The following is a 57,671-nucleotide window of genomic DNA, read 5'->3' as shown; positions in this document are numbered from 1 at the left end:
CAGGCTGAACCTGTAAATATTAAAAAACTGCATCAGGCAATTAAACAAGAATACGGAACAATTAATTTAATTGATATGCTAAAAGAATGTGACCTTCAGATGGAGTTCACCAATCTTGTGCAGACGGTTGCTAGTCGTGAAAATATACCAAGGGAAATACTACAATTTCGATTATTATTGTGTCTTTACGCAATAGGTACCAACACCGGTCTTAAATGTTTAAGTTCAGCGAATGAATCGGTGAGTTACGATGATCTAAAGTATGTAAAACGTCGCTTTATTACTGTTGAAAATGTCAGGTTTATACTTAGTGAAATTATCAATAAAATATTAGAAATACGTGATCCACGAATCTGGGGAGAAGCAACAACAAGTGTTGCTTGTGATTCCAAAAAAATTAGTGTGTGGGATCAAAATCTAATGGTGGAATGGCATGCACGTTATAAAGGTCGAGGCGTGATGGTATATTGGCATGTAGATGAAAATGCGCTTTGTATTTATTCTCAATTAAAAACATGTTCTTCATCAGAAGTAGGAGCAATGCTCAAGGGAATATTACAACATTGCACTAACATGGAAATGAATCAAGTTTATTGTGATACGCACGGACAAAGTACTCTCGCCTTTGGTGTTAGTGAATTATTAGATTTTGACTTGCTTCCCAGGCTCAAAAATATGTATGCGCAAAAATTATATTACCCATCATCCAGTCAGAGAAATGATTATAAAAATCTGGATTTAATTTTAAAAGAACCCATCAAATGGAAATTGATAGAAGAAAATTATGATGAAGCAATTAAACATATTATTGCGTTAAAAATTGGAACAATGGAACCGGATGTTTTTGTTAAACGATTTAGTAAAGACAATTATCAGCATCCTGTGTATAAAGCCATAATAGAGATTGGAAAAGTATCAAAAACAAATTTTATATGCCGATGTTTAATGTCAGAAGATTTACGAATTGAAATACATGAATCGCAAAATGTAGTTGAGCGTCTCAACAGTGTGATGGGATTTATTTTTTATGGTAAGCTCGGTGAAATATCCACGAACATTAAGGAATATCAGGAACTTGGTATTCTTTGCCTTCATTTACTGCAAGCATGTATGGCTTATATCAATACGATAATCTTTCAAAGGGTGTTATCAAAACCAGAGTGGCAGAATGTATTAGTGCCAGAAGACAAGCGTGCATTGAATGTGCTGTTCCATTCTCACATCAATCCATATGGATTATTCCCATTGGATTTGACGAAACGGTTAGGAATTACGGCAGATGTGCTGGAAATAGACAGTCGTGATGAAGATGAGGACACCATACTAGATGAGGTATATGATAAGTCAGCTTGAAATGGCACCGTATCGCAGCTTCCGTACTTTTGGGCCTAATAAAAGCAAATCCGCCAACCTCTCATTGATAAAATTACTTAATCGTTTAATATCATTTTTATCAACGTTTAAACCTGCAGCGGTACGGAATAGCTTTTGAAATTGTTTCACTGCCATGACCATACAATACTCCTTGCGTCAAAAAAATATTTTATTGAACTAATATTTTAATCTTTTTCGCATCATTTGATTTTGGCAAAATAACATTTAATACCCCATGCTTGTAAGATGCTTTTGCTTCTCTATCTTTTACTTTGCATGGCAATGGAATGACACGACTAAAATGGCCATAAGCACATTCCATTAAATAAAATTGATCTTTCATCTCTTCACGCTTGAGTTGTTTATTCCCTTCTATTATTAACTGATCACCAGCAACACGAACATCTAAATCATTCAATGAAAGCCCAGGTACTTCTACTCTTACATGAATGGAATCATTATCTTCATAGAGATCAACAGGCAATAAACTCCATCCAATACCATGTGACCATTGTTGCAGGGGGTTTATTTGATTGCTTTGCTCATTTTTATTTTTTAAAGGATGAGAAAATCTGGTTAAAGCATTGCGTGATAAGTCACTTAGTTTGTTCCATCCTTCAGAAAAATTTTCCCAAGTTTCATTCAGTCGATTTTTTATAACGGAAAATGATTTCATTATCTTTCTCCTTTATTTAAATTTTTTATAAAAAATATTAAAATGAGTGCGTAGATTACCTACGCACTCATTTAATCATCGCATTGAATTTTGATTAAACGTGGTTGTGCTGATTCTTTCTTGGGAATAGCAATTTCAAGCACACCTTTTTGTATTTTAGCTTCGATTTTCGACCCATCAACTGTGTCAGGTAAAGTAAACCGTCTATAAAAATTACCTTTCACACGTTCCGCACGAAAATAATTATGCTTTTCGTCTTTGTTTTGATCAAAGCGGTGCCCTTTAATTGTTAGAATATTATTTTCCATAGAAATGTTAACATCGCTTTTATCAACGCCAGGTAAATCAGCAAGAATAATAAATTGATTTTTTTCTTCTCTGATATCAACAGCAGGTATCCACTGGCTAGTTTCTATATTTGATGTATCACTATTTGCTAATGGACGAAAAGCATGCTCAATTATTTTATTAACTTCATTCACTAAAGATGCTGGTTCATAACGTGCAATGTAGTTCATGTTTTATCCTCCATTTAGTTAATTTGGGTTCAACATTTTGATATTTGAGGACTCAATTTATTTTTTCAAGGGATCATGAAAACACGTTTATCAGTGCTCTTTTTCCAATACTTTTAAGACTAGATCCAATCGTTCAGGTGAAAAAACACGGGCTAATAATCTCAATCGTTCAAAAACGATGTTACGCCGTAAAAATAATCCAGTCATAGGATGATCGGGTGTATTATTTTCTTCTGCATACATCAATAATTTTGATGCAGAACCCGGATCAATCGTGTCAATCGCTTGTAGCAAGCGTAAAATTCGCGAAGTTTTAAGATGGGAACATAAGGTAATAAAGTTATCTTCATGTGCCAGTTCAAAGCTATCTAATTCATCGAGTGCTTTACCCAGTTTATCCAGTGTTTGTTCGAGAGAAGGTGTGCCATCTAGAGTAAAATCTTCTACGGTTCCATAAAAGAAATTACCTTATAAATCATAGGATCGTCATAGTTTTTCCAAAACTCATGACAGCTCAACAAATCTAATTTTGGCATAGAATCTCTCTCCCAGTTAAAAAACAACAGGAAGAGGAAACACAGCAGAGACAATTTAAAAGTAGATGTTATTCAGGCGGAGCCTTTTTAAATTGCCTAACAACTTTACCAGTTTTATTCTCGATTACTTCTCCATGAATACCATCCACATCAACAGGCCCGCTCGCCTGACCTAACATCCAAATAAAAAGTTCTTCTGCATCATCTCCACTTTTTGTCTCTACTGCCTTTTTTCCACAACATAACTTAGCAGTATATGTATTCATTTTTACCTCTTAAGAGAAGATGAAAAATAACTCTCTTCCTGCTTAGTTTAACCTCAGTTATGGATAAGCGAATTTTAACTTTTTGAAAAGATTGAAAATAAGAAAGGCGCTTGGTAAATTTTGCCATTTTTAACCGCCCAAGGTTTTGAATGGAGTCAAAATGCTACTAGCGCCGATCGTTGAAATTTTCTGTGATATTGATGAGTTTTACAAGAACCATGTAAAAGAATCTGCAAATAAAATTTTGCCCTTACCTAAAGGCAAACGTCAGAGGAAAACAGAATTAAGTGAAAGCGAGATGATGACGATCATGATTTTATTTCACTTAAGCCACTATCGCACATTCAAGGATTTTTATCTGGATTGTGTGTTAGGCCAACTTTTTCGAGAATTTCCTAAAGCGGTAAGCTATCCACGTTTTGTTGCACTCATGCCAAGGTTGCTTGCACCACTAACGGCGTATGTACTATCAAGAACAGGAAAACACACCGGATTGTATTATTTGGATTCTACAAAAATGGTTGTATGCCACAATCGTCGAATTTACAGAAATAAAGTTTTTAAAGGCATTGCTGAACGCGGACACTGTTCTGTAGGCTTTTTTTATGGATTCAAATTACATTTAGCGATCAATCACCAGGGAGAAATTATGAGTTTTTGCATTACAAAAGGAAATGTTGATGATAGAGAAGTTGTTGAAAAATTAATGCAAGGATTAACTGGTTTTGGTGCGGGCGATAAAGGATACATCAGCAAAAAATTAGCGGAGTCGCTTGCAAAACGAGGCATAAAATTGATTACGAAAGTTAGAAAAAACATGAAGAAAAAAATGCTAAGCGCGTTCGAAAAATTTTTTCTTTATCAGCTGTAAAAGTTCCGACTTGATCTGACAGTTACCCGTTTTTCAGTTACGGTTTTACTGTCAGTTCAAGTTGAGATTATCAACTTTTTCCTTCCAGATTCTTTTACCATCAATCAATGTCGCCATCGGAGTTCGGCCACAACACATTTTACCCTGATGTGTGCGTTCATTGTTGTAATAACCGAGCCAATCATCCAGATCTTTTTGCAACTCGTCAATAGTTGTGTAAACTTTCTTTCGGAAAGCAACCTGATAAAACTCATTCAGAATCGTCCTATGAAAGCGTTCACAGATGCCATTGGTCTGGGGTGATTGAGCTTTCGTTTTGGTGTGCTCAATATCATTGAGCGCCAAATACAACTCGTAATCGTGTTGCTCTACCTTGCCGCAAAACTCAGTGCCACGATCCGTTAATACGCGCAGCAAGCCCAAGCCTTGTTCTTCAAAGAATGGCAACACACGATCATTTAACAGGTCAGCAGATGTAATCGGTGTTTTTGTGGTATATAGCTTGCAATGAGCCACTTTGGAGTAGGTATCAACAAATGTTTGCTGATAAATGCGCCCAACACCCTTGAGATTGCCAACATAAAAGGTATCTTGTGAACCAAGATAGCCAGGATGTGCTGTTTCAATTTCACCGCAGGCCATATCATCGTCTTTTTTGCGTTCTAGCGCGGCCAGTTGTGCTTCAGTTAGAATTAAGTTCTCCTCGGCAGATTTCTTTTCCAGTGCGGTTAGACGCTGTTTAAATGATGCCAAATCATGCCTTAGCCAGATGCAACGAACACCGCTAGGAGAAACAAAAACACCTCTTTTCCTAAGCTCATTACTGACTCTTAATTGACCATGCGCGGGGTACTCAATGGCATAGTCCAATACAGCATTCTCTGTAGCTTCATCGGTGCGGTTCTTGATGTTTGGCTGCCGTCTGCTCTTGTCGAACAAGGTCTCAATGCCTCCTTGCTCAACTGCTGATTTATAACGATAAAACGTATCTCTGGAGAAGCCCATTACCTTGCAGGCTCTTGATACATTCCCTAGCTCTTCTGCCAAATTTAACAGACCGACCTTGTTTTTAATGATTTTTTGCGTACACTCGTACATAAGGTTACCTCTTTAATGTTTTGATTTTTACTCGACATAACTATCAAAACGGGTAACCTTACTTTTTTCAAGTAGCAAGTGTCAGATTAGATCGGAACTAATGCATATCAGCGAAGCATTGTAGAAACCGTCATTGATCAACTTAAATCTATCTGCCATATTGAGCATACTCGACATCGCAGTCCGGTAAATTTTCTGGTTAATCTTGTTAGTGGTTTAGCAGGTTACTGTTTAAAAGCAAAAAAACCGTCTATCAGCAGAAGTAAATTTTGGATGTCCTCAATTGCTTAACCATAACTGAGGTTAGTTTATATATAACCCTATTTTCCCGATACAACCTCCTTATTGCCGGGGAAATAGGTTATTCTTCCACTTTTACTTCAATCTTCTTGATTTCCGTTTTTTCTTTCTTCGGTACGATCACTTCTAACACGCCTTGTTTTGATTTTGCAGTAATATGCTTACTATCAACAGCGGTCGGTAGAGTGAACTGCCGATAGAATTGTCCTTGCATACGTTCCATACGATAGAAAGATCCTTTTTTCTCCTCATGTATTTCCTCTCGTTTTCCTTTCAATGTCAGCACGTTATTTTCCAGCGAAATGTCGATATCCTTTGGATCTACGCCTGGTAAATCCGCCGAGATTAAAAATTTATCCTCTTCTTCTCTTATATCAATAGCAGGCAACCATTGACCTGTTCTTCCACTTGCATTCCTCGTATCCAAATCAAATGTGCGCTGCCATAAATTTTCCATGAGATTATGCATATCATTTATCAACTTCGCTGGTTCATAAGGTATTAACGTATTCATACATCATTACCTCCGAACAATTATCATCAAAGTTGAGTCATTTTTACTTCCTTACCGTATGCTTGAGAGTCCCTTCTAGTAATTATTATAAAAATTAAATTTAAAATTTCAAGAGTTTAACTGTATGATTTATAAGGAAAATAATTGTATTTAACCGTATGATTTTTATAAAAATCATACGATCTATTAGGATTTTTGTGGGTTTAAATTCAAAATTCGAGTGAAAATAAGAACTATTCTTCTGTTTCTATTTTAAAGTTCTTCTCTTTCCAACGATCATAGCCACCTTGGAGTTCCATTACATGAAACCCCGACTTTGCGAATTGAGCCGCGGCTTTTGCTGCTAAATGACATTCCACTGAGTAGCAATAAATGACATTCATCAAATCCTTGTTGAGGCCTGATAAGGTATGCCATTTTTCTTCAGGAAGGTTAATAGCTCCAGGGATGTGACCTTTCTTAAAATCTTCCTCATTTCTGACATCGATAATGTTAACGTCGTCTTTATTCTTTTTCATTTCATCAAATAAGTCTCCTGGCCCAATAGTAAAGGCCATTCTATTAATAAAGTAGTCGGCTGCCTTTTGGGGCTTATTAGCTTCGGTCCATTGATTTAATTTATCTTTCATAGAGAGTCCTCCATTCTTCTTTATTGATTATACGTCATTATTCATCCTCAATGACTTTTGGGACAAGATAAAGCCCGGATTCCACCTGAGGTGCGATAGCTTGAAATTTATCGCGCAAATTAGGCTCTGTCACTTTATCTTCGCGCAAACGTTGAGGAATATCTAATGGGTGGGCAAGTGGTTCAATGTTGGTGGTGTCAACTTGATTCATGTCTTCAATGAAATCTAAAATGCGTGAAAGCTGTACTGAATATTCCGCAATATCTGTATCTGCAAGATATAACCGTGACAAATGGGCGATTTTTTGAATTTCTTCAATCGAAAGAGACATCCTGGTTCCTCTTTAATTAATCATTTTTCTAACTATAAAAATAAAACGATTCAATTCCAATTATTGAGCCCATATTTTTATCCATAAAATTGGAAACATCATAAATGGAATGGTATTCTCATAAATCTTATCAATTTCATAGATTATTATCCGCTTTTCACAAGTCAATATAGTGAGCCATGTTACTTCTGTGACAGCGAGTGCATACTTATTTAATTCATTTATGATGCAATATTGTCTATTCTGCATAAACAACAATCTTTTTATCACAATACAATTGAATATGAAGAGGCGATTCAACACCTGATCTTGACCGCTTTTCCAATTCTTTTCTGGTTCTCTGTGACACTAGGCTTAACCGCACACAATGCCACAAGCAGATATCTAAAATGATTTAAAATAATGGTCGAAGAGGGTACTTAAATCACCCATTTTTTTCCCCTTTCTCACCACTCCTTTTTTATTATAGTATTTTAGAATAGAGATCACGCATGATAAGAGAAAAAATAATTATATTTATTCAATCACTAACAAAAAATATGCAAACAAAATTTGACTAGCGTCAGCGTTTTCAAGCTAACTTTGACTTGAACTCTCATTAACTATCCCTATATTCACTGTTACATAGAAGTAATCTGTCATTTATTGATAATTTACAAGGAAAATTTACTATGACTACATTTAACATTCGTCCGTTAAACGATCGACTGGTTGTCGAACCTCAAGAGCAAGAAACAAAAACCAAAGGCGGTATTGTTTTACCTGATACAGCGGATAAAGATAAACCCATGCGCGGAAAAATCATTGCCGTAGGAACCGGAAAATATGTGGATGGCAAAATACAATCTTTACAAGTTAAAACAGGTGATGAAGTCGTCTTTGCGAAATATTCTGGAACAACTATCAAGTTGAACGACAAAGAATACCTCGTCATGCGAGAGGAAGATATATTAGGTGTTATTGAATAACAGCGTTTGATTAATAAATAAAAAGAGGATAAAGACTATGGCAGCTAAAGAATTACGATTCAGTGAAGAAGCACGACAGTTAATGCTCTCTGGCGTTAACGATTTGGCGAATGCTGTGCAAATTACTATTGGACCACGCGGTCGCAATGTGGTGATCGATAAATCATTTGGTGCGCCACTTGTTACTAAAGATGGTGTGACTGTTGCCAAAGAAATTGAATTTAAAGATAAGTTCAAAAATATGGGCGCACAAATGCTTAGAGAAGTTGCATCTCGTACTTCTGATGAAGCAGGTGATGGCACAACTACTGCTACTGTTTTAGGTCGTCAAATTTTTGCCGAAGGATTAAAGTTAGTGGTTGCTGGCTATGATCCTATGGATTTAAAACGTGGTATTGATAAGGCTGTATCTCAAGCTGTCGAAGAATTGAAGAAACTCTCTGTTCCCTGTAAAGACGATAAATCCATTGCACAAGTAGGGACAATATCTGCCAATGCGGATGAAGCCATTGGTCGAATTATTGCAGATGCAATGGCCAAAGTGGGTAAAGAAGGTGTCATTACCGTTGAAGAAGGTTCTGGGTTAGAAAATGAATTGGATGTTGTTGAGGGGATGCAGTTTGATCGTGGATACGTATCGCCTTATTTCATTACGGATCAACAAACCATGTCTGCTGATTTAGAGAATCCTTACATTTTTATAACCGACAAAAAAATTACTACTATCCGGGATTTGGTGTCACTACTTGAAGCAGTTGCAAAGTCTGGTCGTCCTTTATTGATGATTGCAGAAGATATAGAAGGCGAAGCTTTAGCTACCTTAGTAGTCAATCAAATGCGCGGTATTGTAAAAGTATGCGCTGTCAAAGCACCCGGATTTGGTGATCGTCGTAAAGAAATGTTGCAAGATATTGCTGTTATCACCAGAGGACAAGTGATTGCCGAAGAAGTAGGGCGCACACTGGAATCAGTGAAATTAGATGATTTAGGTACAGCAAAACGCGTACACATCACCAAAGACAACACTACCATTATTGATGGTGGCGGTGGGAAAAAGGATATCGAAGACCGCATCCAACAATTAAAAGCACGCGTTAAAGAAACAACATCTGACTATGATCGTGAAAAACTGCAAGAGCGTATTGCTAAATTAGCAGGCGGAGTAGCCGTCATCAAGGTAGGCGCAACATCAGAAGTCGAAATGAAAGAGAAAAAAGCTCGTGTAGAAGATGCTCTTCATGCGACTCGTGCCGCCGTCGAAGAAGGTGTTGTGCCTGGTGGTGGTGTTGCATTGGTTCGCGTAATGCAATCAATAAAAAATCTTAAAGGCAACAATGACGGCCAATCAATCGGCGTACAACTCATTTGCCGTGCACTAGAAGCACCTATTAGACAGATTGTTGTTAACGCTGGTTATGAGCCATCTGTTGTTTTAAATAAGGTCACAGAGAATAAAAGTAATCATGGATTTAATGCGGCAACCGGCGAATATGGCGATATGTTAGAAATGGGCATTTTGGATCCCACCAAGGTCACTCGCACTGCCTTGCAGCAAGCAGCTTCTGTTGCTGGCATGATGATTACAACGGAGTGCATGATCACTGAATTACCCAAAAATAAATCCCCCATGGGAAGAGAAAGAATGGGCGGCATGGGTGATATGATGTGATTAATTTATTGACCGGTGAGAACCCTGTCTGATTATTGGCGGGGTTCAAATTTCAAATGATCAAATAAATACCAAAAATTACAAGTAAGTCAAAATTATGACGCTTTCTTTTAACACCAATAATGCTGTTATAATAAATCGTTTCCTTTCAATTGTTAATTAAGCCTAGGGTAGAATTTATTTTCATGGAGGAATTAAATATGAATCAAATTGTTAAACGCCCTCTCTTTTCAAATTTATCGGAACTTCATCAAGCCCTTGATCGCATGTTTGAACCATCTTCCTTCTTAGATCGTGAAAACTGGCTTTCGAATGTCGTTGGATCAAATTGGACGCCAACCATTGATATTAAAGACGAAGCAAATCAATATGTCATTCGAGCAGATGTGCCGGGTGTAGATCCCAAAAATATAGAAGTAAGTATCGATAAAGGCATGCTCACAATTAGGGGACATAGAGAAACAGAAACTAAGGAAGAGCGTGAAAATTATGTTCACGTCGAAAGATCACAAGGATCCTTTTATCGTACCATCAGTCTGTCTAATGCAGCTGATTCGTCAAAGATTAGTGCCAAGAGTAAACACGGTGTATTAGAAATTACTATTCCAAAAGCAAAGGAAAGTTTGTCACAAAAAATTCAAATAAAAGAAGAATAAAATTTCATACAAAGCCGGTAAGGATTATTTGCCGGCTTTATTGAAAGGGAAATGAGTGCAATGTCGTGCTTAATGAAAAAAATAATCATGATGACTCCTATTAAACACTGTTTATTTAGGAATATGGCATATTACTTACTAATCCGCATAAAAAGGAGAATTGACTATGCTAAAGAGAGCATTATTTATTTTAACCTCAGTTATGGATAAGCGAATTTTAACTTTTTGAAAAGATTGAAAATAAGAAAGGCGCTTGGTAAATTTTGCCATTTTTAACCGCCCAAGGTTTTGAATGGAGTCAAAATGCTACTAGCGCCGATCGTTGAAATTTTCTGTGATATTGATGAGTTTTACAAGAACCATGTAAAAGAATCTGCAAATAAAATTTTGCCCTTACCTAAAGGCAAACGTCAGAGGAAAACAGAATTAAGTGAAAGCGAGATGATGACGATCATGATTTTATTTCACTTAAGCCACTATCGCACATTCAAGGATTTTTATCTGGATTGTGTGTTAGGCCAACTTTTTCGAGAATTTCCTAAAGCGGTAAGCTATCCACGTTTTGTTGCACTCATGCCAAGGTTGCTTGCACCACTAACGGCGTATGTACTATCAAGAACAGGAAAACACACCGGATTGTATTATTTGGATTCTACAAAAATGGTTGTATGCCACAATCGTCGAATTTACAGAAATAAAGTTTTTAAAGGCATTGCTGAACGCGGACACTGTTCTGTAGGCTTTTTTTATGGATTCAAATTACATTTAGCGATCAATCACCAGGGAGAAATTATGAGTTTTTGCATTACAAAAGGAAATGTTGATGATAGAGAAGTTGTTGAAAAATTAATGCAAGGATTAACTGGTTTTGGTGCGGGCGATAAAGGATACATCAGCAAAAAATTAGCGGAGTCGCTTGCAAAACGAGGCATAAAATTGATTACGAAAGTTAGAAAAAACATGAAGAAAAAAATGCTAAGCGCGTTCGAAAAATTTTTTCTTTATCAGCGAAGCATTGTAGAAACCGTCATTGATCAACTTAAATCTATCTGCCATATTGAGCATACTCGACATCGCAGTCCGGTAAATTTTCTGGTTAATCTTGTTAGTGGTTTAGCAGGTTACTGTTTAAAAGCAAAAAAACCGTCTATCAGCAGAAGTAAATTTTGGATGTCCTCAATTGCTTAACCATAACTGAGGTTATTTTAATAACGGGTTTATTTTTCATATTGTCAACGTCAGTTACATTAGCTGATAACCTTCCAGCTACTGCAGTCCCATTATCTGCAGTCATTACAAACTTACAGACCAAAGGCTACAACAACATTAAAGAAGTTAAATTTGAACATGGTTTTTATGAAGCAGAAGCCATGAATGCGCAAGAGAACGAAGTGAAGTTGGAGATTGATCCTAAAACAAACGCGATTACCAAAACTAAAATTGGCTACAAAATGAAATCTATGGCCAACCCCAAGATTTCTATGCTTGATGCGATAAAAAAAGTAGGAGCAGCCGGATACCATGACATTTATAAGATAGAATTTAAGAAGGATAAGTATGAAGTGAAGGCACTCGATAAAAATAATAAGGAAGTAGAATTAAGAGTAAATGCTAATACTGGCGAAGTAAGCAAAGAATGGTTTTAATCCTTAAATATTTGGCAGTTTAGGAGCAGCAATATCGTTGTTGCTCCTAAAAAAATTTTCTATTATATGTTTCTGGAGGGAATAGATCATTAGGTTTTACTTCTAATCCTTGGATGATTTTTAATAGATTAAGCGCGGTGACATTTGCCTCTCCACGTTCGATGGTCCCGTAATAACCCCTATTCATATCAATGAAATTCGCGAAATTTTCTTGAGAAAAGCCTCTCGTATTTCGTAGCTTACGAATTTGTTTGCCTATTAGGATTAAGTTTTTGTCCCTTTTCATCCTCTAAAGAATATGGGGTATACTCGATATATAACCACACGGTATGTCTATCATTTTGACAGGATAATAAAAGCAATATGAAATCGTGAGATATAAATTGTTCGCATCGAATATATTTGTAAAATTAATAGACTCTCATGGTTTATGTAAGAAGTAAGAGTAGTTGGGTTACACTAATACAAAAGGAAGATACTTAAGATGGATACAAACATGATTGATACAGAAGCTATAGAAACTTTTGATAAATTTGCTGATGAATATGATACCTGGTTTGATCGCCATCCTGCTGTTTTTCAATCAGAGCTAGCTGCATTTAAAAAATTAATACCTGAATCAGGAGATGGGCTTGAAATTGGTGTAGGTTCAGGAAGGTTTGCTTCCCGACGCGGAATTAAAACGGGTGTAGAACCATCTGATAAATTAGGTGAAATGGCAAAAATACGTGGAATCGATATTCACAAATGCACTGCTGAAACCTTACCCTTTAAGGATCAGCAGTTTGATTTCATCTTACTTAGCACTGTATTGTGCTATGTCAGGGTTCCATTAATGGCTCTCCAAGAAGTAAAGCGGGTATTAAAAACAAATGGTATTCTGGTCATTGGTATGATTGATCGCAAATCATTCTTGGGACAAATTTATGAGATTAAAAAACAAGAAAATAAGTTTTATCAGCATGCCCATTTCTATTCTGCTGCCGAAATTCTTGACTTGCTGCATGAAATTAATTTCGAAGAAGAAGTTTATCAAACAATCTTTTCTCCTATCGAGAATATATCCACTCCAGAACCGATTAAACCTGATTATGGTGAAGGTGGATTTATTGTGATATCGGCTAAGTTAGCAAAAAAGTTTTTTTACCCATCTATATAATAATTATAAATTATTGAATGCGTAATTTATAAAAGGATTATTATGGATAATAGTTTCATTAAACATGCCACTGAGTTTGTCCCAAATGAGACAATAAAAAGCAAAAAAACAGTTACTCATTCTGTTTTTTTATCAGCAATTGCGATCATCATTGCTATCAGTTGTATTTCAGCTTATCAATTTTATAATCTAAAAAATGCTAACCGATGGGTAGCGCACACCTATCAAGTAATATTAGCCTCACATAACTCGCTTTATCATTTAACTTATTTAGAAACCAGACAACGTGGCTATCTATTATTTAATGATAAAAATTATCTTTCTGACTTTAACGAGAATGTATCAAAAATAAAAAAATCATTGGCAAATTTAACTGAACTGACAACGGATAATCCTTCACAAAATGAAAAAGCGATCAGGTTATCTACGTTAATTAATAAAAGGATCGATTTGTTAAAGCAAATGTTACAAATAAAAAATAATGGAAAATTATCCTCTCCAGAAGCCATGAATCTATTCCAAAAATCACAAGCAGTCTCTGATGAGATAAGAGCATTAACAAATGAAATTGTACAAGTAGAATTCACATTATTAAATGAACGTAATATTAGCGCAATACGCAATGCAACTATTACAGATGTTATTTTTGTGATTGGGCAAACCATCAGTGTTATCTTTTTATTAATTGCATTTTTATTATTTAATCGAGAGCTATTAAAACGAGGACATGCCGAAAGCAAAATTAGAAATTTTGAAAACCAATTACGAAGTATCATTGAAGGGGCAAGTGACATGATCGCTGCTCTTGATTTAAACTATCGTTTTATCATTTTTAACCACGCTTATGAAAAATAATTTCAGCGTCTTTTTGATACAAAAATTTCTATTGGAATGAGTTTAGATGATGCTCTGATCAATTTTCCAGAAGTAAAAAATAAACTAAAAGCATCATGGAAACAATCTCTCGAAGGTAAAGAATATGTTCAAAATATAGAATTTAATGTACATGACAAAAAAATTATATATGAAGTCACATCTAGCTTAATAAAAAACTCACAAAATAATATTGTTGGGGCGATGCATATCAAAAGAAATATTACCGAGCGGTTAAAAACTGAAAATATATTGCATGAAGGCATGCATGAACTGAAAGATAAAAATGAAAAGATCACTCTATTACTAGAAATGAGCGATGTCATGCTGGCTTGTAACTCGATAAATGAATTAAGCGAAATCACTGCTAAATATTGTGGCAAAGTGCTTAGTTTTTCCAAAGGTGTATTTTATATTATGCATCCATCAAAAGATTTTCTTGAAGCGAGTGCCAGCTGGGGATCGCCAATCTCAAATACTAGCAATTTTACTCAAGATCAATGTTGGGCATTACGATTAGGTCATATTCATCACGCAGGTTTTTCAGAGACAGAATTAACTTGTGATCATATAATCAATAATGTTACTGAAGAAATATCCTATCTTTGTGTGCCATTGCGCGCACAAAATGATATTTATGGTTTACTCTATGTTGAAGTAGCTAAAAAAGAAGGCGAACAACAACTAACAAGCAATGAACGATTGCTTGTTAATGCTTTTGCAGAATTAGCAGCGCTTGCCTTAGCTAACGTGAGATTGCGGGAAAATTTGAGTTTTCAATCCGTTCGTGATCCTTTAACTTCTCTATACAATCGGAGATATTTAGAAGAATTCCTTATAAAACAAATTCATCAATCAGAACGCACAAAACAACCACTTTCTGTTTTAATGTTAGATCTTGATCATTTTAAGAGAATTAATGATGTACACGGCCATGATGCAGGTGATTTGGTTCTAAAGCAACTATCTCAGTTATTAATAAATGAGATACGTCCTGGTGACTTAGCAGCACGATATGGCGGAGAAGAATTTATCATTGTGCTTTACGATACTGAGGCGCAAACGGCCATCAAGCGTGCGGATAATATCCGCAAATCCGTTTCATTGCTACATGTTAAATTCGGTGCACAAGATACGGGCGAAATTACCGTCTCAATTGGCATATCTGAATATCCACAAGATGGAAAAACCGGTTCAGAATTAATCGAAGCCGCCGATAAAGCTTTATACGTTGCTAAAAACACCGGCAGAAATAAGGTTGTGCCCTTTTCGGAAGTCCAACTTAATCTCAAGATATCTACAAATAAAAAAAGTACTGTTGAAAAGGAGCATGAATAAATCATCATTTATAAATCAAATTTAAACTTTTTCATAAATTTTTGTTCAAAAGGAGGTTGGGCCATTAGGAAAAACAAAATTGCTCTAGATACAAGCGGTATGGGTGGAATCGGGCCAGCTATTCGATAAATGTTGATATTAAGAACTATCGAGTAGGTGCCTATCAACCCAAATGTAGTAGCTCAAATGCTTCCATAGCCTAATTCTATTTTGTCGCGCTGAATATTTTTTTTAGAAATGACACTCACGATTTTGGGTCAATGATTTAGTAGTTCTGATAATGGTGATTATCGGTCATCATTAAATAATATCATGTGTAAAACGATGTTGAATGTAAAAACATTTAACCATATTATAGAGAGCAAGGTATATTCGTCAACGGAGAAATGAGAATGAGTTTTGCAACACGTCATGGATTTGCAATGGAGAAACCTCTGCAGCTGACGATAATGGATGATGATTTACGCCATTCCATATGGAATGAATTGGACGATTTTTTTAAGGAAATTGAAGAATTATCTAAAGAATACTATAGCGAGCAAGGGACGTTTAGAACGGTGATGGAAGTTTGCTGGCGGGATTTCTTTAAACAACCCGTTCACATGATAGATCGGGTAATATATCCGATCTATAAGAAAGAAATGATCAGAGATAAGTATTACAACCTACCTTGGTATGAGGTTTATTCGTTTCTTGAATTTATTGCTGGCTTGTTAAGCATGTTTGGTGACAAGCGAAAGGCAGCATTTATCGAGGGTTGTAATTATGTTCTAAAGCGGGAAAATTCGGCTTATCGCTTTATCAATGATGTACTTGCTCCAATCACCTCAGGGCTGGAAATAAAAAGTATTGAAGAAAGTCTGATAAATGAGGATGAAGCGGCAACGCATATTAGTAGTGCGTTGACAATGTTGGCAAACAAGAAAAATGATCAGTCGCGCGAAAGTATTGCGCAATCCATTTCAGCGGTAGAGGCAAAAGCAAAAAAAGTTACTGGAAACAAGAATGCAACTCTTTCGGAGTTATGTCAGAAATCCAAGATTCTTCCAAACCATCCTCAAGCTAGGCAGGCACTGCTCAATCTTTATAACTACACATCCGGTGAAGAGGGAATCCGTCACGCACTTACCGATAAGAGCCAACCAATCAATCCCGCATGGGCGCGTTTTATGTTGGTCACATGTTCTGCATTTGTAAATCTCATCGGATCAGAATCTGTGGATTTAAATCAACCGACATTAACAGGGGAGAAGTAACATGATCCGAAGGGGTATTTCATATGAAGATGTCGCTCAGGCTGCGGACGAATTACGTTCACAAGGTGAAATTCCAACGATTGAACGCATCCGCAATTTATTGGGTGGCACGGGTAGCAATACCACGATTTCCAAGTATCTCAATGAATGGCGGCATTATGCAATTGGCACTAGTGTTTCGTCTCCATCTGATCCTGTGCAAACAGCCGTACAGCGCGTCTGGCAACAATTACGTGAGGAAACAGATGCTGAAATTAACAAGATCAGAGAAGAATCAAATCAGCTGATAACTGAAGCTCAAACAAAGGAAAATTTGGCTGCCCAAAAAATTGAAGAGATGCAAAGTGAATTGGTTATCTTGAAGGATCAATTTCACCAATTACAAGGTAGTAAGGAAATTCTGGTGTTAGATTATAGAAAGCTTCAGGAAGAACATGTTCTATTACAAGAGCGCTATAGAGGATTGGATGAACGGTACACTGATTTTCAGCGCATCACCGTCCAACATCAGGATGACCTGTCACAAGCCCACAAAAAGGAAATGAATTATGTTCTTGAAAAATCACAGATACAAAATGATGCGAATCAAAAATTAATTTCTGAATTAAAAAATCATAATGAAATCCAACGCCAGAACTTTATCGTTGAAGTTGATTCATTAAAAACGAAGAATCAACAATTAAATAAAGATTTGGATGATGCCAAGGCTAAAATAAAAGAGAAAGAGATAGAGCTAGTAAAAATAAAAACCGAATTAACAGCAATTACAAAAGAACGTGATCAACTTGCAGAACAAATAATTCCACAAAAAAATTACTGGAATTTTCTTGAAAAAAATAATGAAATGACGAGTTTTATTTTGTCTGAAGTAAAAGAAATTCCAAAGATTGATTTGACGCTATCAACCCTCAGCTATTTTTCCGAGGCTAGTGACAAGTTTCAGGAGTTTTTTAAAACATCCAGAGAAACAAAATCCATTCTGGATGACTTTAATAAAAAAATAGGAATATTGGATGCAGACAATAAATAACACGGAAGTGAACGATTCAATGGATCATTTTCCCACTTTAGTGGAATTACCAGTTGTCTTACATTCCCTGAATCTCAATGGTGCAAATGGATGCAATCGGGAAAAACAGGAGCGTTGCCAAATCCATGCAAAAAATGATTATGAAGCAATACAATGTTGGCTGAATGAATACCGTCATAAAGCCACCACTTACCGCACTTACCAGAAAGAAGCTGAGCGATTACTTTTATGGGCTATATACCAGAGCAAAAAACCCTTGTCTGGTTTAGATCGCGATGATTTTGAGGCATATCTCTCATTCTTAGATAGCCCTGAACCCAGAAATGTCTGGTGCACGCGTAGCCACGGGGGAGGTAGAAAAAGGGGTGAACCAGGCTGGCGTCCCTTCGTGAGTGGCTTAAGTTTCTCAGCTAAACAGGTTGCGATAAGCTGTATTGATTCACTGTTAAATTATCTGGTTGATGCACGTTATCTCGCCTTTAATCCCTTATCACTTATGCGGAAAAGGAATCTATCCCGATTCTCTCGCCCAAGATCAATTTTATTACAAGAGCGTATGCTGGAACTTGAGGAATGGTATGCAATGTTAGATACCTTGGAAGAGTTGCCCGAAAAAGAATATTCTCATAAGAAAGAAAAAGAACGGCTACGATTTTTAATTAATATTTTATATTTTTTAGGGTTAAGAAATGCGGAATTGACAACGCATACATGGAGCTCATTTAGAAAAATTGACAATGATTGGTGGTTTTATGTCATTGGAAAAGGAGACAAAGAAGGCATCATCCCTGTGTGCGATGATATGTTGCGTGCAATTATTCATTATCGAACGTTTTTAAAAAAATCTCCGTTCCCTAATCAAAATGAAACAGAACCGCTCATTACCTCACTTGTCAATAATGAGCCAATCACACCACGACAGATTAACAAGATTCTTAAAAAACTAGCGCATGAAACTGCCAAAAAATTTGAGGGTAACGCAGAAAAAATAACGAAATTAAAAAAGTTTTCCGCACACTGGTTACGGCATCTATCAGCATCAATGCAAGATCGTGCCGGCATTAAATTTAAGCATATCCGCGCTAATCACCGTCATGAAAGTGATGAAACAACCCGTCGTTACGTTCATGCTATAGATAAGGAAAGGCATCATGATATGCAAAAATTAAAATTGAAAATGACTTAACTATTAAAGGATTTTTTTAAATATGCAGCCTGAAGAAGATATTACGACTTTAATAAAGTTTTCATCATGGAAATACATAAATGATCTTCAGAAAGGCAAGATCTACATGAATACTCTTGGGTATTTTAAGAATTGTGAAAGTAAAATACATCAGGATGATTTCGAAGGAATAGATGTATTTCATCAAGCAAAAGATATTATTTCTATAAAAATCGAAAGCCAAAATATAAAACCCATAAATTTAACCAAAGAGACTGGATTAATAAATTTTAGGTCAGGAAGAACCAGTAATAATTTTATAAATATTTTTTGCATGTACTTATGGATGGTTAATAAACACAATATATATAAAATTGATACTAGAGTTTTAAAATTTGGCGAAGCTGCATTAATTATTACAAATGCAAATGAATTCATGCGTCGAATTAAAAGAGCAATCAAAAGAGATAATTTTATTTATCAAAGTCAGGCAGTCGAATATTTTGACGAAAACACTCATCATGGTGATGTAGGGATTTTCAAGAAACGAAAATCGTTTGAATACATGAATGAGTATAGAATTGCTGTGAAAGCAAAGATGGATAATAATCCTTATATTTTAGATATTGGTGATATTTTTGATATTTCAGCGGCAATCTCTTCACATGAAATTAATAATCTAAAAATTGATTATCATCAAAAGGTTTCATGAGGGAATTATCACGGATTATGTAAAGAACTACAATTTCTATGTAGAAACTTTGTGACAGGAATGTAAATAAGATGAGATGGTTAAAAAAATCAAAATTTGTGCTCGGTATGGAGTGTCCCACCAAATTGTATTATGTTGGTAAGTAGGATTATTCTAATTTAAAATCAGACGATTCATTCTTAGAGGAACTGGCTGAAAATGGCTATCAGGTGGCGGAATTGGCTACGGGTCCAGCGCAAGAACCCGCCTGGTAAGCTAACGCCCGTTACCGAGCGTAGCTCCCATAGGAACCGTGCTTGCACCTTTCGGTGCACACGGCTCGAGCCTTTATAAAGCCGCTGTAGTTGCGACTCGAACTTTTCTGTCTTTATCATCAGGTTTTAATAGATTCCACCATTGCAGCCACCATTTCGGTTTCTTTTTAGAAGAACTCTTAACGCTTTCACGTTCTGAAATTCTCTTATCAAAATAATTATGATAACTAGAATCGAATGGTGTAGCTTCAGCCTTAACTTTGATATGCCGTTTGATAGGTGTTCTACTCATTTCCACAAGATCAACGTTAATGCTAACGCCATCTTTTCTTTTTACTTTCGTGAAAAAGACCCAGTTTCTAAATTTATCATTACGAAAATATTTACATCTAACCCATTTTCTACCTTTATTTGGATGTCGATTAATAGCCCAATTCCAGATAGCTTTGAAGATGTTGCAATCAATATACTTGAAGGCTTTCTTTGCACACACATGACGATAGTAATTTGCCCATCCACGAATTTTTGGATTCAATTGGTTGAGTAAATATTCCGTTTTTGTTGTTGCGTTCGATTTTATTGTCTTCCTGATATCAGCAAGTAATCTTTTCACGCTGCTTTTTGCAGGTTTAATAATTAATTTGCTCCCATATTTCCTTATGTTCATTCCAAGAAAATCAAATCCTTCATTAATATGTGTGATTTTAGTTTTATTTTGAGAAAGAGATAATCCTCGTTCCTTTAAGAAAGTCTCTACCGCAGGTTTCACCTTATTTTCTAGTATTTCTCGTGATGCTCCTGTAATTACAAAATCATCCGCATAGATACTAATGTGAATTTTATCTGATAGTTTAGTTGCAGATTTAACTGCGTTTTCTAATCCACTCAATGTCACATTCAAAAGTGTTGGTGAAATTATTCCTCCTTGCGGTGTTCCCAATTCCGTTGGGTGAAATTCATTCTTCTCAATATAACCAGCAGCAAGCCATTTCTTCAGCATCAATTTATCCATTGGAGTATTTTCTAATATCCAACGATGTGAAATGCTGTCAAAGCAAGAACGGATATCGCCCTCTAAAATATATTGAGCTGATCCTTTGCGCGCGAGCATGATAAAGCACTGCGCGATAGCATCGGCTGCGGATCTTAGTGGCCTAAATCCATAGGCGTTTTTGTCAGCTATGCTTTCAGCTATGGGTTCGAGCGACAACAAATATAAAGCTTGCTGTGCACGACATTGCATAGCAGGAATAGAGAGCGGACGAAATTCGCCATTTTGCTTCTTAGGAATGTAAATTCGCTTTAATGGTTTGGTTTGATAACCTTGCCGTTTGAGCGACATCGCTGCTTTCATCTTCTGGATGGATGTATTCCATGTAATGTTATCTACACCAGGTGTTTTTGCTCCTTGATTTTGGACAACTCTTCTTACAGCAAGTAATTTTGCGTAAAAAGAGTGAGTGAGAATCCATTGCAGAGCTTTTGCTTTGCTATGTTTCCCTTCTCGAAAAGCCTTCTCAATACGCATTTGCAGCCGACGTACATACGCTATCACTTTCTTCCAATCGATGGTGTTCCAGTTAAATAGCAACGTTGAAGGGGCACCAGCTGATGGTATGACCATCGCCGTCATTTGCGTTCCTCCATTAGTCGGTTCTCCAAATTATCTCGCGATTAAAGACCAATCGGACGTGGGCTTACTTTCGTACCCGGTAACGTTTAAACCAGTATCAATGTCATTACAACATAGCATTCGCTTCTTCCGACATCCTATTCCTGCATGATTATCGATCAATCTCACGATTGATTTTCCCTAATAGGGGACCATACAGGGTTACCACGTTTTGCAAAGTAGGTGATGTTAGGTTAGGAGCTCGCTGTCGACCGGGAAACAATGTGATCACGAGATGATATTTTGAAATTCATCTTCCTGTTTCCGTTACCTTTTGGTTCAAGTGTATCAGTCACTTTACACTTGTTTAAGCTTACGGTCTTTATCACGAATTTACATATGTTCTCCATACCAACTCTCTAGCACTTACCCGGTTCGTGACTACCAGGAGGGTTGGTTTCTCACGATTTCAACCCCGGAATTTAATTCCCTTGTTACATTGTCAGGCTAGCTCTTTATTCATAGCCCTAGAGTCATCAAGTGATATTGATGGTTCTCTACTGAAGGTGAGAACAACCCATCTTTACAACCTCGTGTCGCAACCAAAAGTGCTTAATCTGAGTTAAGTTGCCCTCCAAAAGTACTGCTGTAAGCATATTTCCACAACAACATTGTTACTGAGTTTTTGACCTGCGATGTACTCAAAATTATTTATGCTCATACCATTTTTTTGAGCTATTTACTATTTTTACAACAGACAGCATGACAGGTACTTCTACCAATACCCCTACTACTGTCGCTAATGCGGCACCTGATTTAAAGTCAAATAATGTAATTGCTGTAGCAACTGCTAATTCAAAAAAATTGCTAGCGCCAATTAAAGCAGATGGTCCTGCTATTCGATACTTTTCACCAATTGTTTTATTTAGCCCATATGCAAGCATTGAGTTGAAATAAACTTGAATAAGAATTGGGATAGCAATTAACAATACGATAATGGGTGACTGAAGAATTTGATAACCTTGAAAACCAAAAGGTAAAATTAACATTGCAAGTAAAGCTGTAATCGAGTAGAGATGAATTTTCTTTAGAAAAACGTCAAGATTAATTTTACTATGATTGATAATCCCATATCTCATCCCTTGAGTTATCAAAAAAGGAATTAAAATATATACTGTTATAGATATCAATAACGTATCCCATGGAATAGTTAATCCTGTTATACCTAGTAGTAATCCCACAATAGGTACAAATGCAAAGATCATAATAGCATCATTTAGTGCAACTTGGGTTAACGTGAAATGAGGCTCTCCGTCGCACAAGTAACTCCATACAAAGACCATTGCTGTACACGGTGCAGCAGCAAGTATTACTAATCCTGCAATATAGTTGTCTATTTCAGAAGCAGGCAACCATGAAGAAAACAAATATTTAAGGAAAAACTATCCAAGAAATGTCATTGAAAATGGTTTGATTAACCAATTAATTCCAAGGGTAATAAGACTTCCTCTCCAAAATTCTCGCATATGATGAATTTCTTTTAGATCAACGCGAATCAACATGGGAATAATCATGATCCAAATTAAAATACCTACTGGCAGATTTACTTGTGCAATTTCCCAATTACCAAGCATTTGAACAACAGCAGGAGAAATTTTTCCAAAAGCAATTCCGGCTAAAATACAAGTAATAACCCAAAGAGACAAGAAACGATCAAATGTATTTAATGTTTTATCTTTTCCATGACTTCATCTCATCTCTCAAATTTTGAATTCTATTTTTCAAATCATCGCGTACTTTTCTAAATAATTTTAATTGCTCATCCGAACTATATTTAGGATTAGACGGATCAGGCAAAGGCCAATGGAGACGCTTTACATTTCCAGGAAATATAGGGCAAATTTCCTCAGCACATAATGTAATGACTAAATCAATTGTATTTTTATCAATTGAATCGAGTGATTTAGATTTTTGATGAGAGATATCAATGCCGATTTCTTTGAGAACCTGAATGGCTAATGGATTAACTTTGCTAGGTTGTGAGCCAGCACTACAAACGTCCGCTATTCCTGCTAAATTTTTTTTCCCAATACCTTCTGCCATTTGACTCCTAGCAGAATTTGCTACACACAAAAATAAGATTTTGCATGACTAGCCTTCTATGAGTTAATGCTTACCTATTTTCTTCATTACTATCCATAATAAAGGCACAGATGATAATTGAATAAGAATGGAAAAAATAACTAATATTGGAATAGAAATATCATAGAGTATTCCCATCAAGAAACTGCCTAAAAACCAAAAAGTTCCATATCCCGCATTAAAAATGCCGTAAGCAGCGCCACGTTTATCTTTCGGTATCATGTTCGCTACGATTGCACGCATTAAAGATTCGTGTGCACTGACACCAATACCCCATAACGCTACTCCCAGAAAAGCTGTAGCAGTGTCTCCTAAAAATACTAAAGGTGCGAAGAGGCATGAAAATATGGTTACTACAATTAAAATTGAAAAGCCTCTTCGATCATAAAAATGACCAAAGAGCGGTGCTGTTAGAGAGGTAAGACCCATTGCAATAGCATAGGAAATGGGTATCCAAACGGGGGATAAAATAGTTGTTTTCTGAAAATGATAAGCGATCAACGGAAAATCTGCATAGCCTGCTGCAATCAATGATGCACCCGTTAAATATAACCAAAAGACTTGATTCATTCCTTTCGCTTCTAAGGACTCATGTTCTACTTCTAAAGCTTGGGGATGTGGATAGAGCCAACGTGCAACGACTAATATCGCTAAGGCTATTAATGCTGGAATCAAAAGCATAGCGAAACTATATTGATAACCTTCTTTGAAATATAATGCTACGGCGATCATGATCGGCCCCAGCATTGCTCCTATTTGATCGATTGCTTCATGCAGTCCGAACACCCATCCCATGCCAACCTTTTGTCCTGCATGGGATAACATGGCATCACGCGGTGGTACCCGAATGGCTCTACCCATACGCTCAACAATAATTAAAGTAGCAGCAATCCACCAATGACCTGCTAACGCTAATAATGGAACTGCAAGCAAATTACAAACATAGCCAAAAATAGTAAATGCCCAATATTTTCCTGTTCGATCGGCAAGATAACCTGAAACAATACGCAATGCATAACCAATAAATTCGCCGAATCCGGCAACAAATCCCACCACGGCTGCATTTGCACCTAATATGGCAAGATAAGGGCCAGTAATACTACGGGCACCTTCATAAGTCATATCAGCAAATAAGCTTACGATGCTTAATAAAATAACAAATTTAAGCGCGGAGGATTTGGTAATGTCTTTTTTAGATAATGCGGAAGACGTCATGTTTAATTTCACAATAATTAATAATTTTTAATCGTTTGCTTTAGCTTCCCAGAAAACAATATGCTCATGTTTGATGGTTTTACTTAAATGTTCTAAGGCGAGCATGACCTTATCTTTACTATCAAAAAATTCGACAGCAAGAGGCAGATCCAAGGAAAGGTCGATCAACGAAGCTGTATGATTCCCTGTTTCACCAAAGCCACTAATGGCCCTAAAAACACTGATACCACGGATTTTTGCTTCACTTTTTAAATAGTTAACTATAGTATTAAGCAAGTGATCTGATTCCATCACATAAATTCTAACGATAGTGACATCGATTGTTTTCATAACTGTCTTCCTCCTATAACTCCAAGCCAAGCTGCTAAAATACATAAAAATACGCTAAAAAATATATTTAAAAATCCACTCAACCAGGCACCATTTTCAAAAAGGTTGAGTGTTTCAATTGAGAAAGACGAAAATGTGGTATATCCGCCTAATAAACCAATTAATAAAAGTGAACGTAACTGAGGACCAATTCCATCAAAGCGTTCAATAATTAGAACAAACAAAAAACCCATTAAAAAACACCCGCTGATATTAACCACGAGCGTTCCGTAGGGGAATTGTCGACCTGTCATCCAATAAATCATATTAGATACCCAGTATCGCAATACACCACCAATTCCTGCGCCTAAAAAGATTAACAATGTATTCATTATTTAAAATTCCCGTATCATACAGCTACGTTTGAAAATAATTTAGCTCGTTCTTCCAAATGAATTTTTTCGTTTAGGATAAATAATTTCTCATCACGTAATAGTTGAATCGTATTTTTGAGAGTCGTTATGGAAGAGGGTAAGGTACGCAAGCTGTCTGTAGATGCTACTTCCATCGCAGTTGGTTCTATGGGATATGTACAGAATTTTATAGACATTTGCTAATTATTATCAACATTTAAGTTTTACTGGCTGATGCGAGTATTTTAAGACCAACAATACCAGCAAGAATCAGCGCGAAACATATAATCCTAAGAATGCTGCGGTCTTCTCCTAGCAGAAAAATCCCGTAGGTAGCTGTTCCAATTGCTCCGATACCCACCCAAATTGCGTAGGCTGTACCAATTGGTACAGTCCTTGTTGCAAGTGAGAGGAAATACATGCTGGCTATAATAAAAGCGATGCAGAAAATACTCGGACCGAGTCGAGTAAAACCTTCTGTTCTTGGCATCACTGCCGCGTAAAAAATTTCAGCAAAGCCTGCGATTGATAGATAAAACCAGCCCATATGTTCCTCGTAGATTCTAAAAATGCCAGTAACGAAAACGAGAGGGTTTATTTTACCTTATTTTCTCAAATGAATAACCCCTTCATTTATTTTACATGGCGGTAATAAAAGTGGTTAAAAAACATCCCCATTATCAACAGTTAGTTCGTCCAATCTCAAATTCTTAATACCAATCGCAGCTGCACACTGCAAAAAAAATGCGAACTGAAATGCGCCTCGGCTAATTTTTACCTTGATACTATTAGTCGTTTCATTAATACCAATAGCTAATAATTTTTCATGCAGCTGGTCATAGGTAAGACCTCTACGTTTTATCTCTGCCTTCAAAATATTTGCGGCTATTGCGTTCCAATCACTTTCCATATTAATACCTTATGATTTCATATATGTAACCAAAGTTACATTAAACTTACAAAATTGTCAAAAGTGTATTGACATAGGTTTCTAATATGTTACTATAGTAACATAATAATTACTAAAGTAACAAAAGGAGATTGAAATGATTGAAAGAGAAGATAGTTTTTTTGGTAAACCAATCTATATTTATTCACGTGCCCAAGCACTACAAGATGGTGTGCTGGTAGATGTGACAGAAATTGCAAAAGAAGTTGGCTTTAAAATCCCAGTTGCTGTCACCGATGCTGTTTGGCATGACTATATCGAATGGGAAAACGTGAAAAATAAAAAAGCGATTCAGAATACCGAAGGCAGATTGTGGGATGTATTAAGTATGCTTCGTTTTGCTTGCAACCGCTTTAAGAATGAATCTGAAATCATGTACCGCTTGTATGTTGTATCACGCGATCGACAAGCCGTTAAACCGAGCCTTGTTGCATTAAAGGCGGTTATCGGCGGCGGTGACAACGGTGAACCCGTCATCACCATTATGTTGCCTAATGAAGACTAACATGCGCCAGCTGGGCAGCCTTCGCGAGAGGTTGCCTAGCAACCATTTTCAAAAACCATCCTGGAGATTAAAAATGATCAAATTCATCATACGAAAATTTGTAAGTCCGGTGCAAAATATTTTTGACTATTTCCGCCGCCAGCGTAGTAATCGGTTAATGATGTCTTACGCATTAAACATTAACCAGAAAACGCAAAAGATACACCAGCGGTAATACTTCAATTTACCAATCGCTAGACGAGACCACGCCTGGCGATTTTTTTTAGCAGCTATTTTTCTATGTTCTGATTATTGATCGCCAACCAGTCTTTATCTTTTGAAAAAACAAATTCAGCGGCTTGCTCAAAAAACTCATCGTATTTTTGGACACCAGCCCATTCACAATATTGTTTTATTTTTTCGTAAATTCCCCTTTCAATATTAATGCGTAGTTGTTCTTTTTCCTGCTTCTGTTTTGCTTTGATGATTGGCATAAATCCTCCTGTTAAAATTGCCTAGATTTTTAGTCACTGCTTGCCTAAATTTTCAGGCGAAAAAATTAAATTCGTTTGTGTAAAAACCACGATGTTTAACGAATGAATTTTTTTATGATGTGATGTTCTCCTTTTTTGTTGCGATACTATTTTTATATTTCAGGGCTACCACACACTTCGCAGCGTGGCTGCATTCAAAAGAATTCCATACAATTCAATTTGTTATGGAAAATGTCGAGCTATTTTTCCAAAAAGAATTCTTTTGAATCCCTGACTTTTTAGCGAATTCCCAGAATTTTTGTTGGTATTTGTTTCATTAATGATGAAATTCGACAAAACACACCAACAAAAAAGTCGCGGGAATTCCCCACCTTCTCTTGATTAACCACCTTCAATGCCATGCAATGCAGCATTTGCTGGCTGGCCAACCATCTCATGAACGACAACCGCTGCCCGTTCTTTCGCTTTATCCATGAATAAACTGAGCTGTGATGACTCCATGCGATTCCAATTTTCCATTAAAAATTTCACAAAAAAACGAGTTTCTAAAACCCACTGCGTATTTGTTTTTGTTAAGTTCAGGAGGGTTGCCAGCATGTCATTTTCATCACCACCTGCCTCTTGATTGGCTGCCGCTTCCTCTATACGCAATCCTAATTCCAGCAATTCCCGTGCACATTGCGCCAACGTTTTGCACCCGTTTTTTTCCATGCGTGCTTTGATTTTTTCAAAAACAGCATCGTCAACTTTCATGGTGATTTGTTCCATATTGATATCTCCAGTTAATTAAATTTCGCGGTCAATGTTTTTTATTCTTGGGAGCATTTGCTCTTTATCTAAATCAACGGGCTTGTCCATCACGCGTTTATAGGCATTGAGATAAGCACGGTCTTTGGATGGGTTTGTTGATATTTGTTTTGCGATAGCAGCCAATTTTTCTGATGGTTTGGTAGTAAGCTCCCCAATATTTTTAGGCGGTGTACTGATAGAATTATTCGCTGAACGCTTATCAGGATATCGCCCTATCACTTCAAGGCTGCTCTGCTTGTCTCCTGAATTTTGTTGAATAGTGCGCTCAAGATTGGCTTTATTGTCCGTATAAAGACGCAGCGTATTTTCGGGTCGAGTGATGGTGACAAGCAGGTTTTTAATGTTCATTAGCTTATGACGATAGCTTTCAAATAGCGCAAGAATGGTGGAGTAAGTGCCGCCCTGCGAGCCATAAGTAGTGATGGCATAGGCGTGATCCCAATGCTGATATTTTTGCTCACGAGGATTAAACGTGAACGTACTGCCATCTTGTTGCTTGATGGTAACAGCGTGTTTCTCAATGTGCGTTACCGTACCAACATCGGTACTTAAGAGGTCTTCTTTGCGATTGGTTCGTGTCCAAATGATTCTATCACCCAGCTTTAATTGACGATCTTCTTGCTGAAAAACCTCAACCTTGTTAATACGATCGCGCGATTTGGGTACTTGCCAAAGGATTTTTTTATCGGTGCCCGCCTTTGTTAAAGTCAGCAGGTTGTGATCTTTTTTAATATCGGTGATGGTAAAGTAATCCCCCGTCTTAATCTCTTTGCCAGAACCAGTAGTAAAACGAATTATCTGCCCTGTTTGAAAATGCGTAGCTTTAGATTTTTCAACGCCCGTCATGTCTTTAGTAGAGAGGATGGCAAAATCGTGGGTCTGACCCTGTAATTGGTTTAACTGTGTGAGTTGGTTTCTGACTTCTGCATTGATGGCCTTTCGCTCGGCGTGGCTAGGCGAGATAATCTGGACATTTTCTCCTTTGCGCAGTAAATCAACATAATCCTTGGCTATCGTTTCAATTCGTTTCTGATAATATTTTTGTCCTAATTCATCATTGGTTAACTTTCTATCCGCAGGATCACCCATCATTTTTTCATTGATTTCAATGATGGCATCACCAAATGCGGTAAATGTTTTTGCGACGTTGTTTTGGTAAATCGCTTTGACCGCTTCTTTTAGCACAGGATTCTTTTGACGCTGTATGTCTTCTAAATGGATGGTGGTATCCAGTTTACTTTGTATCAGATCATGCGGCTTGCCTGATTCAATGGAAGGGTTTTGTTGTGTGTCGCCCGTTGGTACAATGGCTCTTACATTCACCTCATGCCCTATTTTTAAGACAGCGAGCATATTGCGGTTAGACACCATGGAGGCTTCATCGACAATCAGTACAGTTTTACTGAAATCAGGTGATGCCTTGTTATCACCCCATTTTTTGGCATCTAAAATAAAGCTATCCACAGTTTGCGCGGTGAGTCCTCTTGTTCTGAGTTCCTTGACGGCTTTATGGGTGGGCGCAATGCAGTGCAGTTGATAGCCTTCTTTTTCTAATAATGGTTTCGATGCTAAAACATCAGCGAGCGTTACCATCATTGTGGTTTTACCTGTTCCAGCACGGCCTTGTATGGATATCACACGATCTGTGCTTGCTGTAATAGCTTTAATGGCATCTCTTTGTTCTGGGCGTAAATGATTTAAGTTTGTCTGGTGTAAAAGTCGATCATCGCCAATCATTGGCGGTAATTTCCCTTGATCTTTGGTGGCAAGTGATAAAATTTCCCTTTCGATTTTAACAGCATCCAATGTTGTCCATAGCGTGCCATCTTCCCTTGATCCTCTCAGTAAAATGCCTGCTTTTTCCATCTCAATGGCGACTTCCCGCAACATAGTTTCATTTACATTGCCAATAGCTTGTTTCATCGCCACTGCCATTAACTCTTTATGGCTAAACCCCGCTTCTCTCTCCGATAAATGCCGCATGGCATAATCAACAGAATCAATGGCCGTTTTAATAGCGCCAACATTTTTATCCTGTGTCATTATTTTCTTTTCGAGTAGATCATAAATAGCATTCAAATTATTTTTAATGTCATCGGATGTTTTAATCGTTTCATGCACTGTCAAACGATCACCCGTGCTTTTTTCAATGTTATTTAATAATGCGCTTTGATCATTCGTATAAATCCACGATTCTTTAGATTGTGAGATGATCTGGTTGAAATGCCGCTGATTAGCTTGAAACGATTGTGCGGGCAATTCTGCGATCAGAAAGGTAGGTTTTTCATGTGCAATGGTGTGAAGCGTTGAGGCATATCCATAATCAAGGTGACGGTGATATGGTTTACTGGTATCCAGCAAAACCGTTTTTCCATGCTGTGTTTTAAGCGTGATATTTTTCTTGCTTACACCAGAGATATAAAGCCGCTCACCTTTGACGATTTCTTTTGATTTGAGTGATCGGTTAGCAATAACCATTTCATTAACGGCCAATTCACGTTTAACTTCGTTAAATAATTCCACCTTCCCTTGCGTGAGTCCCCCCACTTTATCTGGTTGCCAAATCAAGTGTTTGCCATTGTCTTTTTGTAAGACAACGCGGTTAGAGACTTTACTCGACCTGATAACACGTAGATATTCGCCACGCTCGACTTTAAGTGATGAGTAAGATTCATTAAACCGCACAACCTGATTTTTTTGGTAAGTAGCGGCAATGCCGCCTTTACCTTCTGATATAAAAACGGGTGCAAGTAGATTGATAGTTACCGCTTTACCTAGCTTTCCTTGTGATAATAAGGTTTGATGCGTTCTCTCATTAAGCGATTCAACGGATTTTTTATTATTTGAAACAAGCCATGATTGTTTTCTATCTTTCTCATTTAATTGGCTGAAATGGTGACTCATAGCATGATGCCGGTCATCATTATGCTTTGATTCAATGACTTTATTGGCAATTTTATTGATAGACGATGTTATAGGGGACGCTTCACTATCCGGTGTTTGCATAGTAACGCAAGGTAATCCTTTATCAATGAATTGCTGAAGCGAGATGCCTACTTGTTGTGATAACAAGGTATTTTTGTTGCCTAGCAAAATTAACTTGCTATCGTTTTTTTTATTCCACTCAAATAATTTTGATTGCTGGTGAGTCGAAAGAAGATGTGCATTATCAATAAGCACAATATCCGGCGTGTGATATTTAGGCGCGTTATTATCCGTATATTCAGATAAAAACTGCATGACGCTATAATGTTTAGTTGAGGTATCTGTAAATAAAGCTTTTAATTGCTCCCAAAATGTTTGCGGTGCAATTTTTGCTTGACGGGAAAATTGTTTAATGCCCATCAAACTTGGATTTATTAAAGCAATGTTTAATTTTTCTGCTCTCGCTGTTTTTATCATTGGTTCCAAAAGATTATTTTTTGCTGTTTCTCCTTCAATTAACACAATACGATCTTGCCCAAAAACAGTTGCTAAACAATCGCGAATATCAGGTGATATATCTTTGTTGTTCGATGTATTGGCGAATACTTTGTCTGTCTTATTCTTCGCGATATGCTGAAAAACGTTCTTTTCATCATCCAGTGTGGATTTGATCATAAACATGGATTTACCATTCTCATGTTGCAGTGAAACCAATGTGCCTGAATCAACCAAGACATCAACTGATTTTAAAAGTGTATCCACATTTATATTGTTACGAATAGCTACGCTTAATGCGGTTGTGATCACTTCTTCCAATGAAAATGTAGATTGAAAAACCGATAATGATTTTGCCGCTTGTTGGAGCACATTGAGTGAGTGCTCATCACTGATGAATACCTCTTTTGTTGGTATTTTATTTTTATTATGGTGGCTATTCTCAATTAGTTCACGATAATTAAGCCCTAATCGTTTGGATTCCTGATCCCACTCTTCTTTCAATTTGATACGATCAACATCTTCTTTTTTTTCGCGCGTATCTAAGGTAGCAATGGCGGCCGCTTTGCCGCCAGACATGCCTTTTTCAGTTAATTTATCTTTAATAGCTGTGCGGCGTTTTGAAAAAAATTGAATCGCTTCATCCGATACGCCTGCAATTTCAAAAATTCCTGATTTGGTATCTGTCCTAATTTCATAACCTAACTCTTTCACTTGAAATGCGAGTTCTGTTTCATACAATTTGGAGTAATATCGGTTGTGATGGCGGACACGTTCAATAAACCCGTTGACGGTGTTTTTTGTGTTTTCATTATAACTGCCTCGTTGGGATGCCAATGATCGCCATTTCCCATCTTGCCGCTCGGTCATGTTCATAGTGACGCCATGTGTATGTAACTGCGGGTCTTTTGCACGCGACAAATCGTGATGAAAAAGAGCCACCACCAAGTTATTGGTATTCTGATAAGCTGTATCCGTTGCAGAGGCGATGCGTGCTTGTGCACATCCACGTTCTATTTGGGAAATCGCGCATGATACCGCTTTTCTATGCGCCTCTAACAACCGCTTGTCACCGCCGATCAATGCTAGAATAGAAACCGATTTAGGTGCGCTAAATGTTAAATCCCAACCCGCACGATGTTTGAGATTACCATCAACCATTTTTCCAAGCCGCTCGCCAGTAGGTAATGTGCCACTTAGTAGGTCAGTAAATTGTTTCTCGTCAACCGTACCCGATAAACCTAATTCGTTAGCCCCTTTACCGCACCATTCACTTTGCTCAATGCCTTCATCTCGTGTGTAATAATTGTCTTGCTGACTGTAATAATGACTGGCTTGGCCGACATTTTTTATTACGCTACTTGATAACATTTCTTATTCCTTATACGTCAAAATCAAATCCTTGCGCATCGGCAAACACAGGTTGCCCACCATCTTCTTTTTCTTCTGGTGATGGTTTGATGGTCGATTTCTTTTTATCAACCATTGACTTTTCATATTGATCGAGCAAGGCTGTCATTTTTTTCATGTGATGGTCATCAAAATTCTCTCTCTTCATAAATCCAATATTCTTGCGCGGTCGCTTTTTATAAAAGAACTCGACAAGTGTTACAGGAAATTGACCAGGCAAGCGCACATAAGCAAAGAGATTGGCAAGCGACATGATTTCTGAAAAGCTCACCACTTGTTTTCTGGTTTCAACACGATTGATGGAGACACCATCACGGATGGTGTTCGCCCCATACGATGTGCCTTCTCTCACTTCATCTACAAACGTTTCACCAAAATTATTAGCTGCCCATTTCGCCATATCGGGATCGGGCTGACGAAACATAAAACGTGTATTTAGTAATGCAGATATTTCACGGGAACCATCGTGTCCGTAGAGCTTGGCAAGCTGCGCGTAATTTTGAATACCAATTACGACGCAGCCACCAAATTTTCTTGATTCTGATAAAGTCTGTGTCAGGTACGGTAATTGATGAAGACTAGCCAGCTCATCTAATATGAGCCAAATACGCCGTTCATTGCTAGGAGTTAAACTTAGCAATGAATTCACTGCAATATCGAGCCATGCAGTAATCAGTGGCTTTAATGTTTCATGTCTGTCACCAGATGACGTAATAAATAACCAGTTATGCGCATTGTAGTTTTGTATCCACTGACGGATAGAAAAAGCATCTTTACTTTCTTTGAGGTATTTCAAACTTTTTAAATAAGTGGCAAGCACTGATTTAATAGAAACAGCCGTTTTTTCAATTTTGTCTGAGACTATGGTTTCTGCTTCTGTTCCCTTTAAATATTTTTGTATTGAGTTAAGATCAGCTGTCAATAAGGTTTGCAATAACTTCATGACGCTTCGATTTTCATCTTTACGCATTTCAAATGCTACGGATGAGAAGATAGTTCTCGCCGCATTCACCCAAAATGGGTCTTGTGTTGAAAGCGGCATAGGAATTTGTGCAGCTGCCAAACTATCAAAGTCGGCTGAATCCCTGCATTCCGCCCACAGGTTCCACGCTTCCCCTCTTTCATCTAGCGGGTTTAATAAAATATCTTTGTCAGGTAAATAAAATTCCTCTAAAAAATTACAACTCTTGTCATAAATGATCGCACGATCACCAAGTTTGCGAATTTGATCCAGTAATTCTTTAATGGCATTGGATTTTCCAGAACCAGTCGTGCCATGAAATAACAAATGGGCTGTTTCGGTATGTTTAATTAATGGAAGCTTGGCTAATGATAATTTAGAGGCTTGCTCCTTGTTTTCGATCAATTTTCTTGTTACTTCCGTTGGTAATATTTTATCGCCTTTCAGTAAAATATTTTCTGCCTGTTTTTCTCCACGCCTTTTCAACCATCGAGAAATTAATCCAAGTGTCATCATACCAACAATAAGACCAAGGATAATCGAAAGAATAATTTTGCGGCTGGTATTTCTAACAATATTGTTCACTAATTCCGATTTAGCTATATCAACTAACTTAACAGTCGTCACTGAACCATTCGGTTGAACAAATTGTGTGGTTGATTGATTGTCAATAATTGGTAATGTTTTTGCCCATAAATACTCGCTAAATACATATCGCTCGTATCCCGTTGTTAAATGCCACGTTGTTAGGATCGTTATAAACAAAAATATCAATCCTGAAATCAACACAACTTTATCCATAATTTGCGTGAACATACGAAGATTATGCAGTGTGATTTGACCGCCTCGAGTAAAATTCTTTAGATCATTCGGCTGCGACATTTTTTATTCCTCAGAATTGAGCTTATCACTCACCCATTTTTCAGTTGCTTTAACTGCATTCAAACTCCCAAACACCTGGCCTTTCACTTTTTCTCTAATCCTTTCTTGTAAAGGATCAGCCTGCTGTTTTAATTCCACTTCTTTAATATCTAATTTTTCTTTATTTTCATTCATGCGATTTGTTACATCTTGTTTAATACTTTCATCAACCATGCCAATATTTCCGGCGCGTCTATTTTGTATTTCATGGTTTAATTCATTATTGAAATGTTGAAATTGATTATCTGAATGATTGCGAATATGAGCATTGTTTTGATGATTAACATTATTTATATGCTGCTCTCCATGTGATAAATGATTGTTACATTCAAAAGATCGCATTGCATCATTAGTTTTTTCATTTACAAATCGATCAGCATAATGTTGTAAACTGGCAGGGTCATTTATGGCAGCATTATCAATCGCACTTTTACTCCATGTTCCTTGACCATATTGTGAAGAAGGTGAAGGCTGATGACGCATCCACTTATAAAATTCCTGCGTGTAATTTGAATTAATTGAAGCTGCATTCTCAGTTGAAGTTGAAGCTAATTGTGAGTAACTTTCAGCCTTTGAAAATTGTGATGATGCCTCGGTACGATAACTATCACCTTTATCAAATGAACTTGCGATTGAATTAGCTAATCGATTTCCTTGATCGTTACTGTCTCTGTAATGTGATTCAACTGATTGGCGCTTAGCAGAATCCACGGTTTGTGCAAAATTATGGTCAGTTGCAAAGCGATAAGCATCGTTATACATACTGCCAAACGCAGATCGACCTGAGAGCGATGCGCTACCAGATACTCCTACGCTTCCACCATTTCCTAATAAACTAAATCCACCTTTCATATCAGCATAAACTTGGCCTAAAACCTGGGCTGCTTTCTCATGGCTAATATGGTGTTCTTTGGCAAAGCTATTTACTAATTGAGACACTTCATGGGCTGATTTACTAAATCCTGTTGTTTCAGTTGAACTAAAAGATTTTCCGCTACTCTCAAAATGACCTTGTTGATGCGAGTAATCGTTTATTTTACGCAGGGCTGCACCATATTGCTCACCTGCTGACTGACTTTGGCTAATTGCCGCGTTTAAACTTGACTGTGCCTGATGGGAAGCAACTGACCGGATACTTTCAGCTACATGGACTGAGACGCCCAGATTCGACAAACCGCCGCGGTTATCAAGTACCTCACTGCCATCCGGCGTAATCGTAAGACTGGAACCTGTTCCTGTTTGAAAGGTAGCTGCGCCTGCTGCATATCGGGCGTTAGTATCCCAATGGTTTGCTGTCGTATTATTTAAACTGCGATTGCCGAAATTAGCATTTCCGGCACTGATATTCCCACCTACCGATTCAGCAACCACATGGCTGCCAGAATGCTGTACCACCCCGCCCAAAAGCTGACCCATGCTTTGAATAGCGTTAGGCATACCACGAAACAGCATGACCGCCCCGCCAAGTGTCACTGGCCACATGAGATAACCTGCTACCGCCATTGCATCAGCATTAGCCTGCGTAATACCTGCTATATTTGCCATCGATAACCCACCATGAGTAGGATCAGAAGCAATAAAAGCAATAGATCGATTCTGTGCAAAAAGATTAGCAGCAAAATTAATAATGGCATACATGGGTGCAAGCGCCTGTAATACAAAGAGACCAGTTAGGTAATTCCTAACAATCGCACCACCAAACGGAAAATAACTTAGAAAATAAATAATGATAAATGCAGCATAGACAACTGCTTCGATAATATTTTTGAAATACTGCATCCACACAGCGGCTTGTCGTCCTGTTTGATCCATAGTTTCTCTCGCCTGTAGCTCAGACTTTGTATCCTCATACGCTTGCAGAGCAGCTGGTGCGTTCGTATTAGCGCCATAATGTGAAAGTGCATTTGACATCGCATTGGCTAATAAATTTGTCTTGAGGATTGCCTCACCTTGCGCAGAAACATTGGTTAAAAAACTATAGCCATCTGAAAGATGTGATAACAGTAATTTTGATGAATTATTATTTGTGCCTAATAGTTGTCCGCCATAAATACTAGCAGCAGCATTAATGATTTCATTCCACCATGTGTCTAATTTCGCTGCTCCTATGTTACAAACAGTGATCTCACTATTTAACGGAAACGCACGTGCTTGAGAGGTATGATTTTTAATAAAGTCCCACGGATTATCCGCATGAATTAAATCTTGAACCGTGTATTTTTTAAGAAGCAAATCGTAAAATACACATTGCTGCATAAACTCATTGAGGGTTTGTGTAAATTCAGGATCAGTAATTTGAAAATTACGCGACGCAAGTACCAACCTCGACCCCATTAACATGCCGGTTTTGTTATACGACATGTCATCAGGCAAATGAAATACAGTCTCAATCACTTCTGTAAAACCAATGCCAATACGAGAAGTCAAACTTGCGAAGACAGCCAAAGACAAAGGAACATGGTCAATAAAGCGTGGTTTAATATCAATTCCGCTACGATCTTCAATGACAACGGTTGTTTTTGGATAAAGTACCAGCGATGTAACGACAATATACATGCCAGCCCATCTTATTAGCACTTTTATGTCTTTTGATTTTGCTAATTCAAAAGTTGTAAAAAGTCCGCCAAACATAATGGCGAGACTAGTAATAGCACCTACTCCAACCGGATCATTAAAAACAACAGCAACAGCATTAAATACCTTTTCCAGTAAATCGCCGCCACCGATTGTGAACACGTCTAATGTCATTGCCATTTTTCTTCTCCTACCGCAATGATCTTGCCCAAGTAAGTGAATTTCCAAGTTGTGCCGATAATTGACCCGCTAGCATTTGTTCTAATACTTGTGATTGCTCGATGAGTTGAAATGCTTGTGATATTTTATTCTGTGCATTACGTTCTTCTGACCGCACATCAGCGAGCGCTGCATTTACACCTTCATTAAATTGACTCATGATTTCTGCTGGATATTGCAAGGATCGGCTAGATAAGCGCACTACTTCCAAATTTTCTTGTAAATATTGAAATAAAATATCGGTTGCAATGACATCTCCATAACTTTCAACATCCAATATATTGGGGTCTTTTTGATAGGCGGCTTGCACATTTAATATTTTATAAATAGGAATACGAGTTGACTGTATTAACCCGATTTCCTGTGGCGTCAATTTTTCATCAGAAATAATTTTTTGACTGATCTGGGTTAATAAGCTTGACACTCGACTTATGAGCGCATTCTTTTTGGCAACGGGGATAGTTTGTAAGCTGGGATTAAGACATTGCGTTTTTTCATCACATTTATAAATAGTAGCACTATCGCCATATAGAATAGCTTTAAACAATGAATGGTCTGTGGCGAGTGATTGTAAGACTTCAAAGTGATTGGTAGCTGATTTTCCTGAGCCTGTTTTTTTAATGATAATGCTGCCGGAGAGAGACATCAGAAGTTCTGCTAATTCTTCATCGCCAGCCACTAAGTTATTAGCTTGTAATGCCTTCCAAACCAGATTTCCATTATCAAAGATCATATTTTTATAAGCAGGATTTTGAGAGCCTGCTTGCATCGTTGAATCAAAGTTATAATTAAGATCATCTGATGTGCAACCCTGCCTTGCTTCCGCCCAATCCTTAAAAATCCCCGTGCTTGAACCAATATCCTGACAAATCTGTTGTTGATTAGCGCGTGTTTTAGGCCATACACCACCGACTAGCTGTTCTGCTGTTTCGCAGGAATTGATATTCATTTGGTTGGCTTTATTTGCAATATCCTGAATATCACTTAAAACATTTTTAATTAATGGGGTAACTTCTGCGAGGGTTAATTTAAACGCATAACCTTTTGCGTTATTCATAATGTTTCGCATCATGTTGACAATTTCGTTATTATTAACAAATGAAAATCCACCAGCAAACACATCGATTCCACCGCACCCTGAACGAAAACTCGGTAAATCAACCTGTATGAGTTGAACATTACGCACTGTGCTTCTTGCATAAAGGCTACCACCGCTATAATAGCCAGCTTGTTGCCCTTGATAAGCATGTGGCGCAGTTGTATTTGTCACCATGCCAAGCCCATCAAAAAAATGGTTAAGATCGCTATTAACATCTGCCAATGCCGGCAAAGAAAATATTATGATGAATAATAAAAAAACTTTTTTTACTGGATTCATCACAACTCTCCTTTATAACGCGTCATAATGTTATAAATATTGTCACGTAACTCCGTCTCACTCGTTAATCCATACGCGACAGGGAATGCTTTTTGTGTGTATGGATTCACTGCAAACACAGAAGGTGTGGCAGTCACATGAAATTGAGCCGCTTGTCCCGAATCTATTTTTGAATTAGGAAATTCAGGTAATGAAATCCCGTCTAATGTGATAGGAATAATTGTCATACCATTTCTTTCAGCAAAGCTCTTTATAATCGGTGCAAAACGCACACAATAGGGGCACGTGCTCTTATAGAAGAAGAAAAGGCCTGTTTTTTGAGAAAACTGTTTGATCGCCTCATCTTTCAATTTAGATTCTTGTTCATGATAAACCTGTAATCCAACATTATTGGTCGGATGATTAATCGAGTAATTTAATTCTGGATTTTTTAGCAACGCTTGTTGCCAGAGGTCAGATATTTTTTCAGCACGATTATTTAGCTGCTCTTGTAGTGCGATATATTTCTCAACATTTTCAATAGATGGCTCTGCTATTACTTGATTAAGTGCTGTTGTGATTTTGTTTCTCGCTTCTTTGACAGCCAAATTAGGATTATTTTTGTAAATGGCATGCTCTTCTTTTTTAATACTCTTTTCTTTTGGATCATCATACCAATGCCAACCGATAGCATGTTGAGAATAATAGTCATCCGCATAACAAATGCCTGACAAAGTAAATATCAATAGGAAAATGCTATGTAATAATTTTCTAGCCATTGATTCTTCCTGATGTTTGCGCTTGTTTAACATGCTGTTGAATCATGTCCTGAATTTGCTTTAAATCAGGATTTTTAACGTTTTTGCTGAGATCATTAATAAAATCCTGAAAATCTATCTTCGATAAATCCAATGCCTGCAATTGTTCTGGCGTAATACCATCACAACGAGGATGCTCGGCACTGCCAAAATCGATATGAAGTTGATTAGATCGACCTTGTTCTTGAATGATCTTTGAAAGCTTGGAACTAAACACACAAAAGACTTGAGAATGTTCAACACAAATTCCCGCTATATCACTAGAACAATAACGCCCTACCTTGATAGCCAATTTATTTTCACGATCAACATGCAATTTTTTTGCTGCATCTGGACAATTATCTAATCCAATATCCTGTCCCCATCCGGATTCAGTGCAGCAATTGCTATATCCAATAGGCTTCTCGCTGCATTCCACCGGATGGCCTGCAAAAATAGTCAATGAACTTTGATCTAACTGTTTAGCGGCATCTGATGCGGCTGATAATGCCGATACACTTTTGGCAAAATCTTGGCTCTGCTGATAAGATTGATCAGTGCAGCTTCCATCTAGGCAATACTCTTGCCCATTACCGCAAATAACATCGGTTGTGGGAGAACAAGACTGTATAGGACAGCGATACGTTTGCTGATATAAGGCACACTGGTCGTTACTCTTTTCTTTGCATTCAGAACCTATTTGCTCACATTGAGCAGAACGTAATGCGCTACAATCACCAGCTCCACTTCCACCTCGACAAATGTAATTGAAGGATTCCTGCCAACAATCACGGGTAACAGGAATACCTTGGATAATTTGTGTTGATTTTGGAATATCACATTGCTGTGATTTTAATTTGCAGGTGGTATCATTTGCTATTCCACTACAATCATCTATCCATTTATCCTTGACCTCATACGTTACCACCTTTGATACCATATCAATTTGTAGGTTTTTGCGATGACCGCCTGATATGTGATAATCCAACGCTAATCCATTCGCGCATGATGGAAAATGAATATAATCGAGTTGAGCGCCTCCGCTACTTGATTTAATTGTTCCTTGTAATGTTCGACAATCAATATCTTTTGGTAGTCTGCCGTCCAATTTAAAACTAGCATCATGAGGCCCTAAGAAATCAATATTTCCATAAACAGCATTTATGCTGATGCCAGCATACTTGTGTTCATCAACGTATAGATAAGCGTTTAATGGATAATGCGTATTTGTCTCATGTGTAATGACATCGACAATTAATTTTTTCTTACAAGATTGAAAAATAGTTTGTGGAGCTTCAGTACATTGTTTTTTTTGATATTGAATGGTGCAAGATTGTTTAGGTTTACAATCGACATACTGGCTTGTTACGCCATGAATAATATTATCGGCCTCTTTTTGTATTAACTGTGAATGTTGTATATCGGGATCAGAAGGATTAATCACATAACGTGGATGCTGGTTGATCGTGTTTGAAATTATCTTGCCTTCCTCACTATTTTTTTGTTGGAAAGCATCATTTGTCATTTGCTGTGCGTTGCTTTGCTTTACACCATCATAATATTTAGTTTGATCAGGATAATTTGTGTAATTATCAAATACCGATTTTGGATCGAAGTTTTTAGCTTGATTGTAAGAGCTAGATTTCTTATTTTGTGCTTCCGACTTTGCTAAATTAACAGCCGATTCAAAATCAGGACTTCCAGCTATGCAGGTATTGATAAAACTGAATATCGCTACGAATAAAATGAGGCTACGCATAACTACCTTCCTGAAGTTTTTCTAAGGCAGATCGCGCAATGTCTTTTGTGATTCCTCTATCTCGTAAAATCCTGAGTGCAGAAGCAAGCGTGATATCGCCTGTTATCACATCAAAATCACGGTCTTTTTGACAGGTATTATTTTTAAAACATGGGCTACCATCAACCACAACGACTACAGCAGGCACAGTTTTAATATCAAATCGTTTAAACCAAATTGGATTTAGTTCAACCCCGTTACCACCTGATGATTTAAGAAGTTCAGCCATACGCTGAAAAGTTTTTTGAAATGAATTATCAATTAGTCCGCGAATAACGACACTGGCATGAATTTTCTTAGCATCATGCAAATAAGCTTCTATGCTTTTTTCTGGCATAGAAAATGATATAAAAATGAGTATGGATGGATTTTTCTTTTTATCGTTTATCTTATAGTTATCTTGTTGGTCAGTAATTAAAATAGATTTTTCTTGGTTTCCTGCAAAAATAGCCTCTCTTTTATAATTTTTTGTCAGACTTTCCGCTGCAAGCAATGCCTTTTCTGCATCTTGCTTATATATAGCAGTTTGTTGCGGTATATTATTTTTAGATTCCTCTGCGATTGACTGATAACTATCGGAAGCATTGGCTAATGATTGAGTCAATAATAATATAAACAATAAATGTTTCTTCATTGGCTTATCTCATCGCAATTTTTTTCGGATGCGTTATACATAACTAACATTTCTTTATCCGCTTTCATTTGCTTTTCACGCTGTTTCGCTTCTCTTTTTAATTTTGCAACCTCCCATTCATCCATGGCACGAATAATAGGCTCATCCGATTTTTTAAAATTTGTATTTTCCATTTCACTTAATAATTTATTGTCTCTTTCAATTCCTTTAATTTCTTCACAAATATCTCTGATTTGACCTTTTTTAAATTCTTCTTCTCGCTTATCCCAAGATGATTTAAAATCATCATGGGATTTTTTATTAAATGCCTCATACGATTTTTCGTAAGCATCCCAATCTTTCTTCTCTTCTTTTTCTGTTTGTTCAAATCGAGTAATCATTCCATACATGACAGAAAAAATTTTGCTGATAAATAACTCTTCTACAATCGCAATAAAAAGAAAGCTAATAAAAAATATCAATACCACTGCTTTCCATACTGGCAGCTTCATGATTTTTTCTCGTAGTGACATACTTTCTCCTTACGCCATAACCAATATGAAAAGGCGATAAAAAAAATAAATGAGGTGAGCACCTATCCATATTCCAATGAACCAACGCAACAAGAACCAAATACCGACTGTCGTTACTAAAAATTTAAGATCAGAGTTATTCGATATGGTCGACAAACATTCTTCTACAGTCAGATGTCGCATCTCCCAAATCGTTTTCAATATTCCTTTTTTCTCTTGTTTCATATCGATTTCCTTGTGTTAACCAGCGCAACAATTTCGTTTTCGCCATACCAAATAACCAAAATCTTCTCCTGCATAAGGATATTCATGTAGTGATCCCCAAAGCGTCGTGCTATGACCAAAAGCATGGCATCCATCTTCCCCGCCGCTGGCAGTTGGAATGGGATTGATCATTTGATAGCGGTAACGGGATTTTGGAATGATAGGTGATGGATATTGATAACAAAGTGTTGGACTATTTTGACCGATACTATCCCATAACAGGCCTTCACGGTGCATTTTGTAAGTCATACGTTCTGTCATTAGGGTGCTTGCTTGTACCCCGCCAATGTGTTCCTGCACCACACCATTTAACGGATACATGCTGCCTTGTGATCCTGCACACCAAAACAAGGTATCAATTGGAAGACCAGCGAGCGTTGCGATACTATCGGCGCTGCATGCAGCTTGAGCAATCATGTTTCCAAATAATAACGCTTCTGGATTGAGTAAAAAGGTCAACTCATCGTCATGCCAGGTAGGATCAAGTTCTGTGAGATAAGCAATATCTAAGTCACCTTTCTCAACACAGAATAAATCGGTGAGAATGTTCAGCCAATACATTAATGGGAATTTGTACCAATGAACATAATAAAAGCTTCCTCCTTGTGATGGATCGCTATTATCTACTTCACCATCTGCACCGAACTGTCCTGATGCAAGCTGAAGGCCACCTAAGTTCACCATACAATATGGATGTCGAGTGACATCTACCAAAGCAACAGGTTCCCAAAATCCCAAACTAATACCAATGCGTACGCCCGCTGGAACCATAGGACAAGTGCAAATTGGGAGTGATGGGTTGGCAGTATCGGGCTGATTCCCACTAAAAACATTGGCATTTCCAATAGTGATAGGGAACAAACAACTCCAGCAGATATCAGTGATGGGGTTTGCAAATTTTCCGTGACAAAGATTGCCTGAGTATGAAAATGTCATAACAAGACATGAGATAAGCATAAGAAAGAAATTGACCAATCTCATATCTTCATCTCCATCACACGCAGTACAGTTTCTTCCTGATAAACTATTGCTGGCACATGCGTAATACCAAAACGTGAAGTCAACTTTCCAGACTGATCAAAATAAATAGGCTTCTTAAATCGCTTTTCTTGATCCAAAACAGAGCCATTTATCAAAATCAATTTATTTTTTCCATTTAATTTCTTATTTTGTTCTAAAACCCATTTCACTTGGGTTTCATCATCACTGTCGTAAAAAATTAATGTCTTAGTGATGGTAATAAAATTGAGTGGGTTCACTCTTGTGCCTGCTACCGCAATCATTTTTCCATCTAGTGAAACAACATTATGGTCAAGCACAATGCTGGGATCATATTTCCAACTTTTGGTTTCTCGCGCACGAGTGATACCTACAACACGTGGAGGTCTATCTCTATAGGAAATCGCTGATTGAGTTGCACGATTTTGCAAGACTTGCCATTGCCCATTTTTTTGAATCTGTTCAATTCGTGATTGAATAAAATCCAAAAAATCTATTTCTAAAATAGGATAAGTCTCACCCATCACGCCTAAGTCGTTGGCATAAGTTGCTTTTGTGATAAATGCACACATGATCAATACAGAAATGACAGACAGTTGAATAACCCCCCTCTTTGCACTCATGCATTTTCCTCCTTGAGTGCCTTTTGCATGTTGTCGTAAGCAACCTTTACTTTTTGTCTGTATTGCAAATTGTGAATAGGAGTTGCGGAATGATAATTACCAACGCCTTGCCAGCCTTCTCCCTTTGCCAGTCCTTTTGCTAAAATCCAGGTAGCTGTATGCACATTAATGCACGGGTCAAATTGCAAATCATTTTTTGTAATTCCATATTTTGTTAACTGGGATAGCCGGCTTGAATTAACCTGCATTACGCCTAAATCATAGGTACCATTTTTATTTCTAATGGCCGCTCCATTCCATCCATTCTCAATTTTCATCACCGAAACAATAATGGTGGCCGGAACATGAAAGGTTTGCGCTGCATGATTAATACATTCTAACGGCACACCGTGAAATATCATTGCGACATCCCCTTTTTCACTCTATTGACTATTTCTTGCGTATAATCTTTTTCATTTGATATCACTGCTTCCGTTAGCAAGATCGTCACATGTTTTTCCTTTGCGATCTTGTTGATAGCTTGTGTCAATTGCTGGCTAAATGATGTCACCCTCTGTTTCATCTCTTCTTGAGAAAGGGATTGTTTTGCTGTTTCACGTATGAAGCTATCCTGTAATGCAGTCAGGTTGACTGTAGCAACAGCGGTCGCTGTGCGTTGTATAAAGACAAATTGAACCAATAACGCTCCTACCACGCCAAAACAGATGTGAGTAAGCACCTGCATTGTAAATTCTTTATTGATAATATTTTTAAACATGATTGAATTGCCTCACCACTTGTTCGATAGAATCACGCAATGTCATTCCACTGCTTACAAGGCGATTAACAGCTTCAAATTCTTCGCCTTTCGTGGAATATAAAATGCGAGAATAAGGATCAAAGATAATTCGATGTACGGACATACCTTCTGGACTCTTAATGACACATTCAGAAAAATCTTTGGTAATCTTCAGAGACTTGAGTAACCTCTCTGTGAATCCATCAATATCCATAATTTTTTCTTGTTTTAACTTATTGATGGCTTCATCTGTTTGCCCCAAAATAATTTTAAAATCAGAGCAATCAAATGCGGCTTTTGACATACGATTACCGTGAAAATCAGCGACAGAATGCGCAATCGAAATAAAATTACCGCGATGTTTTGGTGCTGTGCGATAGCCCGCTTCTATAAATTCAGCTTGCGATTTGTCATTACTATTTAATTGCTTCCATGCTTCATCAATAATGCAGCTTTTAATTTGTGAACGATCGCCACGATACATGGCTTGTGAAATGAGAAAGATCAACATTTGCATGATGATGCGCTGCAAGTCTTTTTTACTATCCAATGCTTGTAATTCAAGGACAATAAACGGATTGTTAAAATTGATCGTGCAATTTCCTTCAAAAAATCTCGCGTAACTTCCTTGACTTGTATAGCTAAACAATAAGTGAGAAAGATTTTGAGCGACAGGTTGTGTATGTTCTGCTAGCCATTCTGCTATGATTGTAATAGTAGATTGATTACCTTTCTTTTCCCACGCTGCAATAATCGCTTTTTCCAAAAAGTTGATTTCTTCTTCCGTTGCACCCGTCACTGGACGCGCCATACTCGCAAGCAGTGGTTTTAGTAACTCCATTGATTCATTAATATTGGTTATGAATGTAAATGGGTTTAAACAAATATTTGTCTCTTCACTAAACTCAATAAATTGACCACCAAATTGTTTACAGGTTTTTTCGTAGGATTTACCAACGTCAATAACCCATACACGGCCACCCGAACCTAAAATGGCATTGATGTATTCATTTGTTAAAGCTGATTTCCCTTTACGTGGAGCGGCAACAATGACGATATTAAAATTACCTTCGTTATCAAACGGATTCCAAAGTGCTATTTGTCCACGCCTTCCAGGTAATAATAGGCTAGGCGTTTTGCTTCCTTTCCATTCTCCTTGTAATGGTGCAACATTAATGGCATTAAATGCGGTCATTGTTTTTAGCCGACCAAAGTATTTCATGTCATCAAAGAGACCCTCTGTCATAACCATAGGGAGAGCTGCAAGCCAGGATTGCAGTTGCAAATAAGATTCTTTGCGGAGCTTCCATCCGTTTGCACGATAAAGATCACGTAAACGTCTTTCACAAAATTTTGATTCTTCTGGTTTTGAAAATAAAATTACTTGATAAAATGTTTTGACGAGCGCATCACCCTCTCTTAACCGTTGACGTATAAAATCCCAATCATGAAATTCTTCATTGACTGATTTTTTGAACTTGGCAAGTGGGCTTTTTGCATTTGACTCTCGATTCATTGATTTAATGCCATCTGACATTTTCTTTTCTTCGTCTGTTTTGCGCAGCGAAAAGCTGATTAAAAAAGGACAAGGAATTTGCAAGGTTGCATTAAACAGCTGGCCTAAATTTTCAGATGTGCGCCATTGGGTAGGCTTTCGTGGATATTCACGCACGGTTAAACAATGCACTTCTGCCGATTCGTTTTCAGATGTAAATAATAAAGAATTAGGTTTAACTCTCAGCTGCCATTCAGGATCGGTTAACTGGGTAGATAATCCATCAAATTCATTCCAGCGATCATCATGCGGATAAAGTTGTCTCGTTGGCGTTATGATATCGGAAAATGTTGATATAAATTGTTGCGCATCAATGACACGACTACCAATATTGATGGATTTTAATGAACTTTCAATATCATCTCTTAATCCGATTAATTCACTGGAATCCTTTTGTTTTTTTGTCGCTGACACCACAATAAAAGCACGAAAATTTCTTATTAATAAAGACCCAAACCCGCTTAAACTTTCAAATGCCCCGCGTTTTAAATAATCTGTTCTTTTTTTCGCTAACCATGAAAACGTTTCATCTTTTGATCGTGCCAATTCAAACGCATCCAAAATAGGTGCAATTTTGGGAGATGCCCATAATAAAAATTGCATATCGACATGCGCAGGCAATATATCGGTAATGATACTTGTTAAAATATTTTCAATTTCTTCACTTGATCCTAAAAGCGGAGTCGTTTCCAAAATAAACCCTATGCTTTTCTTATTAAAGAAAAGTGATGTTTCAGAATCAAACAATTCATAAGGTAATAATTTTGATATGAAGTGATGGTCAAAGAGCGTTGAAAAGCGGCGACGGTTCAAAGACTCATCCTTTTTTTGATAAGACTCTTCACCCATTAAATGTGCAATTTTATTGCCTAATTTTTCACTCACATCACGGATTTTAGTCAGCATGTCACCTTCCTCATTTCTCAAAACGAGCGCACTGTTTTGACCGGCTTCCCTATCCAATGACCACCTTTCATAATGGCGTAGATCAAGCTGTCTTGATGATAATTGCCATCCGTATCCTCATAAGGCGCAATCCATATTCTTTGGACTGTCTCACCATATCGAATAGGTTGACCTGGTATAAATGTCGGCGCTGGCGGAAATGATTGAAATTCAGCACCATCAACTAAGTTCGTTTTTGTTTCCTCCCTGACATCCATCTGCGTGCGTCCACGAATCTGACCGCTATCAACCATGCGATTGATTTGATCTAAACTCCTACAGTTCACACCCGCTTTATTGGGGCAATCAAAGCTGGAATTCGTGGTACACGCAGAAAGAAGGCCAATATTAATTAACACAAATATCACCATGACAAATCGTTTCATTGCATACCTCCTGATTGGCCGTTACCAACCCATCCCATGTTTTTTTCATTCTGTTTAATGCGTTCAAGCTCACGCTCACTCAAGGTCAATCCCGTTGAAGTTTGCTTTGTAGTAATAGGAAAAAGTTGTGAAGATTCGTTTTTATCGTCGCCATTGTTTTCATCATGTGATCTTCCATCCAAATAAAACCCTTTTAAGAAAACCACATCTACAGGTTGTCCAGCTGATAGCTGAATAACGGGATGGTATTGCTCTGCTCGTCTGATGTTGTAATCTGCTAGTTTTTCCATGGCGTTCGATGCACCTTGTGCAGCGCCATATTTGAAGATGTCACCATTGTTGACCGTTTGAGTGGAGCCAAGCGGTGATATAGAAGTCGTGGTATACGTTTGAGAAATAGCACTGCCTAAGCCAGACAATGTGCCAGCAACAGCAGCACGACCCAAGAGCGCTCCTTCACGCCACACAGGATTGCCACGCACACCATTTTTAGCATCCATGCCAAAAATGGTGCCTTCAACTTGTTGCTCAACAATTTCCCCATTGGGAAAAGTACAACTCATACGCTCTAAACGTATTTGGCCTCGTTCAGATGAAATGTCACCCACCACGGCTGCTGTTACGACACAATCTTTTAAATGGCTTTTTTTATGATTTGGCAACGTACCATCGGCAACGATTCGGAATAACATGGGTGATGGGTTCGCCTGTGATTGCACACCAGCTGAGGCATCCGCTGCCCCTAGCATGATTGCTTCAGCAAATGTGCCAGCAGGAACAAAGGTTTCTGGATTTTTTTTATGGAAAATATTATTTGATTTTAAATTAAGAACATCATTATCAATGCCAATAGATTCACTGTCTCTGACAGCTGACTGGCCATCTCTAAATCTCGCTCTTGCGCCAGGTACAGTCGAAAATACTTGTCCTTGATAATTATTTTCGCCCTGTATAGCTTGATTTTGCGTCGCTATTTTATTGTTAACCATTTCCTTCAAGTTTTGAATTTCTTGTTGCATTGCTTGAAATCTGGGATCACTCTCAAATGATTTTTGTGATTCGCCGTTTTTAAGTTGTGTCATTTCATTTTTTAATTCTGTGGTTTGCTTCTCCTGTTCTTTTAATTTATTTTGCATGCGCTCAGTCCAAACAGATTGCGCATTGACTTGCTCAACGGGACTAGAAAATGATGCCGCCTCTTCTTTTTTCTTTGCTATTTCATTGGTGGCATTATCATCCATGAAATAATAGATTCCAAATCCTAAGATCACTGCACACCCTGCTAATATAAGCAAATTACGATGCTGTTTAATTCTTGTTTCTTGGGTAGTTGAGATATAGTCATCAGTCATGGCTAACTACCCTATACAGATTAATCTGCGCTTTTGGTGGGATTTCAATCGTGTCTAAACTAATAGCACGTGTACCCGTTTTATAAAATTCACGTTCATCAATTTGAAGTGGGATCGCACATCTATTTTTAATTTCGTATATTTCACCTTGCAAATTTAAACCTTCATAAATGGTTTTAAGCTTGATATCTAACTTATTCCCAAGTCGGTAAGTTGTCTTACTATCAACTTCACGAATTGCATAACCTTCTGGCATAACGCCATTCTTCATCGCACGTATGAGATGCTTAATCGTCAACTCATAGGGTTGAGCTTCTTCAAAACGAGCAGCGCGTTCATGCCCTACCCCTTTAGGCACTAGCATCAGCGTTTCAGATGGAGAGGAAGTGGGATTTAATAGCAAGGTAAAGTGTCTACCTAGTTCGGTATCAATCAAAATAGTAAAAGCACGATCTTGATAAAGTGACGTTGGCTGAATATAAATTTCACCGTTTTTTTCGTCATTTTCTCGTGTATAGGCACCTTTCAATCCTTTTACACTCTTGATACGATCGCCTTGCACGAAAATTCGGGTCACATCAACAGAGGATATTTTTGCGGTGGTTGTTTCATTATCAACAACGCTTCTTATCTGCAACGCATACACATTACTGGTTAGCAATAAGAAATTGATGAATATGAGAGGCCATTTAATCATGTTTCACCTCTTCAAATGATTTCAAAAAAAGTCTGCCTGAGTGATAGCTATAGGAAAGTAAATAACGCACATGTTTTGCAGGAACAGCAACATCACCAACATAAGATTTTAAGTCACCTTCAATGATTGCTTTCAAATTCTTTTCGTTTGTTTTGATATCAGTCGTTGGGAAAAAAGCCATACTAATGTGTTGATCAGTTATGCGATCAGCTTCTTGTACTAATTGAGAGTTTAACTGACCATAAAAATTCGGATCGGTGTAACGTAAGAGTGTTTCTCTTTGAATACTTGCACTTTCTGGCGTGATATTAAGACGTAACATTGCAAAAAATCTCGTCATTTCTGATAGATAATCACGTGATACATGTTGAGATGAAACCCAAAAACTCTTATCAATGCTTGGTGGGACGAGAATTATTTTTTCTCTCCCAATTAGGACAAACATTAATATGCCTTGAATTAAACAAACTAAAATCAGTCCAAAAGCCAACATCATGTAGCCGTTTCTCTGTGCCAGCATTTTTTCTAATTGGCTTTTTGCAATCGAAAATTTCATAACATCTATCCTAAGTATTCACGAATGTAGGAAGGCGGTGTCACTTTAAATTGAATAATGTCTGGCAAATACCAGTATGCGAGATGGACTAAATAAAAATGTCCTTGCTCACCTTTAAATTTTTTAATGAGTGTTAATCCACCAATACCCAACATGAATCCCAATACAATTTGATGAAAAATAAATCCGATAACCAAAATTGGAACTATCAACAAAATCAATTCATCAATCGTTAATATGTAAATTCGAAAAGGCTCATCTAATGATTTTGGAAGATAATATTTATCCATGATTTAACCTCCTGCTAATTTCACTAATGCAGTGATAAAAATTGCTACGCCTAAAACGGAGAAAAATACAAACGGCTTTTTCGTATAAGCAAATGAAGCTAAACTGACACCGCCGTCTATCCAATAAAGCCAGTTACGACCTGTTCCTTTCATCGTGTCTTTTATATCTGAATCAGTACCAGCTAATAAATCCGCTGCAAAAACATGGTTTGAAATTAGAACCATCATAACTATCAAACCTAATATGACAGCTAGCCTGATATGAGGATCATTTGTGATAAACGTTTTTTTCAGCAATACATTTTTCATAAAAATTTCCTTGACGTTTTTTAGAAGAAGTTGGATGGCATTTTTTAATTTCGTGCCAACGAAATTCTGATTTGCATGGATATTGATGATTACCGCAAAGATAAAACTGTGCCGGATGCGTATTAGTAGCTGGTATTTCTTTGACGCTTAATTTATTGATCGGTTTATTGCAAATGTAAATTGTCTTGTGACAGCCTGATAAACAAACAGAAAAAACGACAATAAAAAATATTTTAATAAAAAAGTTATTAACACTTGTTGCTGCCCTAATACAGGTGTTTTTATACAGGTAAATATAGGTATATATAGAGCACAAGAGTGTTTCAGCGTATTTCCAAGAGTGTTTCAGCGCAAAATTACCAGAAAAGCAAGAGTGTTTCAGCGTGGATAACTTTGTTAGCCTGTGAATAATGTGGATAAATTTCATATCACATTACTCCTGTTTTACGTGAAATATGAGACCTGCTTGGCTTTAACATGATTCCATCATCATGTGTTTCGATATTTGCTTCTTTGTACATAGCTGTGACAATACGAAGTGATCTTAAAAATTCTCTTTTAAAATCTCTTAATCCTTGCTTTGAATCTGCATAATTTGAACCAAATTGGTTGCTTAACAAGTTCCATGAGATAAGGGAAGATTTTTTAAGATATGAAAATCGATACGTCAGCCAAACGTATATGTCGATTTGCAAAGGTGAGCGACGCAATGCTTGAAACATTCTGAAATCAATCGGAACAGGACGATTGATAATTTCTTTAAAGAAATCTTCTGCTAATATGACTGTTAATTGCTGATCTTCAGCGGAGCCACTTTGTAGGGGCTGCCACCATAATTCAAATGAACGAGCTACTAAAAATTGATCTGCCTTGCAAACACCTTTCTTATTGTTTTGGTATACACAGGACACATGCGTTGAAAAAAGTCTGAGCATCTGTTCACGAAGACGTGTAGCATCTCCTCTCACTCCACCACTTTGCGATAATTTAAGTGTGCTCAAGAATTCAGAAAAACTTTTGCCTAAATGTAGTACGGGTGAATTTTTAATTTTTGCTTCACGTGTCATCCAAGCAAGCGCAATGCGCGGTAATGATCCATATGGCAATCCCCACTTTGGATTGCCAATCATAGTTAAAGTGAAGTCACCATTGGTACGTTGAAAAACGTGGCCTTTAGGTTTGCTATGTGGAAGAGTTGCTATCACCATAGCGCGCGCCATATATGCAAGCATGCCTACTTCTTCCGCGCTTTCAGCTTCAATAGCTAAACACTCTGTCACAAGTTTATCGATTCTTCTTTGAGACGCAGGCTTTGCAGCTCCAATTGCAGAACGCTGGGTTTTCTTATTTTTCATTTCATAACTCCATGCAATCAGGGCAGGAGTGACAACCCACACGCGATTAGATAGAGTAACGCGTGGGGAAAACGCAAGCACAGCGTAATCTGCCCCATCTTAGAGCTAACCAAGTTGGCGCTTGGTTAGCTCCCTCAAAACACTAAATTTCCCATCTTCACAAAGTAATAGTATTATGTATAAAATAATACTAAAAATTAGTATTTTAAATTACAATACCATATATAAATTATATAAAATACTAAAATTTAGTATTTGTCAATAATTACAATTTGCATTTTTTTATTAAGCATTTAGACTTAAGTTATGTTCAATTAGGGCTCAAACAGTTATGTCATTAACTCAAACAAGCGGGGCAAGAATTAAATTAGCTAGAAATATGCTTGGATTGAGCAGAAAGGAATTAGAAGAACGCTTCCATATTAGTGTTAACACTCTTCAAGCATGGGAATCTGATAAAAATACTCTTACTGATAAAGGGGCTAGGAAATTAAATAGCGTATTTATCAAATTAGGGCTTTTGTGCACAGAAGATTGGTTGCTTACGGGAAAAGGACAAACCCCAATTCTACTACAGGATATTTCAACTTTGCCAAACGAAATGAATGAAGATATTTGTATTTTACGGGAGATCGAAGCATTTAAAGCCATTAATCCAAACCCTGTTGTTGTAATCATCAATGATGATGGTATGGAACCAATTTATTCTATAGGTGATTTTGTTGGTGGCAATAAAAAAGCAGATCTCCACATCGAAAGTTTGATTGGTGAAAATTGTATCATTGAAACCTTTCAAGGTGATACGCTGGTTAGAAAACTACTGAAAGGTACTAAGGAACAACTTTACAATCTAGTTTGTATTAACATCGCCACTCAACTACAACCCATTATACCTGATGTAAAAATTCGATCTGCCGCGAGAATTGTTTTACATAGAAAAAAAGAAGATTCAACCAATAGAGACGAAGGTAAAAATGTCTATATCAAATCTCGATAATTTATTTACCCATAAAATTCATGTAAGAATTGATGATATGATTTACGGACATCATTTATGTCATAGTAAATTTATAAATCTCATACATAATACACGAGCATTATTTCTGAAAAAGCATAATCTTTCTGAAGCAAATTGTTTTGGTTATGGACTTATTATGCTTAATTTGAATATCGATTATATTAATCAATGTTTTTTTGATGATATGTTAGAAATCAGCCTGAATATCGATAAAATTGAAAAAGCAAAATTTTTATTAACATATTCAGTTTTTAATCGTACTTCTAATAAATTAGCAGCTAATGCAACTACATTGATGGGGTTTATGGATATTGAGAAAGGAAAGTTAAAAAGAGTCCCCGTCGAATTTTTAAATTTAATAAATAATATTTCAAATAATAATTAAGAGTATTTAGCATGATACATACAATAGAAAAAAAATTAATCATTGTTAATCGCGAGGCTAAGCTCCATAGGTATACAAATGAATCTTGCATTGATGCAGCTAATATTTTTCATAATATTGAAAAAGCAATTGGTTGTACTTATTTAATTTACATGTATGAAAATTTAGTAACCAATGAAAAATTTGTATATTCTTCTAACTGGGAATGGCAGGATTTATTAATAGGAGAAAAACTGATAAATCATTGTCCTATATTTTCAACAGCTTTTAATTATCTTGAAAAAAGGAACAGCGGACATATTTTCGTTCCCTGGCACTTGTCTCCGCCATCTACCAGAGAGGAGCGTAACGTCTGTGGGTTAAGATCAGAATTTAATATTGCTCATGGATTCGGGTATGGCGCAAAAGGAAATGGTGCTAGAGAAACTTTAGCTTTTGGCGGTGATGCAAAAGATTCTAGTTTTTATAAAAACTTTATTGCCAGTCCAAATATTTTTTATGACACATTATGCAAAATGCGATTGGGAGTCCTATTGAAAGATCACGAAAATAAACGCATATTTAATTTAATTAAAACGGAACAGTAATTTTAAATTGTTAAGCCACCATCAACGACAAATGCTGTACCAGTAGTAAACGATGATTCATCAGAAAATAAATAAACTACCGCATTGGCAATTTCTTCTGGCTTAGCCATTCTGCCTATTGGCTGGCATGCTTCAAATCTGCGTTTTAACTTTGGGTTTTCTTGACAAATAGCCTCTATCATAGGAGTTTCAACAAATGCTGGGCATATAGCATTAACTCGTATGTTTTGCTTTGCGTACTCCAAAGCTACAGATTTTGTTAATCCAATAATTGCAAACTTACTAGCCGCATAAGCTGTCATTCCAAATCCATTACCAACCAACCCTGAAGTTGATGACATATTAAGGATGTTGCCCTTTCCATTAGACAACATGTGCTTGATAGCATTTTTCATACAATACCAGGAGCCTTTTAAATTTGTATTAATAACGCTATCCCAATTTTCTTCTGTCGAATCAGCGAAAGATGCAATCTCACCGTCAATTCCAGCATTATTGAATAAGCAATCTATTTGGCCAAATTCGGATATAGCTAAATCGAATAAATTCTTAACATCATCTTTATTTGTGACATCACACTTTATAAACTTGGATTTAACAGCATAAGTAGAAACTTCTTTTATTGCTTGCTCGCCTTTTTCCTCGTTACGCCCAGATATTATTAAATTAGCACCATTTTCTGCTAGCTTAATTGCTGATGCCTTTCCTATCCCTGAAGTTCCGCCTGTAATTACAATATTTTTCCCACTTAATCTTTTCACATCTATGTTCCTAATCTGCATTGCTAGTAAATAAAATAAGACTGAATTATCAACATCCGGGTTACATTGTCAAACCTTAAGTCTGATTTTTCTAACACTCAATATTCTTCAATAGGCTATGGAATTTTGTTAATATCTATGTTAATAACATATATCGTGGATTTATCATGCAGAAAATCTGCCCTCTTTGAACTCAACTAAATAATATTTTGCGAATCAAAATAACAACTACCCGCTTTTATGCTGCGATAAATGCAAGCCCATGCTTATCTACTAAATTAAGTAATTTTAATGCTATCCCACTCGGATGCTTTTGACCCTGCTCCCATTTCTGTACAGTAGAAGAACTGGTATTAAGATAAGCAGCAAAAACAGCTTGACTAGCTTTGTTACGTTGACGAATTCGTTTGATCTGAGTAGGACTATAATTCTTTACAGGTGGCAAACATAACATATCAAATTCACGCATCGTTTGCTCACCCATCACACCTGCTTCATAAAAGCCTTGAGCAGTTTCATGTATTGCTTCTTTTAAGCTTTTACCCTTCATATTTCACCTCATATAACTTACCATCTTTTATCAATTTATTGAGCTGCTCATTAGAATATTGTAGCAACTCTTTTGCAAAAACCTTGGCAATCTTTAACTCTTCATCGCTAATTGTCGCTTTCTCGTTTTTAGCAAAACCGAAAATAAAAAAAGCTTTTTCTTTAGCTTGATAAGCAAGAATGCTACGCGAGCCGCCTCGCTTGCCTCGGCCTGGTAACGCGATCCGTTTCTTATAAATATGCCCACCTAAATCAGCGTCAATTAAACCTTGCTCCATTTCTCTTATAGCTTGTCGCAATTGACTGTCTGTCAGTTTTTCCTGTTTTGCCCATTTAGCAAAAACAGGGGTTTTAAAGATGCGCAATTCAAATCCTTATTATAAGTATAGCACTTAGTGCTATAATAAGAGCATACTAGGTACTCTAAGTCAAGCAATGATCGTATATTTGAACCGTTAGAACCCCATCCTGTATTTGTCACTTGATCCTGTAAACGTCACATTTTAAAGAATAATTTCCCTGTAAACGTCACATTTCGCCCCTGTAGATGTCACACCAAATCCTGTAAACGTCACATGAAATCCTGTTATTGTCACACAAGTTGGCTATAAACCGATTAAAATCATATAGATACCAACGCTAAACATAATTAAACTTGTTAAACATATAACAAACTGTTTAGTTAGTTTTTCTTTAATTTTCAAGCAAAAAACTCTTTAACATGTTAAAAAGCATATGTTATGCTTTTTAACAATATAGGATATTGTTAAGGATGTTACAGATGACAAAGATTGTTGTTAATGCCACACACAAAGGTGGCGAAGGTAAAACCACAAACTCAATCATGCTAGCAGAATATTCTGCGCTAATTCTCAAGTTAAAAACTCTAATTATTGACCTCGACCCTCAGGCTAACTTTTCCGGTCGATATGCAAAAATGGAATATGATCCGGCCTATAAAGGCGGAAAAATTCCTCCTCTACACCCTGATTATGAGCCGGAGGTCGATACAGACTGGAATGGTAGAAGCGGTATCGCTAATATTTTCTACGGCGAAGAAGTTATTCCATATCCTACTGCTATCCCAAATCTGGAACTATTACCCGCCCACTCAATGAAACTGCAAGAAGCAGAAGCAGTTACAAAAAATGAGGTATTAGAAAAAGTTCATTTGCAGCTCAAAAGATTTCTTGAATTAGAAGCTGTGCAGAACAACTATGACATTATCATTATCGATACACCGCCATCCAAGGGACCACTAACTATCGCAGCAATAAAAGCAGCAACACATCTTGTTATACCAGCACAAATGGAACAATTTTCAATTGAAGGTATCTACGGAATGTTACAGCTTTGGAAGCAAGAGTCTTATAGTAGATCAAAAGAAAATCA

At 37.1% G+C, this 57,671-nt stretch carries 59 protein-coding genes and 4 pseudogenes (1 of these 63 running past the window's edge); 20 read left to right on the top strand and 43 right to left on the bottom strand.

Annotation, left to right across the window (positions count from 1 at the left end):
• Positions 1-1,353, top strand: the 3' end of a protein-coding gene (locus tag AQUSIP_RS12120; protein ID WP_114835427.1) for a Tn3 family transposase. 1,653 nt of this gene lie to the left of the window's left edge; only the last 1,353 of its 3,006 coding nucleotides appear in the window; its start codon lies beyond the left edge, outside the window; it ends in the stop codon at positions 1,351-1,353.
• Here AQUSIP_RS12120 and AQUSIP_RS12115 read toward each other — a convergent pair.
• From AQUSIP_RS12115 to AQUSIP_RS12095, 5 genes and pseudogenes are all read right to left on the bottom strand, one after another.
• Positions 1,345-1,515 (bottom strand): DUF1931 family protein, encoded by a 171-nt coding sequence (locus tag AQUSIP_RS12115; RefSeq protein ID WP_114835426.1) that lies wholly within the window; start codon positions 1,513-1,515, stop codon positions 1,345-1,347. The genes AQUSIP_RS12120 and AQUSIP_RS12115 overlap by 9 nt on opposite strands.
• A gap of 28 nt (positions 1,516-1,543) precedes the next feature.
• Positions 1,544-2,050, bottom strand: a complete 507-nt coding sequence (locus AQUSIP_RS12110) for an Hsp20/alpha crystallin family protein (protein WP_114835425.1) — start codon at positions 2,048-2,050, stop codon at positions 1,544-1,546.
• Positions 2,051-2,121: 71 nt separating this feature from the next.
• Positions 2,122-2,568 (bottom strand): Hsp20/alpha crystallin family protein, encoded by a 447-nt coding sequence (locus AQUSIP_RS12105; RefSeq protein ID WP_114835424.1) that lies wholly within the window; start codon positions 2,566-2,568, stop codon positions 2,122-2,124.
• A 90-nt stretch (positions 2,569-2,658) separates the two neighbouring features.
• Positions 2,659-3,104: pseudogene (icmW, locus tag AQUSIP_RS12100) on the bottom strand (type IVB secretion system protein IcmW).
• A gap of 68 nt (positions 3,105-3,172) precedes the next feature.
• A complete protein-coding gene (locus AQUSIP_RS12095) occupies positions 3,173-3,370 on the bottom strand; it encodes a hypothetical protein (RefSeq protein WP_114835423.1) in 198 nt (65 codons plus the stop codon).
• 160 nt (positions 3,371-3,530) lie between these two features.
• Between AQUSIP_RS12095 and AQUSIP_RS12090 the strand changes: the two are divergent.
• Positions 3,531-4,235, top strand: a pseudogene (locus tag AQUSIP_RS12090) (IS982 family transposase); the annotation flags it as partial.
• A 57-nt stretch (positions 4,236-4,292) separates the two neighbouring features.
• On the opposite strand, the gene AQUSIP_RS12085 reads toward AQUSIP_RS12090, so the two are convergent.
• Entirely contained in the window at positions 4,293-5,339 is a 1,047-nt protein-coding gene (locus AQUSIP_RS12085) for an IS481 family transposase (RefSeq protein ID WP_114835537.1), read from the bottom strand.
• Positions 5,340-5,447: 108 nt separating this feature from the next.
• Here AQUSIP_RS12085 and AQUSIP_RS12080 point away from each other — a divergent pair.
• Positions 5,448-5,630, top strand: a pseudogene (locus tag AQUSIP_RS12080) (transposase); the annotation flags it as partial.
• Between the two features lie 70 nt (positions 5,631-5,700).
• Here the strand turns inward: AQUSIP_RS12080 and AQUSIP_RS12075 are convergent.
• From AQUSIP_RS12075 to gatC, 3 genes are all read right to left on the bottom strand, one after another.
• On the bottom strand, positions 5,701-6,153 hold the full coding sequence (locus tag AQUSIP_RS12075; protein WP_114835494.1) for an Hsp20/alpha crystallin family protein: 453 nt from the start codon (positions 6,151-6,153) through the stop codon (positions 5,701-5,703).
• Between the two features lie 233 nt (positions 6,154-6,386).
• The gene (locus AQUSIP_RS12070) at positions 6,387-6,782 is read right to left on the bottom strand and encodes a rhodanese-like domain-containing protein (protein WP_114835495.1); all 396 of its coding nucleotides are present in this window, start codon (positions 6,780-6,782) and stop codon (positions 6,387-6,389) included.
• Positions 6,783-6,819: 37 nt separating this feature from the next.
• The gene (gene gatC, locus AQUSIP_RS12065; protein ID WP_114835496.1) at positions 6,820-7,113 is read right to left on the bottom strand and encodes an Asp-tRNA(Asn)/Glu-tRNA(Gln) amidotransferase subunit GatC; all 294 of its coding nucleotides are present in this window, start codon (positions 7,111-7,113) and stop codon (positions 6,820-6,822) included.
• 671 nt (positions 7,114-7,784) lie between these two features.
• Here gatC and AQUSIP_RS12060 point away from each other — a divergent pair.
• The 5 genes from AQUSIP_RS12060 to AQUSIP_RS12040 all read left to right on the top strand — a co-directional run bounded on the left by AQUSIP_RS12060 (position 7,785) and on the right by AQUSIP_RS12040 (position 12,052).
• Entirely contained in the window at positions 7,785-8,081 is a 297-nt protein-coding gene (locus AQUSIP_RS12060) for a co-chaperone GroES (protein ID WP_114835498.1), read from the top strand.
• Between the two features lie 37 nt (positions 8,082-8,118).
• Positions 8,119-9,750 carry a chaperonin GroEL gene (gene groL / locus AQUSIP_RS12055; RefSeq protein ID WP_114835499.1) on the top strand — a complete coding sequence of 544 codons (1,632 nt, stop codon included), beginning with the start codon at positions 8,119-8,121 and terminating at the stop codon, positions 9,748-9,750.
• A gap of 200 nt (positions 9,751-9,950) precedes the next feature.
• Positions 9,951-10,406, top strand: a complete 456-nt coding sequence (locus tag AQUSIP_RS12050; protein WP_170131896.1) for an Hsp20/alpha crystallin family protein — start codon at positions 9,951-9,953, stop codon at positions 10,404-10,406.
• Positions 10,407-10,709: 303 nt separating this feature from the next.
• A complete protein-coding gene (locus AQUSIP_RS12045; RefSeq protein ID WP_148326070.1) occupies positions 10,710-11,594 on the top strand; it encodes an IS982 family transposase in 885 nt (294 codons plus the stop codon).
• A 41-nt stretch (positions 11,595-11,635) separates the two neighbouring features.
• A complete protein-coding gene (locus AQUSIP_RS12040; RefSeq protein ID WP_147277501.1) occupies positions 11,636-12,052 on the top strand; it encodes a PepSY domain-containing protein in 417 nt (138 codons plus the stop codon).
• A gap of 46 nt (positions 12,053-12,098) precedes the next feature.
• On the opposite strand, the gene AQUSIP_RS12035 is transcribed toward AQUSIP_RS12040, so the two are convergent.
• The gene (locus tag AQUSIP_RS12035; RefSeq protein WP_114835027.1) at positions 12,099-12,338 is read right to left on the bottom strand and encodes a helix-turn-helix domain-containing protein; all 240 of its coding nucleotides are present in this window, start codon (positions 12,336-12,338) and stop codon (positions 12,099-12,101) included.
• Between the two features lie 210 nt (positions 12,339-12,548).
• On the opposite strand from AQUSIP_RS12035, the gene AQUSIP_RS12030 reads away from it, so the two are divergent.
• The 7 genes from AQUSIP_RS12030 to AQUSIP_RS12005 all read left to right on the top strand — a co-directional run bounded on the left by AQUSIP_RS12030 (position 12,549) and on the right by AQUSIP_RS12005 (position 19,585).
• The gene (locus AQUSIP_RS12030) at positions 12,549-13,211 is read left to right on the top strand and encodes a class I SAM-dependent methyltransferase (protein ID WP_232058709.1); all 663 of its coding nucleotides are present in this window, start codon (positions 12,549-12,551) and stop codon (positions 13,209-13,211) included.
• A 42-nt stretch (positions 13,212-13,253) separates the two neighbouring features.
• Positions 13,254-14,066, top strand: a complete 813-nt coding sequence (locus AQUSIP_RS12520; protein WP_232058708.1) for a CHASE3 domain-containing protein — start codon at positions 13,254-13,256, stop codon at positions 14,064-14,066.
• A 36-nt stretch (positions 14,067-14,102) separates the two neighbouring features.
• Positions 14,103-15,422 (top strand): sensor domain-containing diguanylate cyclase, encoded by a 1,320-nt coding sequence (locus AQUSIP_RS12515; RefSeq protein ID WP_232058707.1) that lies wholly within the window; start codon positions 14,103-14,105, stop codon positions 15,420-15,422.
• A 392-nt stretch (positions 15,423-15,814) separates the two neighbouring features.
• Positions 15,815-16,678 carry an AbiJ-NTD4 domain-containing protein gene (locus AQUSIP_RS12020; RefSeq protein WP_114835026.1) on the top strand — a complete coding sequence of 288 codons (864 nt, stop codon included), beginning with the start codon at positions 15,815-15,817 and terminating at the stop codon, positions 16,676-16,678.
• Position 16,679: 1 nt separating this feature from the next.
• The gene (locus tag AQUSIP_RS12015; protein ID WP_114835025.1) at positions 16,680-17,708 is read left to right on the top strand and encodes a DNA-binding protein; all 1,029 of its coding nucleotides are present in this window, start codon (positions 16,680-16,682) and stop codon (positions 17,706-17,708) included.
• Positions 17,692-18,894 carry a tyrosine-type recombinase/integrase gene (locus AQUSIP_RS12010; RefSeq protein WP_114835024.1) on the top strand — a complete coding sequence of 401 codons (1,203 nt, stop codon included), beginning with the start codon at positions 17,692-17,694 and terminating at the stop codon, positions 18,892-18,894. The genes AQUSIP_RS12015 and AQUSIP_RS12010 overlap by 17 nt, the downstream gene beginning before the upstream one ends.
• 22 nt (positions 18,895-18,916) lie before the next feature.
• A complete protein-coding gene (locus AQUSIP_RS12005; RefSeq protein ID WP_114835023.1) occupies positions 18,917-19,585 on the top strand; it encodes a hypothetical protein in 669 nt (222 codons plus the stop codon).
• Between the two features lie 327 nt (positions 19,586-19,912).
• Here the strand turns inward: AQUSIP_RS12005 and ltrA are convergent, their stop codons facing one another.
• The 8 genes and pseudogenes from ltrA to AQUSIP_RS11965 form a co-directional block, all read right to left on the bottom strand.
• Complete coding sequence (ltrA, locus tag AQUSIP_RS12000; RefSeq protein WP_211310098.1) at positions 19,913-21,472, bottom strand: group II intron reverse transcriptase/maturase; 1,560 nt, start codon at positions 21,470-21,472, stop codon at positions 19,913-19,915.
• Positions 21,473-22,158: 686 nt separating this feature from the next.
• Positions 22,159-23,157, bottom strand: a pseudogene (gene arsB / locus AQUSIP_RS11995) (ACR3 family arsenite efflux transporter).
• Positions 23,158-23,182: 25 nt separating this feature from the next.
• Positions 23,183-23,584, bottom strand: coding sequence for an arsenate reductase ArsC (locus tag AQUSIP_RS11990; RefSeq protein ID WP_267896360.1), 402 nt, complete (start codon positions 23,582-23,584; stop codon positions 23,183-23,185).
• A 33-nt stretch (positions 23,585-23,617) separates the two neighbouring features.
• On the bottom strand, positions 23,618-24,808 hold the full coding sequence (locus AQUSIP_RS11985; RefSeq protein ID WP_114835021.1) for an MFS transporter: 1,191 nt from the start codon (positions 24,806-24,808) through the stop codon (positions 23,618-23,620).
• Positions 24,809-24,835: 27 nt separating this feature from the next.
• A complete protein-coding gene (locus AQUSIP_RS11980) occupies positions 24,836-25,138 on the bottom strand; it encodes a DUF190 domain-containing protein (protein ID WP_114835020.1) in 303 nt (100 codons plus the stop codon).
• A complete protein-coding gene (gene crcB / locus AQUSIP_RS11975; RefSeq protein ID WP_114835019.1) occupies positions 25,135-25,509 on the bottom strand; it encodes a fluoride efflux transporter CrcB in 375 nt (124 codons plus the stop codon). The genes AQUSIP_RS11980 and crcB overlap by 4 nt, the downstream gene beginning before the upstream one ends.
• Positions 25,510-25,747: 238 nt before the next feature.
• A complete protein-coding gene (locus AQUSIP_RS11970; RefSeq protein ID WP_114835018.1) occupies positions 25,748-26,077 on the bottom strand; it encodes a DMT family transporter in 330 nt (109 codons plus the stop codon).
• Between the two features lie 114 nt (positions 26,078-26,191).
• The gene (locus AQUSIP_RS11965) at positions 26,192-26,440 is read right to left on the bottom strand and encodes a DUF6471 domain-containing protein (protein WP_114835017.1); all 249 of its coding nucleotides are present in this window, start codon (positions 26,438-26,440) and stop codon (positions 26,192-26,194) included.
• A gap of 136 nt (positions 26,441-26,576) precedes the next feature.
• Between AQUSIP_RS11965 and AQUSIP_RS11960 the strand changes: the two genes are divergently transcribed.
• Positions 26,577-26,984, top strand: coding sequence for a DUF6573 family protein (locus AQUSIP_RS11960; RefSeq protein WP_114835016.1), 408 nt, complete (start codon positions 26,577-26,579; stop codon positions 26,982-26,984).
• 269 nt (positions 26,985-27,253) lie between these two features.
• On the opposite strand, the gene AQUSIP_RS11955 is transcribed toward AQUSIP_RS11960, so the two are convergent.
• From AQUSIP_RS11955 to AQUSIP_RS11850, 22 genes are all read right to left on the bottom strand, one after another.
• Positions 27,254-27,457 carry a hypothetical protein gene (locus AQUSIP_RS11955; RefSeq protein WP_114835014.1) on the bottom strand — a complete coding sequence of 68 codons (204 nt, stop codon included), beginning with the start codon at positions 27,455-27,457 and terminating at the stop codon, positions 27,254-27,256.
• A gap of 381 nt (positions 27,458-27,838) precedes the next feature.
• Positions 27,839-28,225 carry a hypothetical protein gene (locus AQUSIP_RS11950; RefSeq protein WP_114835013.1) on the bottom strand — a complete coding sequence of 129 codons (387 nt, stop codon included), beginning with the start codon at positions 28,223-28,225 and terminating at the stop codon, positions 27,839-27,841.
• 18 nt (positions 28,226-28,243) lie between these two features.
• Positions 28,244-33,058, bottom strand: coding sequence for a MobF family relaxase (gene mobF, locus AQUSIP_RS11945; protein WP_114835012.1), 4,815 nt, complete (start codon positions 33,056-33,058; stop codon positions 28,244-28,246).
• Positions 33,059-33,068: 10 nt separating this feature from the next.
• Positions 33,069-34,940: a type IV conjugative transfer system coupling protein TraD gene (gene traD, locus AQUSIP_RS11940; RefSeq protein ID WP_114835011.1), complete on the bottom strand. Its 1,872-nt coding sequence runs from the start codon at positions 34,938-34,940 to the stop codon at positions 33,069-33,071.
• 3 nt (positions 34,941-34,943) lie between these two features.
• The gene (locus tag AQUSIP_RS11935; protein ID WP_114835010.1) at positions 34,944-37,733 is read right to left on the bottom strand and encodes a conjugal transfer protein TraG N-terminal domain-containing protein; all 2,790 of its coding nucleotides are present in this window, start codon (positions 37,731-37,733) and stop codon (positions 34,944-34,946) included.
• Positions 37,734-37,743: 10 nt separating this feature from the next.
• Positions 37,744-39,150: a conjugal transfer protein TraH gene (locus AQUSIP_RS11930; protein WP_114835009.1), complete on the bottom strand. Its 1,407-nt coding sequence runs from the start codon at positions 39,148-39,150 to the stop codon at positions 37,744-37,746.
• Positions 39,150-39,908, bottom strand: coding sequence for a type-F conjugative transfer system pilin assembly protein TraF (traF, locus tag AQUSIP_RS11925; RefSeq protein ID WP_170131857.1), 759 nt, complete (start codon positions 39,906-39,908; stop codon positions 39,150-39,152). The genes AQUSIP_RS11930 and traF overlap by 1 nt, the downstream gene beginning before the upstream one ends.
• Positions 39,901-41,685 carry a type-F conjugative transfer system mating-pair stabilization protein TraN gene (gene traN, locus AQUSIP_RS11920; RefSeq protein WP_114835007.1) on the bottom strand — a complete coding sequence of 595 codons (1,785 nt, stop codon included), beginning with the start codon at positions 41,683-41,685 and terminating at the stop codon, positions 39,901-39,903. The genes traF and traN overlap by 8 nt, the downstream gene beginning before the upstream one ends.
• Positions 41,678-42,358: a type-F conjugative transfer system pilin assembly protein TrbC gene (trbC, locus tag AQUSIP_RS11915; protein ID WP_114835006.1), complete on the bottom strand. Its 681-nt coding sequence runs from the start codon at positions 42,356-42,358 to the stop codon at positions 41,678-41,680. The genes traN and trbC overlap by 8 nt, the downstream gene beginning before the upstream one ends.
• Entirely contained in the window at positions 42,355-42,870 is a 516-nt protein-coding gene (locus AQUSIP_RS11910) for a hypothetical protein (protein ID WP_114835005.1), read from the bottom strand. Before AQUSIP_RS11910 ends, trbC begins: the two co-directional genes overlap by 4 nt.
• A gap of 240 nt (positions 42,871-43,110) precedes the next feature.
• Complete coding sequence (gene traU, locus AQUSIP_RS11905; RefSeq protein ID WP_114835003.1) at positions 43,111-44,115, bottom strand: conjugal transfer pilus assembly protein TraU; 1,005 nt, start codon at positions 44,113-44,115, stop codon at positions 43,111-43,113.
• Complete coding sequence (traW, locus tag AQUSIP_RS11900; RefSeq protein ID WP_114835002.1) at positions 44,112-44,756, bottom strand: type-F conjugative transfer system protein TraW; 645 nt, start codon at positions 44,754-44,756, stop codon at positions 44,112-44,114. Before traW ends, traU begins: the two co-directional genes overlap by 4 nt.
• On the bottom strand, positions 44,753-45,157 hold the full coding sequence (locus tag AQUSIP_RS11895) for a lytic transglycosylase domain-containing protein (protein WP_114835001.1): 405 nt from the start codon (positions 45,155-45,157) through the stop codon (positions 44,753-44,755). Before AQUSIP_RS11895 ends, traW begins: the two co-directional genes overlap by 4 nt.
• A complete protein-coding gene (locus AQUSIP_RS11890) occupies positions 45,154-45,513 on the bottom strand; it encodes a TrbI F-type domain-containing protein (RefSeq protein ID WP_114835000.1) in 360 nt (119 codons plus the stop codon). The genes AQUSIP_RS11895 and AQUSIP_RS11890 overlap by 4 nt, the downstream gene beginning before the upstream one ends.
• Positions 45,506-47,995, bottom strand: coding sequence for a type IV secretion system protein TraC (gene traC, locus AQUSIP_RS11885; RefSeq protein ID WP_114834999.1), 2,490 nt, complete (start codon positions 47,993-47,995; stop codon positions 45,506-45,508). Before traC ends, AQUSIP_RS11890 begins: the two co-directional genes overlap by 8 nt.
• 17 nt (positions 47,996-48,012) lie before the next feature.
• The gene (traV, locus tag AQUSIP_RS11880; protein WP_114834998.1) at positions 48,013-48,420 is read right to left on the bottom strand and encodes a type IV conjugative transfer system lipoprotein TraV; all 408 of its coding nucleotides are present in this window, start codon (positions 48,418-48,420) and stop codon (positions 48,013-48,015) included.
• Positions 48,417-49,772, bottom strand: a complete 1,356-nt coding sequence (locus AQUSIP_RS11875; protein WP_114834997.1) for a TraB/TrbI/VirB10 family type IV secretion system protein — start codon at positions 49,770-49,772, stop codon at positions 48,417-48,419. Before AQUSIP_RS11875 ends, traV begins: the two co-directional genes overlap by 4 nt.
• On the bottom strand, positions 49,765-50,469 hold the full coding sequence (gene traK, locus AQUSIP_RS11870) for a type-F conjugative transfer system secretin TraK (protein WP_114834996.1): 705 nt from the start codon (positions 50,467-50,469) through the stop codon (positions 49,765-49,767). The genes AQUSIP_RS11875 and traK overlap by 8 nt, the downstream gene beginning before the upstream one ends.
• The gene (traE, locus tag AQUSIP_RS11865; RefSeq protein ID WP_114834995.1) at positions 50,462-51,025 is read right to left on the bottom strand and encodes a type IV conjugative transfer system protein TraE; all 564 of its coding nucleotides are present in this window, start codon (positions 51,023-51,025) and stop codon (positions 50,462-50,464) included. Before traE ends, traK begins: the two co-directional genes overlap by 8 nt.
• Positions 51,026-51,030: 5 nt before the next feature.
• A complete protein-coding gene (gene traL / locus AQUSIP_RS11860) occupies positions 51,031-51,315 on the bottom strand; it encodes a type IV conjugative transfer system protein TraL (protein ID WP_114834994.1) in 285 nt (94 codons plus the stop codon).
• Positions 51,316-51,318: 3 nt separating this feature from the next.
• Positions 51,319-51,624, bottom strand: a complete 306-nt coding sequence (locus AQUSIP_RS11855; RefSeq protein ID WP_114834993.1) for a hypothetical protein — start codon at positions 51,622-51,624, stop codon at positions 51,319-51,321.
• A gap of 428 nt (positions 51,625-52,052) precedes the next feature.
• Positions 52,053-52,979, bottom strand: coding sequence for a replication protein RepA (locus AQUSIP_RS11850; RefSeq protein WP_114834991.1), 927 nt, complete (start codon positions 52,977-52,979; stop codon positions 52,053-52,055).
• 331 nt (positions 52,980-53,310) lie between these two features.
• Here AQUSIP_RS11850 and AQUSIP_RS11845 point away from each other — a divergent pair, with 331 nt between their 5' ends.
• The 3 genes from AQUSIP_RS11845 to AQUSIP_RS11835 are packed head-to-tail and all read left to right on the top strand — an operon-like array spanning position 53,311 to position 54,969.
• On the top strand, positions 53,311-53,976 hold the full coding sequence (locus AQUSIP_RS11845; protein ID WP_114834990.1) for a helix-turn-helix domain-containing protein: 666 nt from the start codon (positions 53,311-53,313) through the stop codon (positions 53,974-53,976).
• A complete protein-coding gene (locus AQUSIP_RS11840) occupies positions 53,954-54,382 on the top strand; it encodes an acyl-CoA thioesterase (protein WP_114834989.1) in 429 nt (142 codons plus the stop codon). The genes AQUSIP_RS11845 and AQUSIP_RS11840 overlap by 23 nt, the downstream gene beginning before the upstream one ends.
• A gap of 11 nt (positions 54,383-54,393) precedes the next feature.
• Positions 54,394-54,969 carry an autoinducer binding domain-containing protein gene (locus tag AQUSIP_RS11835; RefSeq protein ID WP_114834988.1) on the top strand — a complete coding sequence of 192 codons (576 nt, stop codon included), beginning with the start codon at positions 54,394-54,396 and terminating at the stop codon, positions 54,967-54,969.
• A 2-nt stretch (positions 54,970-54,971) separates the two neighbouring features.
• On the opposite strand, the gene AQUSIP_RS11830 is transcribed toward AQUSIP_RS11835, so the two are convergent.
• The 3 genes from AQUSIP_RS11830 to AQUSIP_RS11820 all read right to left on the bottom strand — a co-directional run bounded on the left by AQUSIP_RS11830 (position 54,972) and on the right by AQUSIP_RS11820 (position 56,644).
• On the bottom strand, positions 54,972-55,730 hold the full coding sequence (locus tag AQUSIP_RS11830; protein WP_170131856.1) for an SDR family NAD(P)-dependent oxidoreductase: 759 nt from the start codon (positions 55,728-55,730) through the stop codon (positions 54,972-54,974).
• 238 nt (positions 55,731-55,968) lie between these two features.
• Complete coding sequence (locus tag AQUSIP_RS11825) at positions 55,969-56,280, bottom strand: helix-turn-helix domain-containing protein (protein WP_114834986.1); 312 nt, start codon at positions 56,278-56,280, stop codon at positions 55,969-55,971.
• On the bottom strand, positions 56,270-56,644 hold the full coding sequence (locus tag AQUSIP_RS11820; protein ID WP_114834985.1) for a type II toxin-antitoxin system RelE/ParE family toxin: 375 nt from the start codon (positions 56,642-56,644) through the stop codon (positions 56,270-56,272). Before AQUSIP_RS11820 ends, AQUSIP_RS11825 begins: the two co-directional genes overlap by 11 nt.
• 416 nt (positions 56,645-57,060) lie before the next feature.
• On the opposite strand from AQUSIP_RS11820, the gene AQUSIP_RS11815 reads away from it, so the two are divergent.
• A partial coding sequence (locus AQUSIP_RS11815; protein ID WP_172621987.1) for a ParA family protein occupies positions 57,061-57,671 on the top strand: 611 nt, incomplete at its 3' end.

Origin of the sequence: Aquicella lusitana (assembly GCF_902459475.1) — a bacterium.
In the GTDB taxonomy this organism is placed as follows: domain Bacteria; phylum Pseudomonadota; class Gammaproteobacteria; order DSM-16500; family DSM-16500; genus Aquicella; species Aquicella lusitana.
Note: the sequence above shows the minus strand (reverse complement) of the source record. Positions and strands in the feature narration are given on the sequence as shown.

Coding starts and splice junctions, on each gene's coding strand:
- AQUSIP_RS11965 (WP_114835017.1), bottom strand. CDS start 26,440: ATGGAAAGTGATTGGAACGCAATAGCCGCAAATATTTTGAAGGCAGAG.
- traC (WP_114834999.1), bottom strand. CDS start 47,995: ATGCTGACTAAAATCCGTGATGTGAGTGAAAAATTAGGCAATAAAATT.
- ltrA (WP_211310098.1), bottom strand. CDS start 21,472: ATGACGGCGATGGTCATACCATCAGCTGGTGCCCCTTCAACGTTGCTA.
- AQUSIP_RS11985 (WP_114835021.1), bottom strand. CDS start 24,808: ATGACGTCTTCCGCATTATCTAAAAAAGACATTACCAAATCCTCCGCG.
- AQUSIP_RS12045 (WP_148326070.1), top strand. CDS start 10,710: ATGCTACTAGCGCCGATCGTTGAAATTTTCTGTGATATTGATGAGTTT.
- AQUSIP_RS12105 (WP_114835424.1), bottom strand. CDS start 2,568: ATGAACTACATTGCACGTTATGAACCAGCATCTTTAGTGAATGAAGTT.
- crcB (WP_114835019.1), bottom strand. CDS start 25,509: ATGAATACATTGTTAATCTTTTTAGGCGCAGGAATTGGTGGTGTATTG.
- AQUSIP_RS11840 (WP_114834989.1), top strand. CDS start 53,954: ATGTCTATATCAAATCTCGATAATTTATTTACCCATAAAATTCATGTA.
- AQUSIP_RS12085 (WP_114835537.1), bottom strand. CDS start 5,339: ATGTACGAGTGTACGCAAAAAATCATTAAAAACAAGGTCGGTCTGTTA.
- AQUSIP_RS11910 (WP_114835005.1), bottom strand. CDS start 42,870: ATGTCACTACGAGAAAAAATCATGAAGCTGCCAGTATGGAAAGCAGTG.
- gatC (WP_114835496.1), bottom strand. CDS start 7,113: ATGTCTCTTTCGATTGAAGAAATTCAAAAAATCGCCCATTTGTCACGG.
- traV (WP_114834998.1), bottom strand. CDS start 48,420: ATGAAACGATTTGTCATGGTGATATTTGTGTTAATTAATATTGGCCTT.
- AQUSIP_RS12095 (WP_114835423.1), bottom strand. CDS start 3,370: ATGAATACATATACTGCTAAGTTATGTTGTGGAAAAAAGGCAGTAGAG.
- traE (WP_114834995.1), bottom strand. CDS start 51,025: ATGAAATTTTCGATTGCAAAAAGCCAATTAGAAAAAATGCTGGCACAG.
- AQUSIP_RS12115 (WP_114835426.1), bottom strand. CDS start 1,515: ATGGTCATGGCAGTGAAACAATTTCAAAAGCTATTCCGTACCGCTGCA.
- AQUSIP_RS12035 (WP_114835027.1), bottom strand. CDS start 12,338: ATGAAAAGGGACAAAAACTTAATCCTAATAGGCAAACAAATTCGTAAG.
- AQUSIP_RS11980 (WP_114835020.1), bottom strand. CDS start 25,138: ATGAAAACAATCGATGTCACTATCGTTAGAATTTATGTGATGGAATCA.
- AQUSIP_RS12005 (WP_114835023.1), top strand. CDS start 18,917: ATGCAGCCTGAAGAAGATATTACGACTTTAATAAAGTTTTCATCATGG.
- AQUSIP_RS11935 (WP_114835010.1), bottom strand. CDS start 37,733: ATGGCAATGACATTAGACGTGTTCACAATCGGTGGCGGCGATTTACTG.
- AQUSIP_RS12060 (WP_114835498.1), top strand. CDS start 7,785: ATGACTACATTTAACATTCGTCCGTTAAACGATCGACTGGTTGTCGAA.
- AQUSIP_RS12010 (WP_114835024.1), top strand. CDS start 17,692: ATGCAGACAATAAATAACACGGAAGTGAACGATTCAATGGATCATTTT.
- AQUSIP_RS11960 (WP_114835016.1), top strand. CDS start 26,577: ATGATTGAAAGAGAAGATAGTTTTTTTGGTAAACCAATCTATATTTAT.
- groL (WP_114835499.1), top strand. CDS start 8,119: ATGGCAGCTAAAGAATTACGATTCAGTGAAGAAGCACGACAGTTAATG.
- traN (WP_114835007.1), bottom strand. CDS start 41,685: ATGCGTAGCCTCATTTTATTCGTAGCGATATTCAGTTTTATCAATACC.
- AQUSIP_RS12030 (WP_232058709.1), top strand. CDS start 12,549: ATGATTGATACAGAAGCTATAGAAACTTTTGATAAATTTGCTGATGAA.
- AQUSIP_RS12075 (WP_114835494.1), bottom strand. CDS start 6,153: ATGAATACGTTAATACCTTATGAACCAGCGAAGTTGATAAATGATATG.
- mobF (WP_114835012.1), bottom strand. CDS start 33,058: ATGTTATCAAGTAGCGTAATAAAAAATGTCGGCCAAGCCAGTCATTAT.
- AQUSIP_RS12020 (WP_114835026.1), top strand. CDS start 15,815: ATGAGTTTTGCAACACGTCATGGATTTGCAATGGAGAAACCTCTGCAG.
- AQUSIP_RS11890 (WP_114835000.1), bottom strand. CDS start 45,513: ATGTTTAAAAATATTATCAATAAAGAATTTACAATGCAGGTGCTTACT.
- trbC (WP_114835006.1), bottom strand. CDS start 42,358: ATGAAGAAACATTTATTGTTTATATTATTATTGACTCAATCATTAGCC.
- AQUSIP_RS11845 (WP_114834990.1), top strand. CDS start 53,311: ATGTCATTAACTCAAACAAGCGGGGCAAGAATTAAATTAGCTAGAAAT.
- AQUSIP_RS11855 (WP_114834993.1), bottom strand. CDS start 51,624: ATGAAAAATGTATTGCTGAAAAAAACGTTTATCACAAATGATCCTCAT.
- AQUSIP_RS12070 (WP_114835495.1), bottom strand. CDS start 6,782: ATGAAAGATAAATTAAATCAATGGACCGAAGCTAATAAGCCCCAAAAG.
- AQUSIP_RS12015 (WP_114835025.1), top strand. CDS start 16,680: ATGATCCGAAGGGGTATTTCATATGAAGATGTCGCTCAGGCTGCGGAC.
- AQUSIP_RS11955 (WP_114835014.1), bottom strand. CDS start 27,457: ATGCCAATCATCAAAGCAAAACAGAAGCAGGAAAAAGAACAACTACGC.
- AQUSIP_RS11970 (WP_114835018.1), bottom strand. CDS start 26,077: ATGGGCTGGTTTTATCTATCAATCGCAGGCTTTGCTGAAATTTTTTAC.
- AQUSIP_RS11825 (WP_114834986.1), bottom strand. CDS start 56,280: ATGAAGGGTAAAAGCTTAAAAGAAGCAATACATGAAACTGCTCAAGGC.
- AQUSIP_RS11950 (WP_114835013.1), bottom strand. CDS start 28,225: ATGGAACAAATCACCATGAAAGTTGACGATGCTGTTTTTGAAAAAATC.
- AQUSIP_RS12515 (WP_232058707.1), top strand. CDS start 14,103: ATGAGTTTAGATGATGCTCTGATCAATTTTCCAGAAGTAAAAAATAAA.
- traU (WP_114835003.1), bottom strand. CDS start 44,115: ATGAGATTGGTCAATTTCTTTCTTATGCTTATCTCATGTCTTGTTATG.
- AQUSIP_RS11875 (WP_114834997.1), bottom strand. CDS start 49,772: ATGACTGATGACTATATCTCAACTACCCAAGAAACAAGAATTAAACAG.
- AQUSIP_RS11930 (WP_114835009.1), bottom strand. CDS start 39,150: ATGAATCCAGTAAAAAAAGTTTTTTTATTATTCATCATAATATTTTCT.
- traW (WP_114835002.1), bottom strand. CDS start 44,756: ATGAGTGCAAAGAGGGGGGTTATTCAACTGTCTGTCATTTCTGTATTG.
- traL (WP_114834994.1), bottom strand. CDS start 51,315: ATGGATAAATATTATCTTCCAAAATCATTAGATGAGCCTTTTCGAATT.
- AQUSIP_RS12050 (WP_170131896.1), top strand. CDS start 9,951: ATGAATCAAATTGTTAAACGCCCTCTCTTTTCAAATTTATCGGAACTT.
- traD (WP_114835011.1), bottom strand. CDS start 34,940: ATGTCGCAGCCGAATGATCTAAAGAATTTTACTCGAGGCGGTCAAATC.
- AQUSIP_RS11835 (WP_114834988.1), top strand. CDS start 54,394: ATGATACATACAATAGAAAAAAAATTAATCATTGTTAATCGCGAGGCT.
- AQUSIP_RS11895 (WP_114835001.1), bottom strand. CDS start 45,157: ATGATATTTCACGGTGTGCCGTTAGAATGTATTAATCATGCAGCGCAA.
- AQUSIP_RS12110 (WP_114835425.1), bottom strand. CDS start 2,050: ATGAAATCATTTTCCGTTATAAAAAATCGACTGAATGAAACTTGGGAA.
- traF (WP_170131857.1), bottom strand. CDS start 39,908: ATGGCTAGAAAATTATTACATAGCATTTTCCTATTGATATTTACTTTG.
- traK (WP_114834996.1), bottom strand. CDS start 50,469: ATGATTAAATGGCCTCTCATATTCATCAATTTCTTATTGCTAACCAGT.
- AQUSIP_RS12520 (WP_232058708.1), top strand. CDS start 13,254: ATGGATAATAGTTTCATTAAACATGCCACTGAGTTTGTCCCAAATGAG.
- AQUSIP_RS11850 (WP_114834991.1), bottom strand. CDS start 52,979: ATGAAAAATAAGAAAACCCAGCGTTCTGCAATTGGAGCTGCAAAGCCT.